At 73.2% G+C, this 57671-nt stretch carries 43 protein-coding genes (2 of these 43 cut by a window edge); 16 read left to right on the top strand and 27 right to left on the bottom strand.

Features of this window, described 5'->3' with window-relative positions; translation table 11 throughout:
- A protein-coding gene (locus tag OHS33_RS22025; protein WP_330332113.1) for a helix-turn-helix domain-containing protein crosses the window boundary here: on the top strand, positions 1–222 show its 3' portion. Its footprint begins 996 nt before the window's first position; only the last 222 of its 1218 coding nucleotides appear in the window; its start codon lies off the left edge, out of view; its stop codon occupies positions 220–222.
- A gap of 102 nt (positions 223–324) precedes the next feature.
- On the opposite strand, the gene sucD is transcribed toward OHS33_RS22025, so the two are convergent.
- From sucD to OHS33_RS22000, 5 genes are all read right to left on the bottom strand, one after another.
- Complete coding sequence (gene sucD, locus OHS33_RS22020; RefSeq protein WP_330332112.1) at positions 325–1218, bottom strand: succinate--CoA ligase subunit alpha; 894 nt, start codon at positions 1216–1218, stop codon at positions 325–327.
- 21 nt (positions 1219–1239) lie between these two features.
- Entirely contained in the window at positions 1240–2418 is a 1179-nt protein-coding gene (gene sucC / locus OHS33_RS22015) for an ADP-forming succinate--CoA ligase subunit beta (protein ID WP_330332111.1), read from the bottom strand.
- Between the two features lie 321 nt (positions 2419–2739).
- A complete protein-coding gene (locus tag OHS33_RS22010; RefSeq protein ID WP_330332110.1) occupies positions 2740–3948 on the bottom strand; it encodes a VWA domain-containing protein in 1209 nt (402 codons plus the stop codon).
- A gap of 20 nt (positions 3949–3968) precedes the next feature.
- Positions 3969–6353, bottom strand: a complete 2385-nt coding sequence (locus OHS33_RS22005) for a DUF5682 family protein (protein ID WP_330332109.1) — start codon at positions 6351–6353, stop codon at positions 3969–3971.
- The gene (locus OHS33_RS22000) at positions 6350–7456 is read right to left on the bottom strand and encodes an ATP-binding protein (RefSeq protein WP_330332108.1); all 1107 of its coding nucleotides are present in this window, start codon (positions 7454–7456) and stop codon (positions 6350–6352) included. The genes OHS33_RS22005 and OHS33_RS22000 overlap by 4 nt, the downstream gene beginning before the upstream one ends.
- A 134-nt stretch (positions 7457–7590) precedes the next feature.
- Here OHS33_RS22000 and OHS33_RS21995 point away from each other — a divergent pair, with 134 nt between their 5' ends.
- Together OHS33_RS21995 and OHS33_RS21990 are read left to right on the top strand one after the other, a co-directional pair.
- Positions 7591–8934: an SWIM zinc finger family protein gene (locus OHS33_RS21995; RefSeq protein ID WP_330332107.1), complete on the top strand. Its 1344-nt coding sequence runs from the start codon at positions 7591–7593 to the stop codon at positions 8932–8934.
- Positions 8935–9150: 216 nt separating this feature from the next.
- Positions 9151–10833: a DUF5691 domain-containing protein gene (locus tag OHS33_RS21990; RefSeq protein ID WP_330332106.1), complete on the top strand. Its 1683-nt coding sequence runs from the start codon at positions 9151–9153 to the stop codon at positions 10831–10833.
- 495 nt (positions 10834–11328) lie between these two features.
- Here OHS33_RS21990 and OHS33_RS21985 read toward each other — a convergent pair whose 3' ends face one another.
- Positions 11329–11733 carry a cobalamin B12-binding domain-containing protein gene (locus OHS33_RS21985; protein ID WP_330332105.1) on the bottom strand — a complete coding sequence of 135 codons (405 nt, stop codon included), beginning with the start codon at positions 11731–11733 and terminating at the stop codon, positions 11329–11331.
- 274 nt (positions 11734–12007) lie between these two features.
- Between OHS33_RS21985 and OHS33_RS21980 the strand changes: the two genes are divergently transcribed.
- On the top strand, positions 12008–12823 hold the full coding sequence (locus tag OHS33_RS21980; RefSeq protein WP_330332104.1) for an esterase/lipase family protein: 816 nt from the start codon (positions 12008–12010) through the stop codon (positions 12821–12823).
- A 221-nt stretch (positions 12824–13044) separates the two neighbouring features.
- Positions 13045–14628 carry a M23 family metallopeptidase gene (locus OHS33_RS21975; RefSeq protein ID WP_330332103.1) on the top strand — a complete coding sequence of 528 codons (1584 nt, stop codon included), beginning with the start codon at positions 13045–13047 and terminating at the stop codon, positions 14626–14628.
- A 43-nt stretch (positions 14629–14671) separates the two neighbouring features.
- Here the strand turns inward: OHS33_RS21975 and OHS33_RS21970 are convergent, their stop codons facing one another.
- The gene (locus OHS33_RS21970) at positions 14672–17257 is read right to left on the bottom strand and encodes an ATP-dependent DNA helicase (protein ID WP_330332102.1); all 2586 of its coding nucleotides are present in this window, start codon (positions 17255–17257) and stop codon (positions 14672–14674) included.
- A gap of 230 nt (positions 17258–17487) precedes the next feature.
- Between OHS33_RS21970 and OHS33_RS21965 the strand changes: the two genes are divergently transcribed.
- Positions 17488–18543, top strand: a complete 1056-nt coding sequence (locus OHS33_RS21965) for a C40 family peptidase (protein WP_330332101.1) — start codon at positions 17488–17490, stop codon at positions 18541–18543.
- Between the two features lie 27 nt (positions 18544–18570).
- On the opposite strand, the gene OHS33_RS21960 is transcribed toward OHS33_RS21965, so the two are convergent.
- A complete protein-coding gene (locus tag OHS33_RS21960; protein WP_330332100.1) occupies positions 18571–19287 on the bottom strand; it encodes a response regulator transcription factor in 717 nt (238 codons plus the stop codon).
- The gene (locus tag OHS33_RS21955; RefSeq protein ID WP_330332099.1) at positions 19284–20591 is read right to left on the bottom strand and encodes an ATP-binding protein; all 1308 of its coding nucleotides are present in this window, start codon (positions 20589–20591) and stop codon (positions 19284–19286) included. The genes OHS33_RS21960 and OHS33_RS21955 overlap by 4 nt, the downstream gene beginning before the upstream one ends.
- A gap of 142 nt (positions 20592–20733) precedes the next feature.
- Between OHS33_RS21955 and OHS33_RS21950 the strand changes: the two genes are divergently transcribed.
- Together OHS33_RS21950 and OHS33_RS21945 are read left to right on the top strand one after the other, a co-directional pair.
- On the top strand, positions 20734–22089 hold the full coding sequence (locus OHS33_RS21950; RefSeq protein WP_330332098.1) for a PspC domain-containing protein: 1356 nt from the start codon (positions 20734–20736) through the stop codon (positions 22087–22089).
- Positions 22076–22300 (top strand): hypothetical protein, encoded by a 225-nt coding sequence (locus OHS33_RS21945; protein ID WP_330332097.1) that lies wholly within the window; start codon positions 22076–22078, stop codon positions 22298–22300. The genes OHS33_RS21950 and OHS33_RS21945 overlap by 14 nt, the downstream gene beginning before the upstream one ends.
- Here OHS33_RS21945 and OHS33_RS21940 read toward each other — a convergent pair.
- The 6 genes from OHS33_RS21940 to OHS33_RS21915 form a co-directional block, all read right to left on the bottom strand.
- Positions 22246–22710 (bottom strand): DoxX family protein, encoded by a 465-nt coding sequence (locus OHS33_RS21940; protein ID WP_330335143.1) that lies wholly within the window; start codon positions 22708–22710, stop codon positions 22246–22248. The genes OHS33_RS21945 and OHS33_RS21940 overlap by 55 nt on opposite strands.
- A gap of 136 nt (positions 22711–22846) precedes the next feature.
- Positions 22847–24097: a hypothetical protein gene (locus tag OHS33_RS21935; RefSeq protein ID WP_443065333.1), complete on the bottom strand. Its 1251-nt coding sequence runs from the start codon at positions 24095–24097 to the stop codon at positions 22847–22849.
- 175 nt (positions 24098–24272) lie between these two features.
- Entirely contained in the window at positions 24273–25037 is a 765-nt protein-coding gene (locus OHS33_RS21930; RefSeq protein WP_330332095.1) for a class II aldolase/adducin family protein, read from the bottom strand.
- A 134-nt stretch (positions 25038–25171) separates the two neighbouring features.
- Complete coding sequence (gene guaA / locus OHS33_RS21925; protein ID WP_330332094.1) at positions 25172–26764, bottom strand: glutamine-hydrolyzing GMP synthase; 1593 nt, start codon at positions 26762–26764, stop codon at positions 25172–25174.
- Positions 26765–26854: 90 nt separating this feature from the next.
- A complete protein-coding gene (locus OHS33_RS21920; RefSeq protein ID WP_330332093.1) occupies positions 26855–27703 on the bottom strand; it encodes a helix-turn-helix domain-containing protein in 849 nt (282 codons plus the stop codon).
- A 9-nt stretch (positions 27704–27712) separates the two neighbouring features.
- Positions 27713–28459, bottom strand: coding sequence for a DUF6879 family protein (locus tag OHS33_RS21915; RefSeq protein ID WP_330332092.1), 747 nt, complete (start codon positions 28457–28459; stop codon positions 27713–27715).
- A 173-nt stretch (positions 28460–28632) separates the two neighbouring features.
- Between OHS33_RS21915 and OHS33_RS21910 the strand changes: the two genes are divergently transcribed.
- The gene (locus OHS33_RS21910) at positions 28633–28827 is read left to right on the top strand and encodes a hypothetical protein (RefSeq protein ID WP_330332091.1); all 195 of its coding nucleotides are present in this window, start codon (positions 28633–28635) and stop codon (positions 28825–28827) included.
- The gene (locus tag OHS33_RS21905) at positions 28821–29105 is read left to right on the top strand and encodes a DUF7848 domain-containing protein (protein ID WP_330332090.1); all 285 of its coding nucleotides are present in this window, start codon (positions 28821–28823) and stop codon (positions 29103–29105) included. Before OHS33_RS21910 ends, OHS33_RS21905 begins: the two co-directional genes overlap by 7 nt.
- A gap of 78 nt (positions 29106–29183) precedes the next feature.
- On the opposite strand, the gene OHS33_RS21900 is transcribed toward OHS33_RS21905, so the two are convergent.
- Entirely contained in the window at positions 29184–30398 is a 1215-nt protein-coding gene (locus OHS33_RS21900) for an RNA-guided endonuclease InsQ/TnpB family protein (protein ID WP_330332089.1), read from the bottom strand.
- 90 nt (positions 30399–30488) lie between these two features.
- Between OHS33_RS21900 and OHS33_RS21895 the strand changes: the two genes are divergently transcribed.
- Positions 30489–30758, top strand: coding sequence for a chorismate mutase (locus OHS33_RS21895; RefSeq protein ID WP_330332088.1), 270 nt, complete (start codon positions 30489–30491; stop codon positions 30756–30758).
- Positions 30759–31038: 280 nt separating this feature from the next.
- Here the strand turns inward: OHS33_RS21895 and OHS33_RS21890 are convergent, their stop codons facing one another.
- The 7 genes from OHS33_RS21890 to OHS33_RS21860 form a co-directional block, all read right to left on the bottom strand.
- A complete protein-coding gene (locus tag OHS33_RS21890; RefSeq protein ID WP_330332087.1) occupies positions 31039–32721 on the bottom strand; it encodes an LPXTG cell wall anchor domain-containing protein in 1683 nt (560 codons plus the stop codon).
- A gap of 163 nt (positions 32722–32884) precedes the next feature.
- Positions 32885–34711 (bottom strand): GMC oxidoreductase, encoded by a 1827-nt coding sequence (locus OHS33_RS21885; RefSeq protein WP_443065332.1) that lies wholly within the window; start codon positions 34709–34711, stop codon positions 32885–32887.
- 4 nt (positions 34712–34715) lie between these two features.
- On the bottom strand, positions 34716–36344 hold the full coding sequence (locus OHS33_RS21880) for a succinic semialdehyde dehydrogenase (RefSeq protein ID WP_330332085.1): 1629 nt from the start codon (positions 36342–36344) through the stop codon (positions 34716–34718).
- Positions 36345–36480: 136 nt separating this feature from the next.
- A complete protein-coding gene (locus tag OHS33_RS21875; RefSeq protein WP_330332084.1) occupies positions 36481–38172 on the bottom strand; it encodes a serine/threonine-protein kinase in 1692 nt (563 codons plus the stop codon).
- A 124-nt stretch (positions 38173–38296) separates the two neighbouring features.
- Positions 38297–42607 carry a protein kinase gene (locus OHS33_RS21870; RefSeq protein ID WP_330332083.1) on the bottom strand — a complete coding sequence of 1437 codons (4311 nt, stop codon included), beginning with the start codon at positions 42605–42607 and terminating at the stop codon, positions 38297–38299.
- 162 nt (positions 42608–42769) lie between these two features.
- A complete protein-coding gene (locus OHS33_RS21865; protein ID WP_330332082.1) occupies positions 42770–45550 on the bottom strand; it encodes a serine/threonine protein kinase in 2781 nt (926 codons plus the stop codon).
- Positions 45551–45730: 180 nt separating this feature from the next.
- On the bottom strand, positions 45731–47437 hold the full coding sequence (locus OHS33_RS21860; RefSeq protein ID WP_330332081.1) for a glycerol-3-phosphate dehydrogenase/oxidase: 1707 nt from the start codon (positions 47435–47437) through the stop codon (positions 45731–45733).
- A 231-nt stretch (positions 47438–47668) separates the two neighbouring features.
- Between OHS33_RS21860 and OHS33_RS21855 the strand changes: the two genes are divergently transcribed.
- The 4 genes from OHS33_RS21855 to OHS33_RS21840 all read left to right on the top strand — a co-directional run bounded on the left by OHS33_RS21855 (position 47669) and on the right by OHS33_RS21840 (position 52343).
- The gene (locus tag OHS33_RS21855) at positions 47669–48898 is read left to right on the top strand and encodes a nucleotide sugar dehydrogenase (protein WP_330332080.1); all 1230 of its coding nucleotides are present in this window, start codon (positions 47669–47671) and stop codon (positions 48896–48898) included.
- 130 nt (positions 48899–49028) lie between these two features.
- Positions 49029–49505, top strand: coding sequence for a hypothetical protein (locus OHS33_RS21850; protein ID WP_330332079.1), 477 nt, complete (start codon positions 49029–49031; stop codon positions 49503–49505).
- Between the two features lie 101 nt (positions 49506–49606).
- Positions 49607–50563: a hypothetical protein gene (locus OHS33_RS21845; protein WP_330332078.1), complete on the top strand. Its 957-nt coding sequence runs from the start codon at positions 49607–49609 to the stop codon at positions 50561–50563.
- A 10-nt stretch (positions 50564–50573) separates the two neighbouring features.
- Complete coding sequence (locus tag OHS33_RS21840) at positions 50574–52343, top strand: insulinase family protein (RefSeq protein WP_330332077.1); 1770 nt, start codon at positions 50574–50576, stop codon at positions 52341–52343.
- 107 nt (positions 52344–52450) lie between these two features.
- On the opposite strand, the gene OHS33_RS21835 is transcribed toward OHS33_RS21840, so the two are convergent.
- The 4 genes from OHS33_RS21835 to OHS33_RS21820 all read right to left on the bottom strand — a co-directional run bounded on the left by OHS33_RS21835 (position 52451) and on the right by OHS33_RS21820 (position 57186).
- Complete coding sequence (locus tag OHS33_RS21835; RefSeq protein ID WP_330332076.1) at positions 52451–53575, bottom strand: GuaB3 family IMP dehydrogenase-related protein; 1125 nt, start codon at positions 53573–53575, stop codon at positions 52451–52453.
- 201 nt (positions 53576–53776) lie between these two features.
- The gene (gene guaB, locus OHS33_RS21830; protein WP_330332075.1) at positions 53777–55282 is read right to left on the bottom strand and encodes an IMP dehydrogenase; all 1506 of its coding nucleotides are present in this window, start codon (positions 55280–55282) and stop codon (positions 53777–53779) included.
- Between the two features lie 127 nt (positions 55283–55409).
- Positions 55410–56039, bottom strand: coding sequence for a sigma-70 family RNA polymerase sigma factor (locus tag OHS33_RS21825; protein WP_330332074.1), 630 nt, complete (start codon positions 56037–56039; stop codon positions 55410–55412).
- Between the two features lie 535 nt (positions 56040–56574).
- Positions 56575–57186, bottom strand: a complete 612-nt coding sequence (locus OHS33_RS21820) for a response regulator transcription factor (protein WP_003948568.1) — start codon at positions 57184–57186, stop codon at positions 56575–56577.
- A gap of 379 nt (positions 57187–57565) precedes the next feature.
- Between OHS33_RS21820 and OHS33_RS21815 the strand changes: the two genes are divergently transcribed.
- Positions 57566–57671, top strand: the 5' end (the start) of a protein-coding gene (locus OHS33_RS21815; protein WP_330332073.1) for a WhiB family transcriptional regulator. 236 nt of this gene lie beyond the right edge of the window; only the first 106 of its 342 coding nucleotides appear in the window; it begins with the start codon at positions 57566–57568; its stop codon lies off the right edge, out of view.

The following is a 57671-nucleotide window of genomic DNA, read 5'->3' as shown; positions in this document are numbered from 1 at the left end:
GTCGTCGGGCTGACGGCGGCGATCGCGGCGGCGACCGCCTACACGGCCGTGACGGCCCCGACGCGGTACGAGCCCCCGAACGCTCCCGGCGCCGCCGTCGCCGGGGTGCCCGCGCCGCACAACGGTCCGCCGCGGCTCAGCGAGGAGAGCAGGCAGCTGCACGAGAAGCTCCGCTCGGAACCGGCCGCCGGACCGCACCGGCTGCACCCGAAGGGCGAGTAGGACGGGTACCGGACGCGGAACGCGAAAACGGGCGTGGCCCGCACCCTCGATGGGTGCGGGCCACGCCCGTTCACGTACAGCTGAAGAGCCGTGCGGCTGAGATCAGGCGCCCGTGGCGTTCAGGATCTCGCGCGCCAGCTTCGCCGTCTCGGTCGGCGTCTTGCCGACCTTGACGCCGGCGGCCTCAAGGGCCTCCTTCTTGGCCTGCGCGGTGCCGGAGGAGCCGGAGACGATGGCGCCGGCGTGGCCCATGGTCTTGCCCTCGGGGGCGGTGAAGCCCGCGACGTAACCGACGACCGGCTTGGTGACGTGCTTGGCGATGTAGTCCGCCGCACGCTCCTCGGCGTCGCCGCCGATCTCACCGATCATGACGATCAGGTCGGTGTCGGGGTCGGCCTCGAACGCTTCGAGGGCGTCGATGTGCGTGGTGCCGATGACCGGGTCGCCACCGATGCCGACGGCGGACGAGAAGCCGAGGTCGCGCAGCTCGTACATCATCTGGTAGGTCAGCGTGCCGGACTTGGACACGAGACCGATGCGGCCGGGCTTGGTGATGTCGCCCGGGATGATGCCGGCGTTGGACTGGCCCGGCGTGATGAGACCGGGGCAGTTCGGGCCGATGATCCGGGTCTTGTTGCCCTTGCTGGACGCGTACGACCAGAAGGCGGCGGAGTCGTGCACCGCGATGCCCTCGGTGATGACGACGGCCAGCGGGATCTCGGCGTCGATGGCCTCGACGACGGCGGCCTTGGCGAAGGCCGGCGGGACGAAGAGGACGGAGACGTTGGCGCCCGTCTTCTCCATCGCCTCGGCGACGGAACCGAAGACCGGGATCTCGGTGCCGTCGAAGTCGACGGTGGTGCCCGCCTTGCGCGGGTTCACGCCGCCGACGATGTTGGTGCCGTCAGCCAGCATCAGCTTGGTGTGCTTCATGCCCGTGGCACCGGTCATGCCCTGGACGATGACCTTGCTGTCCTTGTTGAGGAAGATAGCCATGTGAGTCTGTGACCTCTGCCCTTACTTCGCAGCCGCGAGCTCGGCGGCCTTGTCGGCCGCGCCGTCCATGGTGTCCACGCGCTGGACCAGCGGGTGGTTGGCGTCCGAGAGGATCTTGCGACCCAGCTCGGCGTTGTTGCCGTCGAGGCGGACGACCAGCGGCTTGGTGACCGCCTCGCCCTTGCTCTCCAGCAGGGCCAGGGCCTGGACGATGCCGTTGGCGACCTCGTCACAGGCGGTGATGCCACCGAAGACGTTGACGAAGACGGACTTGACGTCCGGGTCGCCGAGGATGATCTCGAGGCCGTTCGCCATCACCTCGGCGGACGCGCCGCCGCCGATGTCGAGGAAGTTGGCCGGCTTGACGCCACCGTGGTTCTCACCGGCGTAGGCGACGACGTCGAGGGTGCTCATGACGAGACCCGCGCCGTTGCCGATGATGCCGACCTCACCGTCGAGCTTGACGTAGTTGAGGTTCTTGGCCTTGGCGGCCGCCTCGAGCGGGTTCGCGGACGCGTGGTCCACGAACGCCTCGTGGTGCGGCTGACGGAACTCGGCGTTCTCGTCGAGCGACACCTTGCCGTCGAGCGCGATGACGCGGCCGTCGGCCACCTTCGCGAGCGGGTTGACCTCGACGAGGAGGGCGTCCTCTTCGATGAAGGTCTTCCACAGGGTCACCAGGATCTCGGCGACCTGCTCGGCGACCTCGGCCGGGAACTTCGCCTGGGCGACGATCTCGCGGGCCTTCTCGATGGTCACGCCTTCGTTGGCGTTGACCGGGACCTTCGCGAGGGCGTCGGGGTTCTCCTCGGCGACGACCTCGATCTCCACACCGCCCTGCACCGAGGCCATGGCCAGGAAGGTGCGGTTGGTCCGGTCGAGGAGGTACGAGACGTAGTACTCCTCGGCGATCTCGGGGGCGGTCTCGGCGATCATCACCTTGTGGACCGTGTGGCCCTTGATGTCCATGCCGAGGATGTCCGTCGCGCGAGCGACGGCCTCGTCCGGGGTCGCGGCGAGCTTGACGCCACCGGCCTTGCCACGTCCGCCGACCTTGACCTGCGCCTTGACGACGGACTTGCCGCCCATGCGCTCGGTCGCCTCGCGGGCTGCCTCAGGCGTGTCGATCACTTCACCGGCCAGCACCGGTACACCGTGCTTGGCGAAGAGGTCCCTCGCCTGGTACTCGAACAGGTCCACGCGCGTCCGTCCCTTGTCTTCAAAGATTCGCAGTGATTCGCGGTTTTCTGCTATCTGCGTGGGCGTGCCGCGGAGGGCAACGTGACGGCGCTGTCACAGGGGAGGCGCACACGGTGACCGTGGACGCGGCATGTCCGTCTCGCAGGTTATCCCCGTGGGACGTAGGTCCCTAAATCGCAGATCACACCTGAGCGGTGATACCTGTCACAGATCGCCTCACGCTTGATCTGCAGATTCGTGCGATCTGCCCCTGTCCAGCGGCCGGGGACGTGGTCCAGTCGGCGGGTCCGGTGAGCGGCCGGACGGGCGACGGACCCTCCCTCACGACGGGACCGGGAGCGGCTTCTTCTCTATCGCGGCCGCCATCACCTCCGGGAAGAGGTCGGGGGTGCAGGCGAAGGCCGGGGCGCCCAGGGCGGCGAGGGCCGCCGCGTGCTCCCGGTCGTAGGCGGGGGCGCCCTCGTCGGAGAGCGCGAGCAGGGTGACGAACTGGACGCCCGCCGCCTTCATCGCCGCGACCCGGCGCAGCATTTCGTTGCGGATGCCGCCCTCGTAGAGGTCGCTGATCAGGACGACGACGGTGTCCGCGGGCCGGGTGATCTTCGACTGGCAGTAGGCGAGGGCCCGGTTGATGTCCGTGCCACCGCCGAGCTGGGTGCCGAACAGGACGTCCACCGGGTCGTCCAGCTGGTCGGTGAGGTCCACGACCGCGGTGTCGAAGACGACGAGGCGGGTGGCGAGGGAGCGCATGGAGGCGAGGACGGCGCCGAAGACCGAGGCGTAGACGACGGAGGCCGCCATCGAACCCGACTGGTCGATGCAGAGGATCACCTCCTTCTTCACCGACCGCTCCGACCGGCCGTAGCCGATCAGCCGTTCGGGGACGACCGTGCGGTGTTCGGGCAGGTAGTTCTTGAGGTTGGCGCGGATCGTGCGGTCCCAGTCGATGTCCCGGTGGCGGGGGCGGCTGATCCGGGCGGAGCGGTCGAGCGCGCCGCCGAGGGTGGCCCGGGTGCGGCCGGAGAGTTTCTTCTCCAGCTGCCCGACCACCTTGCGCACCACCATCCGGGCGGTCTCGCGGGTGGTGTCGGGCATCGCCTTGTTGAGGGAGAGCAGGGTGCCGACGAGGTGGACGTCCGGCTCGACGGCTTCCAGCATCTCCGGTTCCAGCAGCAGGGCGGACAGCCCGAGCCGCTCGATGGCGTCGCGCTGCATGACCTGGACGACCGATGCGGGGAAGTACGTACGGATGTCACCCAGCCAGCGGGCCACCGCCGGGGCGGACGCCCCGAGCCCGGCGGACCGCTCGCCCCCGCGGGCGGCCCCCTTGCGACCGCCGCCGTTCCCGGCGCCGCCGTAGAGCGCGCCGAGGGCCGCGTCCATCGCCGCGTCCCGGCCGGTCAGCGCGTGTCCGGTGCCGTCGGCCTCGCCCCCGCCGAGGACCAGGCGCCAGCGCCGCAGCCGCTCCCCCGCCCCGTCCTCCGCGCTCGCCGTGTCCGCCACCTCCGCCGTGTCCGTCGCGTCTGTCATGTCCGCTGTGTCCGTCGTGTTCACCGGGCCACCCCCACCAGGTCGTCGTCTTCGCTACGGGCCCCCGCCAGCAGCATCCGGACCAGCGCCACCACCGCGTCCGCCCGATCCGTGTCCAGCTCGGGCCCGAAGCCTTCCGGGGCCGTCCCGGCCGTGGCCGCGGCCCCGGCGGCGGGCCCGCGGCGCACCAGCTCGCCCAGGGTCCGCTTGACCCCCGGCTCGTACGCGCCGAACGTCCGCCGCAGCAGCGGCAGTACGTCGACGAACGCGCGCTCCGGCACTCCGGTCAGCCAGGCGTCGATCAGGCCGAGCAGCCGCTCGTCGTGGACCAGCAGGGTGCCGCCGCCGGAAGCACCGCCCGCGAAGCCCTCGATCCAGCCGGCCGCGTCGGCGGGCGCGGCCGCCGGGGACAGCGCGAGCCCCATCAGCCGGGCGGTCTCCCCGGCCGGCAGGGCGCCCTCGTCCAGCAGCAGCCGGACCGCCCGGCCGCGGATCAGCCCGGGCACCGTGTCCCGGCCCGCCAGCGCCCGCAGGACGGCCCTCCAGCGCCCGCCGAGCCCGCCGGCACCGGTGCCATCGCCTTCGCCGCCGTCGCCGTCGCTCCCGCCGTCGCCGTCGCGGCCGAGCAGCCCGATCGCGCCGTGGACCGCGTCCACATGGCCGCGCATTTCGGCCGCCGCGTCGGCGTCGAGCCCGGTGGCGCAGGCGGCCGGCAGCGCGACGCATATCCGCTCGGCGAGCCCGGCCGCGACCGTGCCCAGCGCGGCCGTGTCGGTGCCGCGCACATCGCCGTAGCGCAGCGAGCGGGCGAGGGCGGGCAGGGCCCGGGCGAGCCGGGCCACATCGGTGTCCAGGGCGGCCCGGTCGGCCAGCGCCTGGAGGACGGCGGGCAATGCCCGCGACAGCCCGGCCAGCAGGCACTGCTCGGCCAGCGCGGTGACCTCGCCCAGCTCCCCGGCGGCGGCCGCCTCGGCCTCCGCCTTGGCGGTGGCCGCGGCGAGCACGGTGGTGCCCCAGACCCCGGCCTCGGCGACCCGCACCGACAGCTCCGGTTCCCAGCGCAGGCGCCAGCTCTCGCGGAAGGTGCCGGTGCTGCTCCGGGCGGCGGTCGGCGTGCCCCAGCCGATGCCCAGCAGCCGCAGCCGGTGCAGCAGCAGGCTCTTGGCGCCGTCGGTGTCCTTGCGCAGGTCCAGCTCCAGGTCCCGCTCCTGGGCCTCCGCCTTGAGGCGCAGGGAGCGCTGCTGCCGGGTCAGGTCCCGCTGGAGGGGTACGACGGGCGCCGCGTCCGGGACTTCGCCGAGGACGTCGCCCACGACCAGGCGGTCCTCGATCAGCGCGAGGGGGATGTCGGAGCCCTCGCACATCACCGCCCGGGCCGCTTCGAGGGTTTCACCGAGGCCGGGCAGCGGGCGGCCGCGCATCGCGGCCAGGGTCTCCGCGAGCCGGACGGCCTCGATCACATGGGCCGAGGAGACCTGCCGGTCCTCTTCCCGGAGCAGCCCGGCGATCTTGGTCAGCCAGCGCTCCACGGGCCGGTCGCGGGCCGCGAAGAGGTGCGCGTACCAGCCGGGGGAGGTGATGCCCGCGCCGTATCCGCCGGCCCGGGCCAGCCTGCGGTGGGTCCAGGGCACCCAGGTGGTCTCCACCTTGACCTTGGGCAGTCCGGTGAGCAGCGCCTTGTCGGCGGCGGCCGTGGTCTTCGCGCCCAGCGCCGGGACGTGCCAGGCCCCGCACACCACCGCGTAGTCGTCGCCGAACTCGCGGCGGGCGGCCCGCATCCGCTGGCGCATGTGGGCCTCGCGGACCGGGTCGCGGGGGTGGCCGCCGTCGCCATACGCCTCGCGCAGGGCGGCCATCGCCTCGCCGAGCGCCTCGAACGCGGCCAGTGGCGCGGCCCGGCCGCCGCTCCCCCGGTGCTCGACGACGTCCTCCCACCAGCGCTCCGGGTCCTCGTACCCGGCGGTCCCGGCGAGGACGGCGAGGGGGTCGAGCCGGACCCCGGCGGCCGGGCCGGTCTCCCCATCCCCGTCGCCGTCGCCCCCTTCCCCTTCCTCCGCCTCCGGGTCGGCGGCGGGGGCGAGGGAGTGGGCGGCCGGGAGGTCGATGAAGCGGACCGGGACCTGTCTGCTCTGCGCCCAGCGGAGGGCGACCCACTCCGGGGAGAAGGCGGCCAGCGGCCAGAACGCGGCCCGGCCCGGATCGTCGGCGGCGTGGGCCAGCAGGGCCACCGGCGGCCGCATCCCGGGGTCGGCGGCCAGCGGCAGCAGCGCGTCCCCTTCCGGCGGGCCCTCGATCAGCACGGCCCGCGGCCGGGCCTCGTCCAGCGCGGCCCGCACGGCCCGGGCCGAGCCGGGCCCGTGGTGCCGTACGCCCAGCAGCAGCGGTCCCCCGGCGCGCGGGCTCATACCGTCACCTCCCGGCAGGCGCGGTAGAAGTCCTTCCAGCCGTCGCGCTCGCGGACCACGGCCTCCAGGTACTCCTGCCAGACCAGCGTGTCGGCGGCCGGGTCGCGGACGACCGCGCCGAGGATGCCCGCGGCCACGTCCGAGGCGCGCAGCACGCCGTCGCCGAAGTGGGCGGCGAGGGCCAGCCCGTTGGTGACGACGGAGATCGCCTCGGCGGTGGACAGGGTGCCGCTCGGCGACTTCACCTTCGTACGCCCGTCGTCGGTGATGCCGCCGCGCAGCTCGCGGAAGACGGTGACGACGCGGCGGATCTCGTCCAGGCCCTCGGGCGCGGGCGGCAGGTCCAGCGCGCGGCCCATCTGGTCGACCCGGCGGGCCACGATGTCGACCTCGGCGTCGGCGGTCGCGGGCAGCGGCAGGACGACGGTGTTGAAGCGGCGGCGCAGCGCGCTGGAGAGTTCGTTGACCCCGCGGTCGCGGTCGTTGGCGGTGGCTATGAGGTTGAAGCCGCGGACCGCCTGCGCCTCCTGGCCCAGCTCGGGTATGGGCAGGGTCTTCTCGGACAGCACGGTGATCAGGGTGTCCTGGACGTCCGCGGGGATCCGGGTCAGCTCCTCGACCCGGGCGGTCAGGCCCTCGGTCATGGCCCGCATGACGGGGCTGGGGACGAGGGCCTCGCGGCTGGGGCCGTGGGCGAGCAGCCGGGCGTAGTTCCAGCCGTAGCGCATGGCTTCTTCCGGGGTGCCCGCGGTGCCCTGGACGAGCAGGGTGGAGTCCCCGCTGACCGCGGCGGCGAGGTGCTCGGACACCCAGGTCTTGGCAGTGCCGGGGACGCCGAGGAGCAGCAGGGCGCGGTCGGTGGCGAGGGTGGTGACGGCGACTTCGACGATGCGGCGCGGGCCGACGTACTTGGGCGTGATGACGGTGCCGTCGGGGAGTTCGCCGCCGAGCAGGTAGGTGGCGACGGCCCAGGGCGAGAGCTTCCAGCGGACCGGGCGGGTCCGGTCGTCGGCCGCCGCCAGGGCTTTCAGTTCATGGGCGAAGGCGTCTTCGGCGTGCGGGCGCAGCACCTCGGCACCGGCGCTCTTCTCGGGCATGGTCATGGTCCCCCTCCAATGCTCGGCAGCCGCTTCCGACTGCTGAGACCACGGTGCACCACCCCACTGACAACGCCCCTTGTTCGCAGCGTTGTTGCAGGTCAGAGCGATTGTCAGTGGGGGTCCCTACGGTGGAGCACATGACTGAGCAGGGGGTCCGCTGGACAGCGGAACAGGTACTGGCTCTGGCTCCTGACGTGGCGTCACGCAAGGCGGGAGGCAAGCTGGGCGGGGCAGGGCCGTGGTCGCAGACCGGAGGTTCCGCTTCCGGTGCGGTCTGGGGGTGGTGCAAGGGCAGCGGCAGTACGCCGTACCGGACGGTCGTGGACCTGACGGGCCCGGCGTACACGTGCTCCTGCCCGAGCCGGAAGTTCCCGTGCAAGCACGCGCTGGGTCTGCTGCTGCTCTGGGCGGCGGAAGGCTTCGGCGAGCCCGCCGAGGCCCCGGAATGGGCCGCGGACTGGCTCACCAAGCGGGCCGGACAGGCCCGGCGGAGCGCGGCCCCGGGGGCGGCCAAGGCGGCGGCCGACCCGGAAGCGGCCCGGCGGCGCGGTGAGCGCCGGGCGGCCCGGATCAGCGCCGGCGTGAGCGAGCTTGAGCAGCGGCTGGCCGATCTGCTGCGCGGCGGACTGGCCGGTCAGGAGCACGCCGGATATTCCCTGTGGGAGGAGACGGCGGCCCGTATGGTCGATGCACAGGCACCCGGACTGGCCTCCCGCGTAAGGGAGTTGGGCACGATACCGGCCTCCGGCCCGGGCTGGCCCGGCCGGATGCTGGAGGAGTGCGCGCTCCTCCATCTGCTGGACCGGGCCTGGCTCGGGGTGGGGGAACTACCCGGGCCGCTGGCCGCCACGGTCCGGGCCAGGGTCGGCATGACGGGCACCGCGGAGGGGGACGCGGTGCGTGACCGATGGCTGGTCCTGGCCCAGTACGACACCGTCTCGCCGGACGGCCGGCTCACCACGCGCCGGATCTGGCTGCGCGGGGCGGTGAGCGGACGGGCCGCGCTGGTCCTGGACTTCGGTCCGCCGGGGCGGCCACCGGGGCTCGCGCTGCCGGTGGGCCTGGCCCTGGACGCGGAGGCCCGGTTCCGGCCCGGATCGGCGGGGCTGCGGGCGGATCTCGGGGAGCGGTTCGCCGCACCCGCGCCCTGGCCCGGGGTCCCGGCCGGGATCTCGACGGGGGCCGCGCTCGACGCCTATGGAACGGCGCTGCGCGCGGACCCGTGGCTGGACGCCTGGCCGGTGGTACTCGGCCCGGTGGTCCCGATACCCGGGGAACGGGGCTGGCAGCTGGCGGACGCGGAGGGGACGTCCGCCCTGCCGGTGACGGTGGCCGCCGGGCGGTCACGGTCGGGGCTGTGGCAGCTGGCCGCCCTGTCCGGGGGCGGTCCGGTGACGGTGTTCGGCGAATGCGGACACCGCGGCTTCACCCCACTGACGGCCTGGGCGGAGGGCTCATCCGAGCCCGTCGCCCTGGGCTGAACGACGACGCGGCACGGAACACCGGCCGCGCGGCAGGACCGGCGGCGCGGGGGCGCCGCCGCGCACGAACGAGCAAGCCGGGGGGCTTCTGTGAACGACAACCACGCCAGCTAAAGGGACGGACGTAGTACCCACGGACTGCTCGGGTCCCGCGGAGGGGGCGGGACCCGAGCGCACCGCACGGCACGGAAGTGAAGACGAGGGAGGGGCGGTCGCATGAACGGGGACAACGGGAACAACGGGGACAAGCACGAGCCGGTGAACGGCGTCGACGCCGGCGGCGTCGCGGACTGGGAGGAGTTGGTCGGGGTCGCGCTGCTGGGGACCGAGCGGCGGCGGGGTGACGGGGCGGCCGGGTCGCCGGAGGCACTGCTGGACGCGGCGGCCGTCACGGCCGTCCGTCGCCGGGCCGGGCTGCGCCCGGCGGCGGCGGGCCCGCGGCCGGATCCCGCCGCGCCGGATCCGCGGCCCGCGCCGCCGGACGCCGCGCGGCGGCGGCTCGCGCAGCTGCTGGCGGGCCGCACCGGCGGGGGCGGGCGGCGCGGGGCCGCGCCGGATCTGACGGAGCTGCTGCCCCAGTGGCTGGCGGCCGCCGTACGGCACGGGTACCGGGCGCCCGCCGCCCTGGTGCCCGCACTACTGGACGCGGCCCGGGCCCGTACGGATCTGCGGCCGCAGGCGCTGGCGCTCGCCGGGGGGCGGGGGCGGTGGCTGGCGCGGCTGAATCCGGAATGGCGGTTCGCGCTGCGCGGCGGGGCCGGGGGCGGCGAACTGCCCGCTCCCGACGACCGGGCCGGGGTGGAACGGCTGTGGCAGGAAGGGCTGTTCGCTGAGCGGGTGGCACTGCTGGGAGCGGTACGGGCGCACGAGGCGGCGGCCGCGCCGCTGCTGCTGTCGACCACCTGGGCCACCGAGCGGGCCGAGGACCGGCTGATGTTCCTCGATTCGCTGCGCTCCGGTCTGTCGCAGGACGACGAGCCCTTCCTCGAACGGGCCCTGGGCGACCGCAGCCGCAATGTCCGGGCGACGGCGGCCGAACTGCTCTCCGCCCTGCCGGGTTCCGCGCTGGCGGGCCGGATGGCGGAGCGGGCGCTGGCCTGCGTGGGCCCGGACGGCGTGGTCCCGCCGGGGGAATGCGATGCGGGGATGCAGCGGGACGGTGTGGTCGAACGGCCACCGGCCGGGCGCGGTGAGCGGGCCTGGTGGCTGGGCCAGCTGGTGGAGGCGGCTCCGCTGTCCTGCTGGCGGGAGCGGTTCGGCGGTCTGGACCCGGCCGGGATCCTGGCCCTGCCGGTGGCCGAGGGCTGGGCCGAGGAACTGCACGCGGCCTGGTGCCGGGCGGCGGTCCGCCAGCGCGACCCGCTCTGGTCGAAGGCCCTGCTCGGCTCGGCGTCCGCGCCGCCCGCCGCGGGCCCGGCCACGGCCTCGCTCGCCGAGCGGGCGAAGCTCCTGGAGACGCTGTCCGAGGAGGAACGGGCCCGCTGGGTCGCGGAGTTCGTCCGGGCCCACGGGCTGTCGGAGGCGTTCCAGCTGCTCGGGGTGTGCGTGGTGCCGTGGGCCGAGGAGCTGGGCTCCGCGGTGGTGGACGCGCTGGATTCGGCCCGGAACGCGGGGAGTTACCCCTGGAGTTTCAGCGGGGTGATGGGTCTGGCGGAGCGCTGCCTGGATCCTGCGGCGGCCGACCGGCTGGAGTCCTTGCTGGCGGTGGCCCTGGCCGAGGAGATATCCGGCGAGGCCGGGCGGGACCAGGCGGCCGCGGAGGTCACACCGGGGGCCGAGGCGTACTGGGCCGAAGCCTTCCAGCGGCTGGTCTCCACCCTGCGGCTGCGCGCGGCGATGCTGGCGGAACTGGCCGGATCAGGGGAACCGGCTGAACCGGCCCCCGCCCCGGCGGCCTGACCCGCGGCGGTGCGGCGGCGACGCACTTCAGCCTCGCCGGCGCCCCGGCAGCCCGTCTCAGCCTCGCCGGCACCCCGGCAGCCCGTTTCAGCCTCGCCCCCGCCCCGGCGGCCATTTCAGCCTCGCCGGCGTTTGAGGCGCCGCCGGGGGCACCGACAGCCGGGAACCGGCCCCCCTGCGTCCACCCTCAATCGCCGGGCGGCTGATGTCGCCTCCGGCGGCGCCTCAAACGCCGGCGAGGCTGAAGATGCCCGGCACCGGGAATGCCCGGGACGGGGCCCGGGAGATGCCCCGGGACCGGCACTGGGAATGCCCGGGACGGGCACAGGAAGTGCCCAGGACGGGCTCTGGGAATGCGCGGGCCGGGCCCTGGAAACGCCCGGGACCGGGCCCGGGAGATGCCCCGGACCGGCACCGGGAACGCCCGGGACGGGGCCCGGGGAATGCCCCGGACCCGCACTAGGGAATGCCCGGGGCGGAGCCCTGGGCGCAGGCTCAGGACTGGCGGACGTTCGCGCGGACCCAGTCGACGATGGCGGTGGTCGTGGCACCCGGGGTGAAGATCTCGGCCACGCCCTTCTCCTTCAGCGGGCCGATGTCGTCGTCCGGGATGATCCCGCCGCCGAACACCTTGATGTCCTCCGCCTCGCGCTCCCGCAGGAGTTCCAGGACGCGTGCGAAGAGCGTGTTGTGGGCGCCGGAGAGGATCGAGAGGCCGATCGCGTCGGCGTCCTCCTGGATGGCGGTGTCCACGATCTGTTCGGGGGTCTGGTGGAGGCCGGTGTAGATGACCTCCATGCCCGCGTCCCGCAGGGCTCGCGCGATCACCTTGGCGCCACGGTCGTGGCCGTCAAGACCCGGCTTGGCCACCACCACACGGATCGGACCGGTCACACCCATCGCACTGCCTCCCGAGTGAACGAACGTTAAGTACAGCATCGCGCACGCCGCCGTTTCGCGGTCAACCGGGAGGGGGAAATCACACGTGGGACAGCATTGATTCACTCGGGACGTCCGCACCGTCGGTCGCCGGGGGAGCCGCGTCGAGTCGCCCCGCCACCGTGCCGTCAGCCGCACGGCACGGCGGCGGGGCGTGGCGGCCACGCAGCGGACATGGGGAGCTGCGCCCGAGCGCCGGCCGCCACACCCGGAAGCCGCCAGGGGGAGGCCGTCGATGGGGCTGCCATTCGTCTTCACATCCGTACCCGCGTCCGGTGCCGCGCTGCGCGCCGCCGCGCTCGAACTGGTCGTCTTCGCCGGACACCTGCTCCTCTACCCGACCGGGATCCTCCCGGAACGGCCGGAGCGGGCCGGGCGCGCGCACCGCGCCGCCGCCCCGGGAGGCACCGGCGCCCGGCCGCCGGTGCTGCTGCTGCACGGCTTCACCGACAACCGTTCCGTGTTCGTCCTGCTGCGCCGCGCCCTCGCCAAGGGCGGTCGCCGCCGGGTGGAGACGTACAACTACTCGCCCTTCACCCTCGATCTGCGCGCCGCCGCCCACCGGCTCGCCGCGCACGTCGAGGAGCTGTGCGAGCGCACCGGAGCGCCGCGGGTGGACCTGGTCGGGCACAGCCTCGGCGGGCTCATCGCCCGGTACTACGTCCAGCGGCTCGGCGGCGACACGCGGGTCCGTACGCTCGTCACTCTCGGTACTCCCCACGCGGGCACCCGGGTGGCTCCCGGCGCGGGCGCGCACCCGGTGATCCGGCAGATCCGTCCGGGCTCTTCGGTGATGGCCGAGCTGGCCGCGCCCGCGCCCGGATGCCGGACCCGGTTCGTCGCGTTCTGGAGCGAGTTCGACCAGCTGATGGTTCCGGTGGAGGCGGCCCGGCTCGACCATCCCGACCTGCGCGTGGAGAACGTCCAGGTCACCGGCATCGGCCACCTCGTACTGCCGAAGCATCCGGCCGTCATCGCGGCCGTCCACCGGGCCCTCGACGGTCCGGCTCTCGCCGCCCCGGCCGTCCCGGGAGCCGCTTCCGTCGCCTGAACGGAAAGCACCCCACAGTCGAACGTATTTCGAACCCAGGGCCAAGGCTGTGTCTTCGTGCGACCGAAAGACGGCCGAATGCCCGGTTCCGGAAACTCGAGAACCCCTCGAAGATTGTCGTTGCCAGTAACCGACGGGTACAGTCACGCCACTGCTCTCCTCCGGGGTCCTCGCACCCCCCGGCCACCCAGGCTCCCACCGCCGAGGCGAAAGAGAAGTTGGTGAACGACAGTCCCACGTCGGGCCAGTATCCGGAGAACGGATATGACGGCCTTTCCACCACCACCTTCGCGGGCGACGTCCCCTACGCTTCCTTCGAAACGCAGGGCCAGGGGTACAACTACGGCGCCTACGCCGCCTCCTACGACACGGGCTCCTACGACACCGGCGGCTACGACACCACCGCGTGGAACGCGCCCGTCCAGGACGGCTACCTCTCCAGCATCCCCACCCAGACCGCCGCCGCCGACACCAGCGGCCACTGGGACACGACTGCCTGGAGCACGGACCACCAGCCGGTCTCCTTCGGCTACGACGGCGCGGCCGCCCCCACCGGGGACCAGTCCGGCCACTGGGCGATGCCCGGCTACGGCACGACGGGCACCGAGACCGGTGCCTACGACGCCACCGCCTGGAACACCGTGGTCCCGGAGGAACTACCGCAGCAGCTCCAGCCCGAGGCGGCCTACGCGTACGGGCAGCAGGACTACGGGGACGCGTATGGGCACGGGCACGCATACGAGTACGCGTACGCCGCCACCACGGTCACGCCGACGATCACGCCCGCCTACGAGGACACGTACAAGGACAGCTACGAGGCCCCCTACGAGGACGCCTACGCCGCTCCCCACGACGGCGGCTACGCGCCCGCCCCGGAGTCCAGCCCGGCCACCGCGGTCTTCGAGGCCGTGCCGTCCGAGGACGAGGGCCAGGACGAGGACACCGCGGCGGAGCAGGCCGGCCGGGCCGCCGCCACGCACGCCGAACTCCCCACCCAGACCATGGCCACGACCCCGCCCGTGCCGCGTTCCGCGCGCCGGGCGGCCGCGCCCGCCAAGGGCAACGGCGGCCGCCGGTCCCCGGCGAAGCGGTCCGCGCTGCTGACCGTCGCCGTCCCCTCCGTCTGTGTCATAGGGGTCGCGGGTGTGGCCGCCGCCGCCGTGGGCGGGCTGCCCACCGGCGACAAGCCGTCCGGCGACACCACCACGATGGCCGCACCCGACCCGGCGTCGGTCAAGCCGGTCGCCGCGAACAGCAAGCTCGACACCCAGCTCGCCGCGCTCAGCGCCGACGCGGGCGACTTCGCGGACCGCGCCAGCCGCACCCAGGAACGCATCGACCTGAAGGAACGGCAGGACCTGGAGAAGAAGAAGCGCGCGGAGGAGGCGGCGGCCAAGGAAGCGGCCCGCCCCAAGTTCTCGCTCCCGGTCGAACAGCACGGCCTCAGCGCGGGCTTCGGCCAGGCCGGCGGCATGTGGATGTCCGTGCACACCGGCATCGACTTCCCGGTCTCCTACGGCACTCCGGTCATGGCCGCCACCGACGGCACCGTGCGCACCCAGTGGAACAGCGCCTACGGCAACATGGCGATCGTCGTCTCGCCCGACGGCACCGAGACCTGGTACTGCCACCTCAGCAGCACCAAGATCCGGTCCGGCAAGGTCAAGGCCGGTGACGTCATCGCGTACTCCGGCAACTCCGGCAACTCCACCGGCCCGCACCTGCACTTCGAGGTGCGCCCGGACAGCGGGTCCCCGATCGACCCGCAGGCGTGGCTGCGCAGCCACGGACTCGACCCGAACTAGAGCCGGACCGTCCGGGCCGCGCCACCCCGCCGAGGACGCGCCCCTACAGCTTCTGTACGGGCGCGTAACGCAGCAGCAGCCGCTTCGGCTTGTCGTCCCCGAAGTCGATGGTGGCCTGCGCGTCCGCGCCGGTCCCCTTGACCTCCATCACCGTGCCCAGCCCGAACTGGTCGTGCGTGACCCGGTCCCCCACCAGCAGCGTGATGACGGGCTTGTCCGAGGTCCGGCGCGTCGCGAAGCCCGAGGGGCCCGACTTGGCGCGCGAGGAGGACAGGAAGGACTCCGGCGACGTCCCGAACGTGGCGCCGCCGCCACCGCCCGAGCGGGAGCCGGAGGAGCTGCGCATCGGGCCCGCGGGCTTCTGCGCTCCCGTCCGCTTCCACTGGAGGTACTGCTCCGGGATCTCCTCCAGGAACCGCGACGGCGGGTTGTACGAGGGGGTGCCCCAGGCGCTGCGCATCGAGGAGCGGGTCAGGTACAGCCGCTCGCGCGCCCGGGTGATCCCGACGTACGCGAGGCGCCGCTCCTCCTCCAGTTCCTTGGTCTGGCCCAGCGCCCGCATGTGCGGGAAGACCCCGTCCTCCATGCCGGTCACGAAGACCACCGGGAATTCGAGGCCCTTGGCGGTGTGCAGGGTCATCAGGGTGATGACGCCCGTGCCCTCGGTGTCCTCGTCGGGGATCTGGTCGGAGTCGGCCACGAGCGCGACCTGCTCCAGGAACTCGGCCAGCGTGCCCGGCCCGGCCACGGGAGCCGCGGCCCCGGCGTCGGGATCGGCGTCGGCGCCCAGACCGGTATCGGCCTCCGTCGCGGGCGCCGCCACCGGCGCCGCGGCGGCCGCGTCCGCCGCCGCCGCCCGCGCCTGCTCGAACTCCAGCGCCACGGCCGCGAGTTCCTGGAGGTTCTCGATCCGCGTCTCGTCCTGCGGGTCGGTCGAGGCCTGCAGCTCGGCGAGGTAGCCCGTGCGCTCCAGGACCGCCTCCAGGACCACCGCCGGGCCCGCGCCCGAGTCGACGATCGTGCGCAGTTCCTCCATGAGCACGTTGAACCGCTTGACCGCGTTGGTCGAGCGCGCGGCCATGCCGTACGCCTCGTCCACCCGCTTGAGCGCCTGCGGGAAGGTGATCTTCTCCCGCATCGACAGCGCGTCGATCATCGCCTCGGCCCGGTCGCCGATGCCGCGCTTGGGCACGTTCAGGATCCGGCGCAGCGGTACCGCGTCCTCGGGGTTCGAGAGCACCCGCAGGTAGGCGAGGACGTCCCGGACCTCCTTGCGCTCGTAGAACCGCACACCGCCGACGACCTTGTAGGGCAGGCCGACCCGGATGAAGATCTCCTCGAACACGCGGGACTGGGCGTTGGTGCGGTAGAAGACGGCGACGTCGCCCGCCTTCGCGTCGCCCGCGTCCGTCAGCCGGTCGATCTCGTCGGCGACGAACTGCGCCTCGTCGTGCTCGGTGTCCGCGACGTAGCCGGTGATCCCGGCGCCCGATCCGGCCTGCGTCCACAGGTTCTTCGGGCGGCGGTTCTCGTTGCGCTCGATGACCGCGTTGGCGGCGGAGAGGATGGTCTGGGTGGAGCGGTAGTTCTGCTCCAGCAGGATCGTCTTCGCGTTCGGGTAGTCCTCCTCGAACTGGAGGATGTTGCGGATGGTCGCGCCGCGGAAGGCGTAGATCGACTGGTCCGCGTCACCCACGACGCACAGCTCGGCGGGCGGCAGGTCCGGATATCCGGTGCCGACCAGTTCGCGCACGAGCGTGTACTGCGCGTGGTTGGTGTCCTGGTACTCGTCGACCAGGACGTGGCGGAACCGGCGCCGGTAGTGCTCGGCGACGTCCGGGAACGCCTGGAGCAGGTGCACCGTGGTCATGATGATGTCGTCGAAGTCGAGGGCATTGGCCTCGCGCAGCCGCGCCTGGTACATCGCGTACGCCTGGGCGACGGTCTTCTCGAAGCCGTCGACCGCCTGCACGGCGAACTCGTCGGCGTCGATCAGCTCGTTCTTCAGGTTGGAGATCTTGGCGCTGAAGGACTTCGGCGGGAAGCGCTTGGGGTCCAGGTCGAGGTCCCGGCAGACGAGCGCCATCAGGCGCTTCGAGTCCGCCGCGTCATAGATCGAGAAGGACGAGGTGAAGCCGAGGAGCTTGGACTCGCGGCGCAGGATCCGCACGCACGCGCTGTGGAAGGTCATCACCCACATCGCGTTCGCGCGCGGGCCGACCAGCTCCCCGACGCGCTCCTTCATCTCACCGGCGGCCTTGTTGGTGAAGGTGATCGCCAGGATCTGGCCGGGGTGGACCCCGCGGGCGCCCAGCAGGTGGCCGATGCGGTGGGTCAGCACCCGGGTCTTGCCGGAACCGGCGCCGGCCACGATCAGCAGCGGGGAGTCCGCGTGCACGACGGCGGCGCGCTGCTGTTCGTTGAGGCCGACGAGCAGCGCCTCCGGGTCGATGACCGGCCGGGGGGACCCGCCCCGGTAGTACGCGTCCCCGCTCAGGGGCGCGTCGAAGCGACCCCCGAAGAGGTCGTCGGCGCCCGCTTCCGGGGCGTGGTCCTCGGGCGGCGGCGGAGGCTCCTCGTGAGAGGGGGTGAGGTCCGCCAGGAAACTGTCGTCAAAGAGGCTGCTCATCGCCTTCCGAGTCTAGGGCCAGGGACCGACAGCCGGTCCCGGCCCCGGAAAATTCAGACCCGTACCCCGAACGGTCGACAGGCAACAATTCAGATCAGTTCGGATCAGCTACGGACAGTTCGGATCATCTCGTCATCTCCCCGTTACTTCCAGGCTTAGCGTCCTCCCCCAAGACCCGCAGAACCGTAGTCCCGCACGACGGATCAGCAAGGGAAGGACGTGAGGCCCCCGTGGCCAGTCATCGAAAGCCCAGGCAGCGCCCGCTCCTCTCCGGCGGCACCCTCCGCACCGCCGCCACCCTCGCCCTGGCGGGCGCTGCCACCGCCACCGCCTACGAAGGCACCTCGCAGGCCGACCCCCAGCCCACCCCGGACCAGGTGAAGTCCCAGGTGGACCGGCTGTACGAGGAGGCCGAGGCGGCGACGGACCAGTACAACGGGGCGAAGGAGAAGGCCGAAGCGGCGCAGAAGTCACTCACCGAGCTGCGCGACGAGACGGCCCGCAAGACCGACCGGCTGAACACCGCGCGCAGCGCCCTCGGTTCGCTCGCCGCCTCGCAGTACCGCAGCGGGAGCCTGGGCACCGCCGTCCAGCTCGCCCTCGCCGACGACCCGCAGGACTACCTCGACCGGGCCGCGTTCATCGCGCGCGCCGGTGACCGCAATGCCGCCGAGGTGGCCTCCGTACGCCGCCAGCTCGACGAGGTCGGGCGGCTGCGCGACAAGGCGGCGGGCCGGCTCTCGGAGCTGCGCGCCCGCGAGGCCGAACTCGCCGACCGGAAGTCCGTCATCGAGGGCAAGCTCGACGCCGCGAAGCAGCTGCTCGCCAAGCTCACGGCCGAGGAGCGCGCGCGGTACGAGGCCCAGGGCGCGGGATCGGTCGGCGCCCCCGGCTCCGGTTCCGGTGCGGCCGTCGCGCCCGCGCCGCCGGGGGACGGTTCGCGTGCGGCGCGGGCGGTGGCCTTCGCCTACGGCGCGCTGGGCAAGCCGTACGTCTGGGGCGCCACAGGGCCCTCTTCCTTCGACTGCTCGGGGCTGACCCAGGCGGCCTGGCAGGCGGCCGGGGTGTCCCTGCCGCGCACCACCTACACCCAGATCAATGCCGGCCACCGGGTCTCCCGCGACCAGCTCGCCCCCGGTGACCTGGTGTTCTTCTACTCCGGAGTGAGTCACGTCGGGCTCTACATCGGCAACGGCCAGATGATCCACGCCCCGCACCCCGGGGCCCCGGTCCGGATCGCCCCGATCGACTCGATGCCCTGGGCGGGCGCCTCCCGCCCGGCGTGAGCCCCCGGCCCGGGCGCGGGTCAGGCGTCACACCAGGCGGCGCGCCGTCGCCCAGCGGGTCAGCTCGTGCCGGTTGGAGAGCTGGAGCTTGCGCAGGACCGCCGAGACGTGCGATTCGACCGTCTTCACCGAGATGAAGAGCTGTTTGGCGATCTCCTTGTACGCGTACCCGCGCGCGATCAGCCGCAGCACCTCGCGCTCGCGCTGGGTCAGCCGGTCCAGGTCCTCGTCCACCGGCGGCGCGTCCGTCGAGGCGAAGGCGTCGAGGACGAAGCCCGCCAGCCGCGGCGAGAACACCGCGTCCCCGTCCTGCACCCGGAAGACCGAGTCGACCAGGTCGGTGCCGGTGATGGTCTTGGTGACATAGCCGCGCGCACCGCCCCGGATGACACCGATGACGTCCTCGGCCGCGTCGGAGACGGACAGCGCCAGGAACCGCACCTGGTGCTCGGCCGCCGCCATCAGCGGAGCGCAGCGCCGCAGCACCTCGACCCCGCCGCCGCCGGGGAGGTGGACGTCGAGGAGGACCACCTCGGGGCGGGTGGCGGTGATGACGGTGACGGCCTGGTCGACATCGGCGGCCTCGCCCACGACCTCGACGCCCGTGCGCGCGGTCTCGCCGATCTCGGCCTGCACGCCCGTGCGGAACATCCGGTGGTCGTCGACGAGGACCACCCTGACCCTCCTGGTTTCACCAGTCTCGCCGCCGGTCTCGCCGCCAGTGCTCGCGTTGTCCTCGGTCATTCCGGCCTCGCCGCCCTCTCCATCTCCAGTTCGACTTCCGTGCCGCCGTCGGGCGCGGACCGCAGCCGTGCGGTCCCGCCGTTGCGCTGCATCCGGCCGATGATCGATTCTCGTACGCCCATGCGGTCGTCGGGTACCGCGTCGATGTCGAAGCCCGGTCCCCGGTCCCGTACGGACACGAACACCGTCTGCCCCTCGACCTCGGCGTAGACCTGGACGGGCCCGCCCTCGCCACCGTACTTGGCGGCGTTGACCATCGCCTCGCGCGCGGCCTGGACCTGTGCGGCCAGCTTCTCGTCGAGCGGGCAGTCGCCGACGACGACGACCTCGATGGGCACACCGTGGTGGTCCTCGACGTCGGCGGCGGTCTTCTTGACGGCCTCGGCGAGGGTGTCCGGCTCCTCGGCCTCGTCCTTGCCGGTGCCCTCGGGCTTGTACAGCCAGTTCCGCAGTTCCCGCTCCTGCGCGCGGGCCAGACGCCGGACCTCGCCGACGTCCTCCGCGTTGCGCTGGATCAGGGTGAGGGTGTGCAGCACCGAGTCGTGGACGTGCGCGGCGACCTCGGCCCGCTCCTGGGCGCGGATGCGCATCAGGCGTTCCTCGGAGAGGTCCTGGGTCATCCGGATCAGCCAGGGACCGGCCAGCAGCGCTATGCCGACGAGGACGGCGAGGGTGGCGGTCAGGACGTTGCCCAGCTGGGCGGCGGAGCCCCGTACGACGATGAAGACGGTGAGGCCGACGCCGACCAGGACGACCCCGGCGAGCGCGCGGGCCATCTGCAGGAGCTGCCCCTGGCGCCCGGCGGCGGAGGTCCAGTGGGCGCGGCGCGCGTTGTCGGCCTGCCGCCACACCAGCACCACGCCGGCGCCGACGAGCAGGGTCGGCCAGATGTAGCGGTCGGCCTTCTGGTCGCCGGCCTGGAGCTTGGAGATGAAGATGCCCGCGCCGATGAAGAGGGCGATCAGCGCGGTGATCTGCCCGCGGTCGGGTTTGCGCAGCCGCCTGCTGCCGTCGGCGAGCGTCTCGAAGAAGGACCGGTGCCCGGTGAGGCCGCCGACGCCGAGCGGTACGAAGACCCAGAACGCGGCGTAGAGCAGCATCCCGAGGCCGTCCCCGAACATGAACGTACCGAGGAAGGCGAGCCGGACCCAGAGCACGGGCAGCCCGAGGTGCCCGGCGAGCCCCCGGGCGACGCCGCCGAGCATCCGTCCGTCGGCGCTGCGGTAGAGCTTGCGCGGCGGGGTGTCGGTGGCGTCGGCGGAGGACTGGGCGTGCGGTGTGCGGGGGACGGCTGCTGCGGGCATGTCACCGATGGTCACACGCGCGAGGGGCCGGGAACATCAGGGCAGCCCCCCAGTTCCTCCGGGGGGACACCGGGGGGATATCAGGGTTGTGCCAGGGTCGGGCCCGGTGCCGCTCGGCGGGAGCGCCCGGCACCATGGACCCATGACCGAAGTGCACGACTCCCCTCCGCCCCCGGTTCCGCCCCCGGTGACGGACCCCGCCGACCGGCCGCCGCTGCGCCGCAGCAGGCGCGACAAGGTCCTCGCGGGCGTGTGCGGGGGCCTCGGCCGGTACTTCGACCTGGACCCGGTGATCTTCCGGATCGTGCTCGGCGTCCTCGCCGTCACCGGCGGCGTCGGCCTGATCTTCTACGGCTTCGCGTGGCTGCTGCTGCCCCAGGAGGGCGAGGAGGACAGCGAGGCGAAGAAGCTGCTGACCGGGCGGGTCGAGGGCGCCACCCTCGCGGCCGTGTTCGCGGCGCTGGTGGGCTGCGCGCTCTTCCTGACCATGGCGGACAACGGCGCGATGGCCGTCTTCTCGGTCCTGGTCATCCTGGGACTGGCCGGGGCCTCGTACTGGTCCCAGCGCCGCCGCCACACCTACGCGCCGGAGGCGGACGCACCCGAGGCGCAGGGCTCCGCGGCACGCGGCGCGCAGCGCCCGGCGCACCGTCCGCCGCCGCCGGAGACCCAGGCCCCGCCCGCGCCCGGCGGCCCCTCCTGGTGGCGGGATCCGCTGGTCAAGGACGGTACGACCGGCCCGGTCGGGTCCACCGGCTACCTGTGGGGCCCGGCCGAGGCGGTCGGCGACACGGGCGGCGCGGCGGGCGGCCCGGGCGGCCCGGGTCCGGCGGCCGCGCCGCCGCGCGCCGCCGCGGTGTCCGCCCCGCGCGGCGGGATCGGCGGGCGGATCTTCGTCCTGGCGATGGTGGCCGCGATCGTGGGGACCTCGGCCGAATGGCAGACCGGTCCGCTGGGGCACGCCCTGCAGGTCGGCTTCGCGGCCGCGCTGGCCGTGATCGGCCTGGGCCTCGCGGTCAGTTCGCTCACGGGCCGGACCGGTTTCGGCACGGTGCTGCTGGGCCTGCTCACCGCGGTGCTGCTGGCCGGGGCCACCGTCCTGCCGAAGGAGGTCGGCACCGACTGGCGCCGGGTGGAATGGCGTCCGGCCGCGGTGGCCGACGTGAAGCCCGCCTACACGGCGGGCACCGGGCTGGCCACGCTCGACCTGAGCCGGCTGGACGTGCCCAAGGGCACCACCCTGGTCGTCGGCGCCTCGCTCGACGCGGGCCGACTGAAGGTGATCGTGCCGCGCGAGGTCACCGCGAAGGCCGACATCCGGCTCACGTGGGGCGACGTACGGCTCCCCGGGGAGCCCGGTGGCAGCATCCGGATCCAGCACCCCGCGGCGCGGACGGCGACCGTGCCCCCAGCCCCCGGCACCGAGGCCGGCGGGACGATCGAACTGCACCTGGAGACGGGTGTCGGACAGGTGGAGGTGGCCCGTGGCGCGTCATGAGTTCCAGCCGGGACGACTGCTGGCGGGCCTGGTCCTGCTGGCCGGAGGCGTGCTGTACCTGCTCGACGCCGCGGGCGAGCGGGACGTGCCCTGGTTCCTGATCATCCCGCTGGCCTTCGGCGGGCTCACCCTCGCGGCGCTGGTGGGCGTGACGACCTACGCCGTACGACGGGACCGGCGCGACCGGATCCAGCCGTCCAGCGAGAGGTAGGGCGCCCCGGCCAGGATCAGCGGCAGCCAGGCCATCAGGTACGCCAGGTCGTTGCCGTAGTAGTACGGGGTCACCGCCCAGGACACCGTCAGCCACAGGCTGAGCGAGATCAGGGCGCCCCCGGCCGCCGCGAGCCGGGTCAGCAGCCCGGCCAGCACGGCCAGGCCGACCAGCAGCTCCCCGATGGCCAGCAGCACCGCGAACCCGACGGGCGCCTTGAGCGCCAGGTCCACCAGGGCCGGGACGGCGGAGGTGTCGCGCACCCCGCGCATCAGGTCGCCGATGGAGCCGTCGCCCGAGGCCGACAGGAACGCGGAGTCGGTCAGCTTGTCCAGACCCGCGTAGACGAAGGTGACCCCGAGGAAGATCCGCAGGGGCAGCAGCGCGTGGCGCGCGCCCGCGGCCCGCAGCTCGGGGAGACGGCCGGACGGCCGGCCGGTGCCTCGGGTGCCTTCGGTGCCTTCGGTGCCTTCGGTGCCTTCAATTCGGTGGCTCACGCCTCATTGTCTACCGCGTGCACCCCAGGCGTGCCAGGCAGGGAGCGGATCATTCCGCCACATCGATGCTGCACCGGTTGGACTCCACCCCGGCCGCCGTGACCACCTGGATGTCGACCCGCCCGGGCTCCACCTCCGCCGGCACCGGCACCGTCAGCACCGTGTCGGACGGCGTGGTGAACCCGCCCGCGACCGGCACCAGCGGCACGTGCACGTGCACCGTCCCGATCCGCACCACCAGCCGCGCCAGCATTTCGGGCGTCTGCGCCCCGGGCGGTACGAAGCCCACGCCCCGGATCTCGATGTCGTCCCCCGGCCGCACGGAGGCGTCGATGTCCCCCGGCTCCCGGGTCCGCACCACCGACAGCACCAGCGGACGGCTGCCCTCCGCGTACTTCGCCGCCAGGTACACCGCCGCCGACAGCCCCACCAGCAGCGCCAGCGCCCACGGCAGCCGCGGCAGCCGGTCCGGGAACCGGGCCAGCGTCACCGCCGCGAAGGCCAGCACCACCGTGGAGACCAGCGCGTACTGCGCGTCGGGGAAGCTCCCGCGCCCCGCGTCGTCGGTCAGCAGGTCCGCCCCGCGCGGCCGGTCCGCGGGCAGCTTCTGCAGCCGCTGGCCCATGATCCGTACGGCGACCACGCGCCGGACCAGTACGGCGACCCCCGCGGTCAGCGCCACCACCGCCAGCAGCGGCAGCGCCCGCCACAGCCCGAGACCGGCGTACAGCGCGGTCCGTTCCGGGCCGGGCACCGAGGCGGCCAGCCGCAGCGCGGGCAGCAGCGCCGCGAACGCGGTCAGCACCAGCCACGCGCACGCCACCGTCTTGGAGGTGGACAGCCGGTTGTCCTCGCCGACCATCGGGGCCAGCAGCCCGCCGCGCACCGTCTGGGCGCGGGCGCCGACCGTCAGCAGCGCCGCCAGCACCAGCGCGGCCAGCAGCCCGGCGGTGCGCGCCGTGCTCCACCCGTTGCCCACGGCGGTGCCGACCTGGACGACCAGCAGCACCCCCGCCGCGATCCACACGCCGAGCACGGCGCGGCGCGAGAGCAGGTAGAGCCAGGAGTGCCCGGCCTCCCGGCCGCGCGCGGCCACCGTCCGGGCGGACAGGGTCAGTTCGTCGGAGACCCACTGCCGGGAGGCTCCGGCCGAGCGGGCGACCGCGGCCGGCAGGCCCTGCCCCGCGGCGAGCCCGTCACGCTGCTCCAGGAAGGCTTCGACCGCACGGCGGTGGCCTTCCCGGGCGCCGTGAGGGCAGTCGTCACAGGTACAGCCGCCGCCGTGGGTACTTCTGTGCATCTCTTGGACAGCCACGTGCGTGCCGCCTCTCTGACTACCTCGTGCAACTCGCGTACAACTACCGGGGAATGCCAGCGAATTGTGCACCACTGCGGCAGTGTTCCGGATTGCGCACGATGTCAGAGCAGGTGATTAACCGTTCATGATGTTGACGCCACCTCCTGCGCCGCTGTCATCACACCTGCTCCCACAGCGGCTGGCAGTTCACCCACGCCGCCAGATCGGTGCCGAACCGCTCCCTGGTCAGGACCGCACCGTGGTGGTCGATGAGCACCGGCTTCCCGGCCGCCCGCGCGATCAGCTGCACCTGCGCCGCCCGCTCGGCCGCGACGAACCACCACAGCGCCGCGTCCACCGAGTCCCCGACGGTCAGCAGCCCCTGGTTGCGCAGCACCAGCGCCTTGTACGGGCCCAGCGCCCGCCCGATCCGCCCCGGATCCGCCCCGCCGCCCGCGTACTCGTCGAGGAGCGCGTGGTCCTCGTAGAAACAGCAGGCCTCGTGGGTGATCGGGGCCAGCAGCTCGCCGAGGGCCGCGAGCGCCCTGCCGTACGGGGCCTGCGCGCGGACCACGGCCACCACCTCGGGCCGGGCCCGGTGCACGGCCGCGTGCACGGCGAAGGCCAGCTGGTTGACCCGCCGCGCACCCTGGACCACCCGGCCCTCCCCGTCGACCAGCAGCAGGTCGTCGGGGCCGATCCCGGAGAAAGCCCGCCCGAAGGGGTTCACCCAGTAGCAGTCGTCGAACTCCGGGTCGCGGGCGGTGACGTGCCCGCCGACCCCGTCCTCGTACCCGAAGCGGCCCAGCAGCCGCAGCGCTCCCGCGAGGCGTTCCTTGCGGTGCGCGCGGGCCTCCCCGGCGGTGGCGAAGACCGGTGGCAGCTCGAAGCCCAGCCGCTCCACGGGCACGGGTGCGGGTACCCGCACGGATCCCTCGGCCATGGGCCCTCCTTCTCCTTCGCGGTCGCGGCGCAAGGTACCGGGGGGCGGGCGAAGTGGCCAGAGAAACGGCGGAGCCGCCGTCCCTAGCGGGACGGCGGCTCCGGTTGTTCACTGACTTCGGGCGGGGATGGTGTCTACTCCCACTCGATGGTGCCCGGGGGCTTGCTCGTGCAGTCGAGGACCACGCGGTTCACGTCCGGCACCTCGTTGGTGATGCGGGTGGAGATCTTGGCCAGCACCTCGTACGGCATGCGCGTCCAGTCCGCGGTCATCGCGTCCTCGGAGGAGACGGGGCGCAGCACGATCGGGTGACCGTAGGTGCGGCCGTCGCCCTGGACGCCGACGCTGCGGACGTCCGCGAGCAGGACGACCGGGCACTGCCAGATCTCCCGGTCGAGACCGGCCGCCGTCAGCTCGTGGCGGGCGATGGCGTCGGCCTCGCGGAGCAGGTCCAGGCGCTCCTTGGTGACCTCGCCGACGATGCGGATGCCGAGGCCGGGGCCCGGGAAGGGCTGGCGCTGGACGATCTCGTCCGGCAGGCCCAGCTCCTGGCCGACCATCCGGACCTCGTCCTTGAACAGCTGGCGCAGCGGCTCGACGAGCTCGAACTCGATGTCGTCGGGGAGCCCGCCCACGTTGTGGTGGGACTTGATGTTGGCGGTGCCGGTGCCGCCGCCGGACTCGACGACGTCCGGGTACAGGGTGCCCTGGACCAGGAAGGCGACCGCGGGGCCGTCCTCCTGGAGGATCTCCAGCTGGGCCTGCTCGAAGACGCGGATGAACTCGCGGCCGATGATCTTCCGCTTGGTCTCCGGGTCGGAGACCCCGGCCAGCGCGGTCAGGAAGCGCTCCTGCGCGTCGACGACCTTCAGCCGCGCGCCGGTGGCGGCGACGAAGTCCTTTTCGACCTGCTCGGTCTCGCCCTTGCGCATCAGACCGTGGTCGACGTACACGCAGGTGAGCTGCGAGCCGATGGCCTTCTGCACGAGCGCCGCGGCCACGGCCGAGTCCACACCGCCGGAGAGACCGCAGATGGCGCGCTTGTCGCCGACCTGCTCGCGGATCGCCGCGATCTGCTCCTCGACGATGTTGCCGGTGGTCCAGGTCGGGGACAGGCCCGCGCCCCGGTAGAGGAAGTGCTCCAGGACCTGCTGGCCGTGCGTGGAGTGCATGACCTCGGGGTGGTACTGGACCCCGTACAGCCGCTTCGCGTCGTCCTCGAAGGCCGCGACCGGGACCACGTCGGTGGACGCGGTGACGGTGAAGCCCTCGGGGGCGGCCGAGCAGGCGTCGCCGTGCGACATCCACACCGACTGGTTCGCCGGGGTGCCCTCGAAGAGCGTGGAGCCGGACTTGGAGACGGCCAGCTCGGTACGGCCGTACTCGCGGGCGCCGGAGTTGTCGACGGTGCCGCCGAGGGTGGTCGCCATGAGCTGGAAGCCGTAGCACATGCCGAAGACGGGAACCCCGGCCTCGAACAGGGCGCGGGCGTCGTCCAGGCGCGGCGCGCCTTCCTCGTACACGGAGGACGGACCGCCGGAGAGGATGATCGCCTTGGGGTTCTTGGCCAGCATCTCCCCCACGGGCATCGTGCTGGGCACGATCTCGCTGTAGACCCGTGCCTCACGGACGCGGCGGGCGATGAGCTGGGCGTACTGGGCGCCGAAGTCGACGACGAGAACCGTGTCCGGGGCGGAGTCGTGGGCGGCGGAGGGTGCTTCTGGCACGGGGCGGCCTTCCGGCGGGAGAGGGTGGCTGTTTTGTCGATTCTACCGGTGGCGCAGGCCCCCGCCTTGTCGCACCATCCGAGGCGCACGTCACCGCCCGAGCGCCCGGCGCGCCTCCCCGATCACCCGCTGCGCGTCGGCCCCGTACACGGCGGACTCCCGCAGCGTCTCCCAGACGCGGAGGTAGGTGGCAATGCTGCCGGCGTCATCGATCCACAGCTCGGCGTGCCAGTCCTCCGCGATGACGAGCCGCTCGTCGTAGATCCAGAAACCATTCGCCGGATGGATCTTCAACGCGGCCGCGAAGGGGACGATGCCCAGCTCGACGGTGTCGAGGCCGATGACGCTCAGCAGCCGGTCGAGCTGCGCCGCGAGGACCGGCGGCGGACAGACCTGGGCGTGCAACGCCCCTTCCCACATCATGATCCGGTGCCGCTTGCCGGAGTCGTACAGCGCTTCCTGGCGGCGGACCCGGGCGCGCACCGCGTCCTCGGTGTCGCGTGGCGACTGCATCAGCTCGGCGTGCCGGGTGAAGACCGCGCGGGCGTAGTCGGCCGTTTGGAGCATGCCCGCGACGACGCAGTTCTCCCAGATGCGCAAGGTGGTGGTGCGGGCGTGCTCGGCGGTGATCGCGTCCTGCACCGCGCGGTGCCCCGACGCCAGTTGGCGGCGCCATGAGCGCACGTGCGATTCGAGCCCGCCGAGACGCGCGTGCAGTTCGTCGACGGCTTCGGGCTGACCGGCCGCCTCGGCCCACGCCCGCAGGTCTTCCGTGGTCGCTGTCTGACGGCCGTTCTCCAGCTTGTACACCTTGGAGTGCACCCAGCCGAGCCGGTCCGCGAGCTGTGTTCCGGTGAGCCGACCGCCGGGCGCCGAGACCCGCAGGTCCCGGAGCCTGGCGCCGAGGGCGGCACGCGCCGCTTGGAAGTCTGTGCTCACCCGTACACGCTACTCCGGCAGGCCCGCGGCGAACTCGTCGTACCGTACGGCGAAGTGCCAGGCGGCATCGCGGACTTGGGCGTAGCGGTTGACCTCCACCGGCTCGGTGATCAGCTCGACGTCGAGCAGGTTGTCGTCGTCGTCGAAGTTGAGCAGGGCTACGAACCGGGAATCGAAGACCCAGAAGTCCTCGGCCGGCAGCCTCAGGCGCTCCGCCTCGGCGCGTGACAGGTTGCGGATGTCCTCCCCCACCGCGCAGTTCCGCTTGGCGTTGTCGAGCAGGTACAGCTGCCCGGGCGTCGCCGGGTCGTCGACGAGCCGTACGCGCTCGACGCGCTTCCCCTGGGAGGTCTGCGACCGCATGGTGCGGGACCACTCGTCGTCGTAGTCCCACTCCACGGGCTGCCCCGCGGCGAATTGCGCGTAGGTGTCGGTGGCCTCGTCGGAGGCGAAGCGGCGCCGGGTCTCCAGCCGCCACGCGGTGTGCTCGAAGTTGTCGAAGAGCCGACCGAACGCGTCCAGATCGATGATGCGCGGCACGCGGGTGACCTCCTTGGGGCCGAAGTCGACCAGCAGCTCTCGGGGGACCACGATCGGAACCTCACCCTCGCCGAGGTGCTGGAGCTGTGCGATGTCCGCGGGATCGGTGAGCGGTAATCCGTGCACGATCACCTCTCCGCTGTCCAGGTCCTCGTGGACGGCGGGACAACCGCCTCCGCCCGAACCCGTTCCGTTGCAACGCAGTCGACGCGCCATGGTCACGCCCTTTCCAGCGGAAACTGATGGCTCCAGCATTCACCGCGCTGCCGTGCCGCGAAAGCACATACCCGAGACCACTCGGGAACATGCGAGAACATGCGGCCGGTGCGCGAGAACAGCCGAGAACATGCCCTGGCGCCACCCAACAGGCCCTCCCTAGCGTCCTGTTCATGGCATCGCAGACCACCATGAGTCCGCCGGTCCACCTCTCCCTCCCCACCGAGGCCCCCAGACCCGCCCCGGGCTGTGACGTGTGCGCGGCTCTGGCCGGGCAGCGGTCGGAGGCGCATCGGCGCGGGGACCACTCGGCAGTGTCGGAGTGCAACGTGGAGATCACCGCTCACCGCGGGCGGGACCGGTGCTGAGGCCGCGCGCCGCGTTCCGGTACGTCGCGCACACCATCCGGCACGCGCCCGAGGGCGGTGTCACCTACGAGGTGTTCTGCGCGGCATACGGCTGCGGCGCCGAGTCCGGGGCGCAGGGTGAGCAGGAGGCCGCACAGGACTGGGCGCTGCGGCACGCGGGGCGGACCGGGCACGACCTGTTCCGCCGCGTGTACACCGACCACGCGCGGGTCACCCGCGCCGATGAGGCGGCGTCTCAGCATCCGAATGCGCTTGGCACGGAGCCGGACAAAGGATAACAATCCATTCCATGCTCAAGCAGCTGAACTTCCTGTTTACCTGTGACTCCTCCCCCTCCTGAAGGAGGGGGCTTCTCGCTATACCGGTTGGGCCTCGCGACGGACCAGCCCGGCCCGTAGAACGTTCAGGGCGCCCACCGTGTCCGCGTGCGCCTGGTGGCCGCACGAGACACAGTGGAACGTCTCCTGGGCGGGCCGGTTCTCCTTGGCGACGTGCCCGCATTCGGGGCAGGTCCGGGAGGTGTTGCGGGGGTCCACGGCGATCACTTCCCGTCCGGCGCTCTCAGCCTTGGCCTGCAGGATCGTCAGGAACACCCCCCATCCGGCATCCGAGATCGAACGGTTGAGCCCGGCCTTCGCGGCGGCCCCGTTGGGCAGGAAGCCGCCCGGAGCCTCGGGGTCCGGCTTCGGCGCGGGGCGCTTGCTCATGTTGCGGATCTTGAGGTCTTCGTGCGCGATGACGTCGTGGTCACGGACCAGGCCCAGGGCGGTCTTGTGCGCATGGTCGAGCCGCTGACGGCGGACCTTGCGGTACAGGTCGCCAACCTTGATGACGGCCCGCTGGTGGTTGCCGGTGCGCTTGTCGCGGCGTACGCGCGGGAACCGGGCCAGGGCCCGCTGTGCGGCTCCCAGCTTCGCGGCAGCCCTGCGGCCATGACGCGGGTTGGCGACGTGCTCGCCGTTGGAGGTGGTGAGGAAGCTGGCTATGCCCAAGTCGATGCCGACCACACTGCCCGTCGGCGCCAGCGGCTCGGGCCGTGACTGCTCAGCGGTCAGGACCACGTACCAGCGGTTGCCCTCGCGCTTGACGGACACCGTCTTGACCTTGCCGACCACCGGCCGGTGCTGATTGACCTTGACGTGTCCGACACCCTGGAAGCGGACCCGGGTGACGGGGTCATGCGGGGTGCTGTCCCAGCGGCAGCCGTCACCGTCCTTGGGGAAGTCGACCGTGTCGAACCAGCTGACGCCCCGGAAGCGGGGGTAGCCGGGCGTCTCACCCGACTTCACGCGGCGGAAGAACGCGGCGAACGCCTTGTCGAGACGGCGCAAGGTCGCCTGCTGCGAGGAGAACGACCAGCGGCCCTGACGCTCCGGATCAAATGCCCTGATCTCCTTGAGCTGCACCGACTGCTGCCCGTACCTGACGGACGTCTTCGACACATGCCGATAGGCGTCGCGGCGTTCCTCTAACGCCCCGTTGTAGAGCGAACAGTGATCGCGCAACATCTCACCCAACGCGACCCGCTGGCCCACGGTGGGCCGCATCAGGAACTTGTACGCACGAATCACCCGGCCCACCCTCCCTCGGCCCTGCGATCAACCTAACGGAGGCCACTGACAACACGGCGAACTCCAGCACTCCGCGCCTCCGGTCCAAAGATGCGTTTCCCTGCCCTGCTGAAGCCGGGGAGCCCACGCAAGATCAGGGGTGGTCGCCGGCCGCGCGTCCTGGATGACGGCCGAGACGGCCATCCGCTCCTGGATCAGCCCAATGATCCCGTGATCCAGGACGCGCGGATCGCGGCGGGCGGGCGGCGGGTGCACCTGTCACGGGAGAATGAGGTGCTCTCGCATTGGAGCAGTGCTCTCGGCAAGTCCGGGACCGCGCTCGCCATGACCCTGCTGGAGCTGTCCCGCGGCCGGGTTTGACGGGCGGGCCGCGCGCGCCTGTTCGTCACTCGTCCGGGCCGTGACCGGCTCCCGGCTCCCCGCGTTGAGGGGATTGTCCGTGCCAGCCAGGCGCGGGCCCGCAAGAACCACGCGTGGCTCCGCTGGAGCGATGGAGACGCCCGCCCCGTGGAGCGGGCGTCGTGGGACCTCGCTCCTCCGCGTGACCGGACGGCAGGGGACAGCAGCCCGGTCACCCATAAAAACGGCCGGCCCAGGGGACGCCCCGGGCCGGCCGTTCTGCGTGCCTGTGCCTACGGCGTTACGCGCGGCCCGTGCGGCGCCGGAACGCCACGTACAGCGCGCCACCGGCCGCCAGCAGCATGGCCGCGCCCAGTGCGAGCGGCGCGGCGGAGCTGCCGGTGGAGGCCAGGTTGCCGTTCGCGCTCTGACCGCCCCCGGTGGTCCCCGCGGCCGGGCTGCCCGAGGCCGAGACCGAGACGGAGACCGAGGGGGACGGGCTCGGCGAGCCCGACGGCGACGGGCTGCCGCTCGGGCCCGGGCTGGCGCCGCCGCCCTTCGCGTTCAGGACGAACTCGGCCGTGTTGTTGTCCGGCTTCGGGTCGAAGCGGTGCGCGGCGACCCCCTGCGGGTTCGGCTCGCCGACCGCGACCGACCCCTTGCCGGCAGCGCCTTCGACGGCCTGGTCCACGCGCAGCTCGAAGGCGTAGCGCTCCTGGCCGTTCTCCAGCACCGTCGCACCGCTCTCGCAGAAGTAGCGGGGCGCGCCGAGCTGCTGCTGCGCCGTGCGCTCGCCGCCGTCTGCGTTCACGGCCCGGCAGGCTTCCGGCTTCTTGGTGACGGAGGCACCGGCCGGGATGCGGATGTCCGTACGGGCCACGGCGACGGGCGCCTGGCCGATGCGGACGCGGTCGATCCAGGCCGGGCCCTGGTTGCGGAAGCCGAGTTCCGCGGTGACGCTCTGGCCGGCCTTGCCCTGGAGGGAGGCGCCGGTCGCGGCGAAGTCCGCGGTGTTGGCGGTGCGGAAGGCGAAGTCGCGCCGGTTGTCGCCCGGTTCGAGGTCGGTGGCCGCCTTGGCGGTCAGGGCGGCGGGGCGCTTCTTGACCGCCAGGGTCTTGCCGGTGCCCTTTCCGGCCGGGACGGAGAGGCCGGTGCCCGCCTCCGGGTGGCTGCCCGTCTCGTAGATGCCGTAGCCGAGCTGGTCCTCGTACGCCCGCGCGGTGGCCCTGAGGGTCAGCGGGTCGGCCAGTTCGTACGCCTCGCCGGGGCCGAAGTCGCCCTCGAAGGAGCAGACGGTGATGCCGGTCCTGCCGCCGTCGCGGGTGACGCAGTTGTCGTACTGCTCGACGAACTCCATGCCGCGGGTGGCGGTCAGTTCGAGGACCACGCCGTGGGCGGGCCGGTTGCCGGTGTTGGCGAAGGCGAGCGCGACGGGCTGCTTCTGGCCGGGCACCAGCTCGGCCTTGAGCGGGAGCTTCTCCATCACCAGGTCGGGGCCGCCGACGGTGACCTTGGTGGTGGCGGGCCGGACGGTGGCGCCCTGGGCGGTCCCGGTCACGGTGAGGTCGGCGCTCGCGCCGTCCGCGCTGCCCTTGGCGGCGCCGACCAGCAGGTCGATGCCGGGGCGGGCGCCCGCGACGGTGCCGGGGTCCTTGCAGACGAGGGTGGCGCCGGTCCGTACGCACTTGGGCTGGGCGACGGCCGGGTTCTCCCGGACGTCGGCGATCCCGGCGAGCTTGCCGAGGTCGACGGTGAAGGTGAACCCGCCCTGCGGGAGCTGGTTGCCCGCTCCGGCCTCGGGGGCGGGCAGGGCGAAGACGAGGCGGGATTCCTTCGCGACGCCCGTCGGGGTCCCCGGGTGCAGCCGGAGGGCGATCGCGGACGGACCGGTGAGCGGAAAGACGGGGTCCGCGGCGGCGGCCGGGGTGGTCAGCCCCAGAGCCACCAGGCCGGCCGCGGCCAGCAGGGAGATGCGCTTTCTCATGACCATCGAGACTGCCGAACGCTTACGGCAGTTGCCTGGTTCCCCATGTGACAGGCGTCACTCGCAACCATCCGGAGGGGTCGCGTGTCACTTGAGTACGGGGTCTGCCCTCGGAGGGGGAGAGCAGACCCCGTTGTCGTGCCCGTGTCGTGCCCGCGCGCGCTCAGCTGTTCCGGCTCTTCGGCGGGACCGGGGGGACCGCCAGGAAGGGCAGGCGCAGCGCCGCGAACGCTTCCTTGGGGACCGCCGGACGGGCGGGTTCCACGGCCCCGAGGCGCTCGTAGGCCGCGTCCTGGGCGGGACGGGGGTCGGCCTCGCCCTTGTTGGGCCAGTACGCCATGGCCCGCTCGGCCTGGGCGGTGATCGTCAGCGACGGGTTGACGCCGAGGTTCGCGGAGACGGCCGAGCCGTCCACCACCGAGATGCCGGGGTGCCCGTGGAGCCGGTGGTACGGGTCCACCACGCCCTCCTCGGGAGTGGCGCCGATGGGGCAGCCGCCCAGGAAGTGCGCGGTCAGCGGGGTGCCCATCAGCTCGCCGATGTTGCTGCCGGGGAAGCCGTTGATCTCCTCGGCCAGCAGGGTGGCGGCCTGCGTGGCCTCCGCGATCTGGACCGGGTTGGGGGCGCCGTGGCCCTGGCGGGCGGTCAGCAGGCCCTTCCCGAGGCCGCCGGGTTTGCGGTACGTCGTCAGGGAGTTGTCCAGCGACTGCATGACCAGCCCGATGATGGTCCGCTCCGACCAGCGGCGGTTGGAGAGCGAGCGCGCGAACTGCACCGGGTGCCGGGCGGTGCGGGAGAACCATGCGCGCACCCGGTGCGGGGCGTAGGGCACCTGGAGGATGGTCATGAACCCCATCGCGTTGGAGCCCTTGCCGTAGCGGACCGGCTCGATGTGGGTGTCGGCGTTGGGGTGCACCGAGGAGGTGATGGCCACGCCGCGGGTGAAGTCGGCGCGCGCGCCCGCGCCGTGGCGCTTGCGGTAGCGGCGCTCGTCGGTCTGCGCGCCGACCAGGCCCTCGGAGTTGGTGCGGGTCAGGTCGCCGAGCCGGTCGGAGAGGCGGGGCAGCTCGCCGCGGTCCTTCATGGTGTGCAGCAGGGTCTGGGTGCCGTACGTACCGGCCGCGACGACGACGTACCGGGCGCGCAGCACCGTGGCGCGGCCCTTGCGGCGGCCGTCGGTGGGGACGGTGCGCACCCGGTAGCCGCCGTCGGCGTGTTCACCGAGGGCGGTGACCATGGTCATCGGGTGGATGACGGCACCCGCGCGCTCGGCGAGGTGCAGGTAGTTCTCGTTCAGGGTGTTCTTGGCGCCGTGGCGGCAGCCGGTCATGCACTCGCCGCATTCGGTGCAGGCCTTGCGGGAGGGGCCCGCGCCGCCGAAGTAGGGGTCGGCGACCTCCTCGCCGGGCCGGACCCCTGTCTGTCCTTCGGCCTGTCCCCCGGCGTCCGCGCCGTCGCCGAAGAAGACGCCGACGGGGGCCATGTGGAAGGAGTCCGCGACGCCCATCCTGGCGGCGGCCGCCTTGAGGTGCACGTCGGAGGGGGTCATCGTCGGGTTGAGCCGGACCCCCAGCATCCGCTTGGCCTGGTCGTAGTACGGGGCCAGTTCGTCCTGCCAGTCGGTGATGGACGCCCACTGCCGGTCCTCGAAGAAGGCCGTGGGCGGCACGTACAGCGTGTTGGCGTAGTTGAGCGAGCCGCCGCCCACGCCGGCGCCCGCGAGCACCATCACGTTGCCGAGCAAGTGGATGCGCTGGATCCCGTACAGCCCGAGCGCCGGTGCCCACAGGTAGTTGCGCAGGTCCCAGCTGTTCCTGGGCAGGCTCTCGCGGGTGAAGCGGCGCCCCGCCTCCAGGACGCCGACCCGGTACCCCTTCTCCGTGAGCCGCAGCGCCGAGACCGACCCTCCGAAGCCCGAACCGATGACGATCACGTCGTAGTCGTAGTCACTGCTCTGGTGGTCGAAGTCACTGCTGTGCGGCACTGCCACGCTCCTAGCGCAGTCGGAGGGCCTTCATGACCTTGAGGCTGCGGCTCATGAACGCCGCGTACTTCTCGTCGTCCATGCCCAGCGAGGGCGCCATGGGGAGCAGCCGCTGGTGGGCGACGGTCTGGGCCTCGGTGTATTTGAGGATGCCCTCGGAGCCGTGCCGGCGGCCGAGGCCCGAGTCCTTCATGCCGCCCATGGGGGCCTGCGCGCTGCCGTAGGCGGGCGCGTAGCCCTCGTTGATGTTGACGGTGCCGGTGCGCAGCCGGGCGGCGACCGACAGGCCGCGGCGGGCGTCCTTGGTCCAGACGCTGGCGTTGAGCCCGTAGGAGGTGGCGTTCGCCTGGGCGATGGCCGTGTCCTCGTCGCTGAACCGGTAGATGGAGACGACCGGGCCGAAGGTCTCCTCGGCGCACACCGCCATCGGCGCCTCGACGCCGTCGAGGATGGTGGGCTCGTAGAAGAGCGGGCCGATGTCGGGGCGGGCGGCGCCGCCCGCGACGAGGGTCGCGCCCTTGGCGACGGCCTCGTCGACGTGCCGCTGTACGGTCTCCAGCTGGCGTTCGCCGACCAGCGAGCCCATGTCCGCGCCGTAGGCGAGGCAGTTGCCGAGCCGCATGGCCCGGGTGCGGGCGGCGAACCGCTCGACGAAGGCGTCCGCGACCGACTCGTGGACGTAGAGCCGCTCGATGGAGATGCACAGCTGGCCCGCGGAGGAGAAGCAGGCGCGGACGGCGCCCGCGGCGGCCTTCTCCACGTCGGCGTCGTGCAGGACCAGCATGGCGTTCTTGCCGCCGAGTTCGAGGGAGACCCCGACCAGGCGGGCGGCGGCGCCCTGGGCGACCTCGCGGCCGGTACGGGTGGAGCCGGTGAAGGAGACGTAGTCGGCGTGGCGGACCACCTCGGGGCCGACGACGGGGCCCTCGCCGAGCACGATCTGGAAGACCTCGGCGGGCAGTCCCGCCTCGATGAGCAGGTCGCGGGCCCACAGGGCGGTCAGCGCGGTCTCGGTGTCGGGCTTCATCACGACGGCGTTGCCGGAGACGAAGGCGGGCAGCGCGTCGCCGACGGAGAGTTCGAGGGGGTAGTTCCAGGGGGCGATCTGGCCGACGACCCCGCGCGGCTGGCGCAGCTCGACAACCTTGGTGAGGACCGGGACGGCGCCGGTGTGGCTCTTGGGGCGCAGGTAGGAGGGGGCCTGGCGGCCGTAGTGGCGGGCCGCGATGGCGACGGCCTGCACCTCCTCGTGCGCGTGCAGCCGGGCCTTGCCGGTCTCCAGCTGGATGAGGTCGAGGACCTCGGCCTGCCGGTCCAGGACCAGATCGTGGAAGCGCAGCAGCACTGCGGCGCGACGGCGTACGGGGACCGCGGCCCAGGCCGCCTGGGCGGCGCGGGCCCGGTCGAAGGCCTCGGCGACGTCCTCGGGCGTGGCCTCGGGCAGGTCCGCCAGCTTCGCCCCGGTGAAGGGGGTGTGGTTGGCGGTGCGGCCGGAGCCGAGCACCCCGCGGGTGAGCCGGGCCACCAGGTCCGGGGTCACGACGTCGGTGGCGGTCCGGGCGCCTGCCGGGGCGGGGGCCACCGGGTTGGTGGGGGCCGGGGCGGCGCGGAGGGGGGCGGGGGCCTGCGAGTCCGTCATGGCGGTGAGCGTATTGCGCCGGGAGGGCTTTGGGTACCCGTGGGTAACCGGATTTTGCATTTCCGCCAGTGATCGCTGGCAGGATCCCTCCGAATAGCGCGATCAGCCCGTACCGGCGAGCGGTCCCGCCGTCGGCTCAGCCCGTCCCGGCGGGCGGCTCCCAGCCGCTGAGCACGGTGTCGAACTGCTGCCGCAGCGTGGCCCAGCCCTCGACCGGCCCCGACATGTAGACGGCGTACTCGGTCCCGTTCGGGGCGATGTACATCTGCTCGATGGCCCGGCGCGGCCCGGCGTGCGTGCCCTTCTCGGTCCACGTGAAGTCCCACAGGGCCGCGCGCGTGCTGTCCCGGAAGGTGTTCTGGTTCAGCAGCTGCCGCTTGTAGTCCGTCCGCTGGCGCACCTGCTTCTCCAGATCGAGCAGGTGCATGTACGGGTTGTCGTAGTCCGGGGTGGTGTCGGAGGCGATCCGGATGAAGTGCTTGCCGTTGTCCGGGGTGTAGTCGATCTGGTCGCCGTTCATCTGGCGCGTCCAGCCGTTGGGCACGATCAGCGTGAAGCCGGTCGGGTCCTCCACCCGCTCCCACCCGTCCGGGACGGGGTCCTCGGCCGGGGCGCTGTGGCCCGAGCCGCCGCCCTTGCCGTCCGCGCCGTCGAGCAACTCCGTGTACCTGAGGATCCCGAAGGCTCCGGCCCCGCCCAGCAGGGCGGCCACCACGGCCACCACCGCCGCGCGCCGGATCCGGCCGCCGGTGGAGCGGCCCGCCGCGGGGTGTGCCGACGGGTGCGCGTTCGGGACCGGGTGTGCCGGGTGCGACGGGTGCGCCGGGTGCGGGGCGGGCGTGGTGGGGGGCTCCGTACGGAACTCCGCGGGCGCGGCGGCGGGCGCGGGCGCCTCGGGCTCCGGCTCGGGGGCAGGCGGGAGGGCGGCGGGCACGGGGGTGGCCCGCTCCTCCGGCGTCAGGGTGCGCGTGGGCACGTACGCGTGCGCCGACTTCGGCTCGCGCCCCTCCATCGCCTCGACCAGCATCCGCTCGGCCTCGGCCGCCGACGGCCGCTGCGCCGGGTCCTTGCGCAGCAGGGCCGTGATGACCGCGCCCAGCGCGCCCGCCTGCCGCAGGGCGGGCGGTTCGTCGTTGACCACGGCCTGCAGGCTGGAGATCGGCGAGGTGCGGCGGAAGGGCGAGCGCGCCTCCACCGCCGTGTAGAGGGTGGCGCCCAGCGACCACAGGTCGGAGGCCGGGTCCGGCGCCCCGCCCGTGACCCGCTCGGGGGCGAGGTAGTCGATGGATCCGACGAGTTCACCGGTCCGGGTGATCGAGGAGTCCCCCTCGATCGCCGCGATCCCGAAGTCCGTGAGCAGCACCCGGCCGTCCTTGGCCAGCAGGACGTTGCCCGGCTTGACGTCCCGGTGCAGCACGCCGACCGCGTGCGCGGCGCGCAGCGCGCCCAGCACGTGCAGCCCGATCCGGGCCGCCTCGCGGGGCTCGATCCGCCCGGCCGCCTTCGCCGCCTCGGCGAGGGAGGGCCCGTCGATGTACTCCATGACGATCCACGGCCGGTCGTCGTGCTCGAACACGTCGTGGACGGTGACGACCGCGGGGTGCGCGATCCGGGCCGCGGCCCGGGCCTCCTTCTTGGTCCGGGCGTGCAGGACGGCCCGGTCGGCCTCGGCGACGTACAGACCCGCCGTCAGTTCCTTGACGGCGACCGTCCTGCTGAGCAGTTCGTCGTGCGCGCGCCACACCTTGCCCATGCCGCCGCTGCCGATCGGCTCGCCGAGCCGGTACCGGCCCGCGAGTACCGCGCCCGCGCCTGTCCTGTGTTCCACTCAACCCCGCCGCTCTCTGCCTTCGGGCCAGATTACGGAGCGCGCGGGCGATGCCGGAACCGCGCGGGGCCCGTGAGACAGCACTGTGACGCAATCGCCGTACTGATGATCGGTCAGCAGGCCCTCAGGAGCCCGGCCGGTAACTCCCCGTGGCCTTCTCGAAGACCTCGGTCACCTTGTCCTGGGCGTCCTGCGGACCGATGACCATCACCACGTGGTAGCGGCCGCCGAGGGCGACGACGCGGTTGCGGACGTAGACGGAACGGCCGCCCCCGTCGGTCCAGGTGTACTGGCCCTCCGCGCTGAGCTGCTGGCCGACCTTGGTCTGCTTCACCCCGGTCGAGGTCGCCCAGGTCGAGGTGCGGAAGGGCTCCAGCTCGCGCTCCTTGTCGCGCTGGTAGCTGAGCGGGTCCGGATTGCCGTCCACGGCGTCGCGGCCCGGGGTCAGGATGAGCACGAAGTCCCCGTTGGTGTAGCGGACCTGACCCATGTCGTTGACGCCGTGGCGCTCCCAACCGCCCGGTACGAAGACCCGGAAGCCCTCGGGGTCCTGCTCGGCCGTGTACCCGGCGGGGGCGTCGGCCGCCGGTGGTGCGGACGGGCTGCCGCTCTGTGCGGCGGGCTTCGACTGGGGCGTCCCGGTGGGCGTGTTGACGCCGCCGGCCCCTCCGGGCGTGGCGGTCGCGGTGGGCCCGGGTCCTCCCTGGGCCCGGGCGCCACCCGTGTCCCCGTCCCCGGTCGTCGCCTTGGGCAGGAAGAACATGGCGTACGCGACCCCGCCCGCCAGCGCCACCAGCACGAGCAGCAGCAGGGTCCGGCCCAGCGAACGGCCGCCGCGGGGGCGGGACGTGGTGTGCTGGGTGCCGGTGCCGCGGTGACGGCCGTGCGAGAGGTCGCCCTTGCGGCGTACGACCGGCAGCCGGGCCGGGTCGGCTTCGGGCAGCGGGAAGGCGAAACCGCCGATGCCGATGCCGCCGTCCGGCTCGGGGGCCGACCGTACGAGCGAACGCAGCCAGCCGCGCAGCTCCTCGAAGTCGGGGCGCTCGGTCGGGTCCTGGCGCAGCAGCGACTCCACGATCGGCCGCAGCGGACCGCACTCCTCCGCGAAGGCGGGCGGCTCGGCGCAGACCATCTCGACGAGTTCCGCGACGCTGTCCTCGGGGTAGGGGGCGTGCCCCTGGACGGCCCGGTAGAGCAGCGCGCCGAGGGCCCACAGGTCGGTGGCGGGACCGATGGGCGCGGCCAGCTGCCAGTTGTCGTGGACGGGCCCGGCCTGTTCGGGCGCCCAGCGCTCCGTGACGGCCCCGACGACGGCCATCCGCGTCAGCCGTGCCCGCTCGGCGTCGAGCGCGGTGACGGGCCCGGCGGCCCACCCCCCGACCCCGGCCCCGGCCCCTCCCGCCCCACCCCGCGGCGCGGGCACCTCAGCCTCCTGAAACCCCTGCGGCAACACCAACCGCCCGGGCAGGGCGGGGGGGTGGGCTTGGCCTTGGCCTTGGCCTTGGCCGGGGGCAGGGGCCGCCTGGTGGGGGCCGGGGGCGGGGGCGTGCCCTTGGCCAGGGCCTTGGCCGGGGGCGGGGGCCAGGTCGTGGCCGGGCCCAAGGCTGTGCGCTCGCTCCGGGCCGGGGGGCTGGGCGTAGGCCTGGGCAGGACCGGGGCCATGGTCGGGCACGCCTTGGGTCTGGGCAGCGATCTGCCCGTGGTGCGGCGCTTGCGCCTGGCCCAGCCCGTGCGCTTGGCCGGACGTCGGCCCGAGGCCCAGCCCTTGGGCCGGGTCGGGGGCCAGGTCGTGGCCGGGCCCAAGGCTGTGCGCTCGCTCCGGGCCGGGGGGCTGGGCCCGGGGGGACCGGCCCGCGTCGGTGTGCGGGCCGTCGCCGCGCGACTGTGCGGGGAGCGGGGTCCAGCCCCGCTCCGAGTCCGCCTGGGGGTGGAACTCCGTTCCGGTGGCCCAGCCCTGGCCGTGGGACGGGTTCGCTTCCGCGCCCTGGCCGGGGACCCAGGCCTGGTCCGCGGACCCCGCGCCGGGGGTCCAGTCCTGTTCAGCCTCCGGGGCCGGGGCGGCCCCTTCGGACCCACCGGTCAGCTCCGCTGCCGCGCCAAGGGGCGCCTCCGCACCGGGGGCCCAGCCCTGTTCAGCCTCCGGGGCCGGGGACGGCCCGGAACCCGCGCCAACGCCCCAGGACCGGTCGGGGTCCGACGGCGCCGCAGGATGCCGCTCCGGGCCGGAGGCCCAGACCCCCTCCGCACCCGTGCCACGGGCCCAGGCCCGGTCGGGGGACGAGGCCGCTCCGGAACCCCCGGCCGGGAGCCCGTCCGCATCGGACCCCGCGCCGGAGTCCCGACGCTGGTCCGGGGACGGCTCGGCACCCGGCTGCGGGACCCACGCCGGGCCTCCGGGCACGGCCGGATCGGCACCCGGGTACGCGGACGGGGCCGACGCCTCGGCACCCGGGCCGGAGGCACCGGGACCGGCTCCCGCCGAAGCGGTCCCAGGGCCAAGCTCCCGGGCAGGGGCCCACCCCTGGGCCGGGGGCGGCGCCTCGGTACCCGGGCCGGAGGCACCGGGACCGTCCGCCGCCGAGGCGGTCCCGGGGTCCGGCTCCTGGGCAGGGGCCCACCCCTGGGCGGGGGGCAACGCTTCGGTACCCGGGCCGGGGACACCGGGCCCGGCTCCCGCCGAAGCGGTGCCGGGGTCCAGCTCCTGGGCAGGGGCCCACCCCTGGGCAGAGGGCAACGCCTCGGCGCCCCGGCCGGGGGCGCCGTGACCGTCTGCCGACGAGGCGGTGCCGGGCTGCGGAGTGGAGGACCACTCCCGGGCCGGGGGCGGCGGCTCGGCGTTCCGGTCGGAGGGACCGGGGGCGGCTGCCGCGGGGGGCGGGGTCGGGTCCGGGGGGCCGGTCTCGGCCGGGGGGAGGGCCGGGGGTGTGGTGCGCCGGGGGGTGGCGCCGTGCCAGGCGGCGGCACCGGGGCCGCCGTACGGGTACGAGTACCCCTGCGGCAGGTTGGACCCCGCGGGCCGGTTCTCCTCGGCCGGAGCCGCCCCGGCCCGCCGCTCCTCGGTCAGGCGGGCCGCGGCCTGCGCCCCGGCCCGGTAGGCCGCGATGGCCCCGGCGCGCGCGGCGGCCTTGGGGTCGGGGCGCCCGGCCGTCGGCTCGGGGGTGATGTGATCGGCGTACGTCGGCCCGCCCCGCGGTCCCGGCCCGGGGCCCGACAGGGGCGCCGTGTCGTACCCGGGCGCCACGAGCGGGGCGTACGGCGGCGGTTCGCCACCGGCGATGTCCCCCTCCGGCTCGGGCCCGGGCCCGGACTCCGGCTCCTCCGACGCGAACCGGCCGAGGCCGGGGCCGGGGCCGCCCGGCGACACACGGCCGCCAGCACCGGCACCCCGCTCCGGCGCGGGCTCCGACCGGCCACGGCCAGGCCCATGCCCATACCCATGCGCCTCCGGCGCGGACTCCGGGTCCTCCGACGCGAACCGGCCGAGGCCGGGCCCGCCTGGACCTCGGTCGTCGTAACCGTCGTAACCGTCGTAACCGTTGGAATCGTCGTGGGCGTCGTGGGCGTCGTAGCCAAGCTGGGCGGGGTCGGCCGACCCGGCGTAGCCGCCCGGTTCGGCCTCGGCCGGGGGTTCGGGTGCGCCGAAGGGGGCGCGGCCCCGGTCGCCGAAGCTCGGGTTGCCGAGGTCGGGGCTGCCGAACTCCGAGGTTCCGTACGGATGTTCACCCGGCACCGGCCGCCCCGCGGTGGGCGCCGGCGGCGGCCCCGGCAGAGCCACGGGTACGCCCCGCGCCCACGCCGCGTCCTGGCGCGCGCCCTCGCCGAGGCGCGGATCCCCCGGCGGGTCGGCCTCGGCCACCGGCACCGGGTCGTACCCGCACAGGGCTTCCTCCGCCGCCCCGGCCGCCAGGCCGGTCAGCACGACACGCCCGTCGTCGCAGACGAGCACCGTCCGGACGGTGATGTTCCGGTGCGTCCAGCCGTGCGCGTGCAGCACCCGCAACGCCGTCAGTACGTCCGCAGCCACCTCCGCCGCACGGTACGGGCTCAGCGGCTCGTCCGCGATCAGCGCGGCCAGCGACCTGGCCGGCACCAACTCGCTGACGATCCACAGCGAATTTCCCTCGGCGAAGACGTCGAAGACCTGGTCGAGGCGCGGATGGTCCGGCACCCTGGCCGCCGCCTGCGCCGCGGCGATCGCGCGCCGTACGGCCGGGAGTTCGGACACCGGCCGCCGCCCGGCCGCGGGCGCCCGGTGCCCGTCGAGCATCTCCGCGTCGACGATCTCCGGTAACGGCACCTGCCGGACCAGCACTTCCTGCCCGCTGCGCGTGTCGAAGGCCCGCGTCTCGACGAGTTCGTACTCGTCCGGCGCGCCCTGCGGCGGCAGCGGCAGGCGGTACCGCTCGGCCAGGATCCGGCCCGCGTACTCCTCCATGCCGCCTCCCCCGAGCGCGTTGGTGAGCGGGTGCGCGCGGGTCTGCGCGGTGTGCGCTCCCGTGGCCCCGCTGACACGATACGACGCCCGGGGCGCCCGCGTCCCGGGCCTGCGAAGGCCCGTGACGCCCCCGCGACATTCGGTGCGGGATCCGGTGCCGGATCAGCCGACCGGCTGGAAGGTGTCGAAGGCCGTGTTCCGCATCTGCGTGCACTCGGCGCCGTCCCACTGGTCCGACGCGCAGCTGATCATGATCGCGTACCCGTGCGTGGCGTCCATCTTGAAGCCGCGGTTCAGAACGCGGACCTTCATCCCGTTCTGGGTGCGCTCGAACTCCCAGTCCGCGACGGTCGGGTAGCCCCGGTAGTCGACGACCCGCAGCCCGAGCAGTTTGTAGTCCTGGCTGCTGCCCGCCACCGCGGGTGCCGACTTGGCCCAGGCGAGCCGGGCGTCGTTGCCCGGGCTGTTGGTGTAGTCGACCTGGATGCGCGGGAAGCCGCCGTCGCGGCTGTATATCCCGCCGGAGGACTCGCCCGCGGTGCCGGTCTGGTGGAAGCCCTGCGGCATCGCCATCGAGAAGTGGTACTTGTCGTTCGTCACCGTCGCATACCCGGCCGGTACGCCGCCCCCCGCGCCCTGGCCCGGGAGCTGGCCGGTGTTCTGGCCGGGGGTCTGCGCCTGGCCCTGGCCCTGCGACTGCCCCTGCGTCTGGCCCTGGGTCTGCTGTGCGGAACCGGCGTCCGGGCTGGGCGACGTACCGCCGGTGGCGCCGGTGTTGCCGTTGCCCTTGCCGTCGCCGCTCGCGCTCGGGCTCGTCTTCGCACCGGCCGACGCGGTGCTGCCGCCCGTGCCCTTGCCCGCGTTCTTGGCGCCGGGGTCGTCGTCACCGCTGAAGGCGTAGACGATGAGGGAGCCGATGACCGCGAGGACGAGGACCAGCCCGGCGATCGCCAGAGCGATCGTGCGGCGCGACATGACGTCGGTGAGCGGGGCCGGGACGAACGAGATGCGCGGGATACGGGACGGGGTGGCCGGGGCGGCCGGAGCCTCGGCCGCCGAAGCTGCCGACGCGGCGCTCGCCGCCGCCGCTGCCGCCGCCTTCTCCTCGGCCGCAGCCGCCGCGGCGGCCTTGCGCGCCGACTTCAGCGCGGCGCGGGCGCGCTCGCGCTGCTCGCGCTCGCGTTCCTTCTGCTCGGCCTTCTCCGCCTTTTCGGCGGCCCGCTCGGCGGCCTTTTCGGCCGTCTTGTCCGCGGCCGCCTGCTGGGCTTCGGCGAGGGATATCTGGCGGGTCTCCTCCACGGCCGGGATGAGCGGCGCGGGCGGTGCCTCGGGGGCGTCGAGCACGGCGTTCAGCATGGCCCGGGCCCCGGCGTCGTCGAGCCGGTGGGCCGGGTCCTTGGCGAGGAGGCCGTAGATGACCTCGGTGAGCGGACCGGCGTTCTTCGGCGGGTCGACGGGCTCGGTCATCACGGCGGTGAGCGTGGCGAGCGCGGAACCCTTGTCGTACGGGGGCGTGCCCTCCACGGACGCGTAGATCAGCCCGCCGAGCGACCACATGTCGGCGGGCGGGCCCGGCTTGTAACCGCGGGCGCGCTCGGGCGAGATGTAGGAGGGGGCGCCGACGAGCATGCCGGTGGAGGTGACGGAGGGGTCGCCCTCGACCTGGGCGATGCCGAAGTCGGTGAGGACGACACGGCCGTTCTCGGCGATGAGCACGTTGGACGGCTTCACGTCGCGGTGCAGGATGCCCTCGCCGTGCGCGGCCTTGAGTACGTCGAGCACGGCGAGGCCGACCTCGGCGGCGCGGCGCGGGGTGAGCGGGCCGCGCTCGCGGATGAACTCGGCGAGGGAGAGTCCCTCGATCAGCTCCATCACGATCCAGGGGCGGTCGTCCTCGTCGACGACGTCGTACACCGTCACGGCGCCGCCGCTGCGGATCCGGGCGATGGCCTTGGCCTCGCGCAGGGTACGGGTGATCAGGCGGCGCTTCTCGTCCTCGTCCACGCCGTGGCCGAACCGGAGTTCCTTGACGGCGACGGTGCGGCCGAGGGTGATGTCCTTGGCCCGCCACACGGTGCCCATGCCGCCCTTGCCGAGCACCCGCCCGAGCCGGTACCGCCGCGCGAGCAGCCGCCCCTCGTCCACACCGCCCGCCTGCGAAGCCGTGCCCGTGCCGGTGGCCGCACCCGCAGCCGTGCCCGTCGCCGCGGCCGTGGCCGCACCGCCACCGGCGCCCGTACCCGTGCCCGCACCGGCGGCCGTGCCCGCACCTGCACCGGTGCCGCTCTTGCGCCCGGCACGAGCAGCCGCGCCGGACTCTCCGTCCGTCACCCGCGCCGAACCCCCGTCACCCTGGCCGCCCTTCGCCCCCGGCTTCCGCAGGATCCCGGGTACGTCCAGCACCTCGCCCACACCGTCACCGGCGGGCTCCGCGTCCTCGGGCTCGGCGTCCTTGAGGAGCGCGACCTTCGGCTCCGCACCCTTGGGCTCGACGCCCTTGGGCTGTGCGTCCTGCGGCCCCGCGCCCTTGCGCTCAGCCTCCTTGACGAGCGCGACCTTGGGCTCCGCGTCCTGCGGCTCCGCGTCCGCGGGCTCCGCGCCCTGCGGCCCAGCGGCCGGCGAAGCGGCATCCGGCACGCCGGGCTTCGGGGCGGCCGCGTCGGACACGGGAGCCGCCTCGTCACCGGTTCCGGATATCGCGTCCCGCGGCTCCGCCGAACCCGCCTCGGTCCGGGCGGCCTTCGCCCCGGCCCCGCCGGTCGTCACCGCATCCGAGCCGGCGTCATCGGCCGTGGTCGCGGCCCGGCCCGCCACCCGCGCGGCGGGCACGGCCTTGACACCCTCCGCGGCCCGGTCCGACAGCGGATCACCACCCCCGGCGGCGCCCGCGCCAGCGGTACTCGCAGGGGACTCCGGCTTGCGCTTGTGCTCCGGCTTCGACATGCGTCCCCTCTGCGATCGTGCCGCCTTCTCCGGCCGGCCCGTCATCCCGCTGGGCCCGACGTAACCCGCCCCGGCCGAAACCTCATTGTTCCTCACTCCGCAACGGACGGGTGTCCCGGGTCCGCGGTTCCCCGGGCCACCGTACGCCGCGCGCGGCGCCGCGCGCACGGCCCCGCGGGCTCAGAGCGGAACGATGTCCGGCGCCCCCAACCTGGCCGCGTCCGCCGTCTGGTCGTCCGGCTGGCGCTGCGACTCCCGTTCGGCCTGGACCCGCTTCTCGTAGTGCTCCACTTCCTTCTCGATCTGCTCCTCGTCCCAGCCCAGCACCGGCGCCATCAGCTCCGCGCACTCCCGCGCCGAGCGCGTGCCCCGGTCGAAGGTCTCGATCGAGATCCGGGTCCGCCGCGTGAGGACGTCGTCCAGGTGCCGCGCCCCCTCGTGCGAGGCGGCGTACACGATCTCGGCCCGCAGGTAGTCGTCCGCCCCCGACACCGGTTCCGCCAGGCCCGGATCGGCCGTGATCAGGTCCAGCAGTTCCTCCGTCAGCGAGCCGTAGCGGTTCAACAGGTGCTCCACGCGCACCACGTGAAGGCCCGTCCGGGCGGCGATCCGGGCCCGCCCGTTCCACAGCGCCCGGTATCCCTCCGCCCCCACCAGCGGCACGTCCTCCGTCACGCACTCGGCGACCCGCTGGTCCAGCCCGTGCACCGCTTCGTCGACCGCGTCCTTGGCCATCACGCGGTACGTCGTGTACTTGCCGCCCGCCACCACGACCAGCCCCGGCACCGGGTGCGCCACCGTGTGCTCGCGCGAGAGCTTGCTCGTCGCGTCCGACTCCCCGGCGAGCAGCGGCCGCAGCCCGGCGTACACGCCCTGCACGTCGTCCCGGGTGAGCGGCACCGCCAGCACCGAGTTCACGTGTTCCAGCAGGTAGTCGATGTCGGCGCTGGAGGCCGCCGGGTGCGCCTTGTCGAGGTCCCAGTCGGTGTCCGTCGTCCCGACGATCCAGTGCCGTCCCCACGGGATGACGAACAGGACGGACTTCTCGGTGCGCAGGATCAGCCCGGTCGCCGAGTGGATCCGGTCCTTCGGCACCACGAGGTGGATGCCCTTGGAGGCCCGGACGTGGAACTGGCCGCGCTCGCCGATCAGCGCCTGCGTGTCGTCCGTCCACACCCCGGTCGCGTTCACGATCTGCTTCGCGCGGATCTCGTACTCGCCGCCGCCCTCGACGTCCTGGACGCGCGCGCCGACCACCCGTTCGCCCTCGCGCAGGAAGCCGATGACCCGGGCCCGGTTGGCGCAGTGCGCCCCGTACGCCGCGGCCGTGCGCACCAGGGTGGCGACATAGCGCGCGTCGTCCATCTGGGCGTCGTAGTACTGGAGGGCTCCGACGAGGGCGTCCTTGCGCAGCGCGGGCGCGATCCGCAGGGCCCGCTTGCGGGAGAGGTGGCGGTGCATCGGCAGGCCGCGGCCGTGCCCGCTGGACACCGACATCGCGTCGTACAGGGCGACGCCGGAGCCCGCGTAGAGCCGCTCCCAGCCCTTGTGCTGGAGCGGGTAGAGGAAGGGGACGGGCTTGACCAGGTGCGGAGCGAGCCGCCCCAGCAGCAGGCCGCGTTCCTTGAGGGCTTCGCGGACGAGCGCGAAGTCGAGCATCTCCAGGTACCTGAGCCCGCCGTGGATCAGTTTGCTGGAGCGGCTGGAGGTTCCCGAGGCCCAGTCACGGGCCTCCACCAGGCCGGTGGAGAGACCTCGGGTCACGGCGTCGAGCGCGGTCCCGGCCCCCACCACGCCCGCGCCGACCACGAGCACGTCGAGTTCTCGCTCGGCCATCCGGGCGAGCGCCTCGGCGCGCTGCGCGGGTCCCAGTGTCGCTGTCCTCACGGCTGCCTCCCGTTGATGCGGGTGATCCCGCTCATATCCCCCTTGGTCATGATTCTGACCGGGCACTCCCACATCGGCCACCGCCTGTGGACAACACAGCGGTGGCCACCACCCCACAATGCCGCAGATCGGTCATATATACGCCTAGTCTGACATAGCGCCAGCTCCCGCTGTCCACAGGACTTGCGCGTTCAGCCCCCTCATGTCAGGGGAGGAAGGACGGCAACCCCCATGCCCGCTGACCTCGCCGTCATCGGACTCGGCCACCTCGGCCTCCCGCTCGCCCAGGCCGCCGTGTCCGCCGGTATCGAGACCGTCGGATACGACAGCGGACCCACCACCGACTCCACCCTCACGGCCGCCGAGATCCGCCGGATGTCGGCGGCGGGCTTCCGCGTCACCACCAACCCCGCCGAACTCGGCCGGGTCCGCACCGCCGTGATCTGCGCGCCCACCCGGCTCGGCGCCGACCGCGCGCTCGACCTGTCCGCCGTCGGCGAGGCGGGCCGCGCCCTGGCCGCCCGGCTGCGCCCGCACACCACCGTCATCCTCGAATCCGCCGCCCACCCGGGCGTCACCGAGGAATACTTGCGCCCCGTCCTCGAAGCGGGCTCGGGTCTGCGCGCGGGCCGCGACTTCCACCTCGCCTACTCCCCCAGCCGCCACGACCCCGGCAACCGCACGCACGGCATCGCCAACACCCCCAAGGTGATCGGCGGCCTGACCCCGGCCTGCACCGAGTCCGCCGCGGCCTTCTACGCACGCCTCACCGAGAAGGTGGTCCGGGCCCGCGGCCTGCGCGAGGCCGAGACCGTACAGCTCCTGGAGACCAACTACCGGCACGTCAACATCGCCCTCATGAACGAGATGGCGGTGCTCTGCCACGACCTCGGCGTGGACCTGTGGGACGTGATCCGCTGCGCGGAGACCAAGCCGTACGGGTACCAGGCCTTCCGGCCCGGCCCCGGCGTCGGCGGCCACGGCATCCCCCTGGACCCCAACTACCTCCCGCACACCACCCGCACCCCCGGCCACCCGCTGCGCATGGTCGGCCTGGCGCAGGAGATCAACGACCGGATGCCGCAGTACGTCATCCAGCGCAGCGCCACCCTGCTCAACGAACACGGCAAGTCCGCGCGCGGGGCCCGCGTCCTCCTCCTGGGCGTCACCTACAAACCGGACCTGGCCGACCAGGAGGGCTCCCCGGCCCGCGAGATCGCCAGCAGGCTCCTCGACCTCGGGGCGCTGATCAGCTACCACGACCCGTACATCGCGGGATGGCGGGTGCGGGAGCAGCCCGTACCGCGTGCCGAATCGTTGTACGAGGCCGCGGCGAACGCCGATCTGACGATCCTGCTCCAGCACCACCGCACCTATGACCTGCAAGGACTCGCGGTGAAGGCCCAGTTGCTGCTGGACACGCGGGGCGCGAGTCCGGTCGGGGCCGCGCACCGGCTCTGAACGCGCGCCGAAATCCCCCCTACCGCTGTCACGGGCACCTGTTAGCCTGCGGCGTTCTTATTTCGCACTTACGTCCCCACGGTCACCCCTGGGGCACCCGTGCGCCCGTATCCCTGGGGGGGATTTCTCCATGAGCCAGCAGTTCCAGCCGCCCGCGCCCGACTCCGTCACCCCGGCCCCCGGCTACCCGGCCGCGCCGGCGCCGAAGGGCAACGTGGTCCTCGGCATCGTCGCCGCCGTGGTCGCGGCCGTGGCCGCCGCGGCGGCGTACGGCGCCATCATCGGCGCCACCGAGCACGAGATCGGCTACGCCGCGGTGGGCGTCGGCATCCTCATCGGCTTCGCGGCGGGCAAGCTCGGCGGGCGCAACCCGCTCCTCCCGGTCGTGGCCGCCGTTCTGTCGCTCGGCTCGGTCTACGCGGGCGGGCTCGTCGGCGAGGCCGTCATGGGCTCGAAGCAGCTGCCGATCAGCACGATGGAGCTGCTCACCCAGCACCTCGACATCGTGATGAAGGCGTGGAAGGCCGACGCGGACGCGATCTCGCTCGTGTTCTTCGCGATCGGCGCGCTCGCCGCCTTCCAGACGGCCCGCAAGACCGCCGCCTGACCCCGCACCACCTCACGAATACGGCTCTGAGCAGGCACAACCGGATCACGGAGTGACGTAACCACTGTTGTGGTCACATGCCCCGGTCATATGATCCGCGCGTGTCTGCTCATCCGCCGCTCGGTCGGCCCCTCTTCGAACCCGTCGACCGCAACCCGGCCCTCGCCGCCCTCCGTGCCGCCGTACAGCGCCACGACTGGGCCGCCGTCGCCGCCGTCTTCGACGCCCCGCAGTACGAAGAGGACCGGGTCGTCGCCTCCCGGGTGGTCGCCGACACCCTCGGCGCCGAGGGCTTCCTGCTCCAGGTCGTCGAACAGCGGCCGCGCGACCCGCTGGCCCGGATCCTGCTCGCCGACCGGTACGTCCAGATCGGCTGGGACATCCGCAGCGGGGCCCGCGCCGAGCACGTGTCGAAGGACCAGTTCCAGGAGTTCCACGCCTACCTGCGGCGCGCCGAGATGCTCCTCATCGACGTGTGCGCCGAATACCCCGCCCTCGGCCTCGCCTGGTTCCACCGGGTGATCACCGCGCGCGGGCTGGAGCTGGGCCAGAGCGAGGCCCGCCGCCGCTACGACCGGCTCTCCGAGCACCACCCGCACCACTACCCCGCGCAGATGCAGCTGCTCCAGAAGCTCTGCCCGAAGTGGGGCGGCAGCTGGGAGGCCGCGCACGGCTTCGCCTGGGACTCCACGGTGCAGGCGCCCGAAGGCAGCCCCAACGGCGCCCTGGTCGCGCTCGCGCAGATGGAGCAGTGGCTGGAGCTGAAGGGCGGCGCGGCGAGCGAGGCGTACCTGCGCGATCCCGCCCAGCACGCCCGGCTGCGCGACGCGGCCGCCCGGTCCGTCCTGCACCCGCACTTCCGCGCCCAGGGGTCCCAGGCCATCGGCGCCCACAGCGCCTTCGCGGCCGTCCACTCGGTGGCGGGCCGCCACGCCGAGGCCGCCCCGCACTTCCGCGCCCTCGGCGACCACGCCAGTGAGTTCCCCTGGAGCTACGTCAAGGGCGGCCACGAGGCCGCGTTCGTCCGTCACCGCAAGACCGCCCTGGCCCAGGGCTAGGGGGTCCTCCATGTACACGAACACCAACGACGGCCACCCCGAGATCGTGGACGGCATCCGCCACACCACGGTCGGCGGCATCCGCACGGTCCTCGCCCCGCGCTCCGGCCCCGTCACCGCCGGGCTGCTCTTCCGGGTCGGCCGAGCCGACGAGACCCTCGCGACCAGCGGGATCACCCACCTCGTCGAGCACCTCGCGCTGCACCGGCACGGCCTGGGCGACCTGCACTACAACGGCGCCACCGCCGCCGTGTACACCCACTTCCACGTCTCCGGCACCCCGGCCGACGTGGTCGAGTACCTCAACGGGGTCTGCGCCGCGCTGCGCGACCTGCCGATGGACCGGCTGGAGACCGAGAAGGAGATCCTGCGCACCGAGGCCGCCGGGCGCTCCCGCGGCCCCGGTCACAACATGCCGCTGTGGCGCCACGGCGCCCGCGGCCACGGGCTGGTCAGCTACGCCGAGGCGGGCCTGCCCCGGCTCACGGCGCACGCGGTCCGCGAATGGGCCCGGACCCGTTTCACCACCGAGAACGCGGTCCTGTGGATCACCAGCGACACCGTCCCCGAGGGCCTGGACCTGACCCTCCCGGCCGGCCCGTGGCAGCGGCTGCCGGAGATCACCTCCGCGCTGCCCGCCACCCCCGCATTCTTCCACGGCGAGGAGGGCGGGGCCGTCCTGTCCGCGGTCGTCCCGCGCTCCACCGAGGCCTCCCTCTTCGCGGAGGTGCTGGGCAAGGAGCTGTTCCGCGAACTGCGCCAGAAGGGCGGCTACTCCTACACCGCCGCCGCGGACTACCAGCCGCGCGACACCGACAGCGCGGAGATCGTGGCGTACGCCGACGCCCTCCCCCAGAAGCGGGACGCGATGGTCGGCGCCTTCCTCGACGTGCTCGCGAAGCTGCGGGCGGGCCGGATCGAACAGGCCGACCTGGACGCCGTACGGACGTCCGCGCTCGCCCAGTTCGACGTCCCCGAGCTGGCCGCGCAGCTGCTCCCCGGGTACGCCATGAACCTGCTCCTGAACCACCGCAACCTCACCCGCGACCAGGCCAGGGCCGAGATCGAGGCCGTCACCGTCGAGAGCCTGCACCGGGTCGCGCGCGAGGTGTGGGCGGGCACCCTGATGCAGGTGCCGGGCGGCCGGGGCGTGGACTGGGCCGGTCTCACCGAGGCCCCGCAGCAGTCCGCCGAGGTGATCACGGGCCGCCGGTACGCCGCCGTGGGCGACCCGAAGACGACACTGATCGTCGGCACCGAGGGCGTCAGCCTGGTCGCGCCCGGCAACCAGGTCACCGTCCGCTACGCCGAGTGCGCCCTGATGAACGCCTCCCCGGACGGCGCCCGCCACCTCGTCGGCAACGACGGCTTCACCCTCACCATCGAGCCCACGCTGTACGGGATCACCGCGGCGCACCTGGCCCCGCTGGACGCGGGGGTCCCCCCGGCGGCGGTCGTGACCCTGCCGCCGCGCGACCCGTCCCGGATCCCGCGGCCGGGCGCCCCGGCCGGTCCCGCCGCCACCGGCGCGGGCTCCCGCCCCGCCGCCCCCGGTGCCCGGCTCACCTGGGTGACGGTCATGCTGTGGATCCTCGGCGTCCCCGCCGTGGCGGGGGGCCTCTTCGCGACGCTCGGCACCTACCTCATGTTCACCGACCCCGAGCTGGGCGTGGAGAGCGGCTCGGACTGGCTCGGCGTGATCATGTTCTGGGTGCTGGCCGGGATCTTCATCGTGCCGTGGGGCCTGCTGCTGCGCCGCCGCGCCAAGGGCCGCGGCTAGGGCGTGTTGTAAAAGCAGCCCCGCGCGAACGCCGGAGGGCCGGTACCCCGAGTGGGGTACCGGCCCTCCGCGCTCACGTCCGTACGCGCGTACGTCCGTACTCAGGCTCAGCGGCGGTGCTGCGAGTCCGCGACCGTGACCTCGACGCGCTGGAATTCCTTCAGCTCGCTGTAGCCGGTGGTGGCCATCGAGCGGCGCAGGGCGCCGAAGATGTTCATCGAACCGTCCGGGGAGTGCGACGGCCCGGTGAGGATCTCCTCGGTGGTGCCGACCGTACCGAGGTCGACCTTCTTGCCGCGCGGCACGTCCTCGTGGACGGCCTCCATGCCCCAGTGGTGGCCCTTGCCGGGCGCGTCCGTGGCACGGGCGAGCGGGGAGCCCATCATGACCGCGTCGGCGCCGCAGGCGACGGCCTTCGGGATGTCGCCGGACCAGCCCACGCCGCCGTCGGCGATGACGTGCACGTAACGGCCGCCGGACTCGTCCATGTAGTCGCGGCGGGCCGCGGCCACGTCGGCGACGGCGGTCGCCATCGGGACCTGGATGCCCAGCACGTTGCGGGTGGTGTGCGCGGCGCCGCCGCCGAAGCCCACCAGCACGCCGGCCGCACCGGTGCGCATCAGGTGCAGGGCCGCGGTGTAGGTGGCGCAGCCGCCGACGATCACCGGGACGTCCAGCTCGTAGATGAACTGCTTCAGGTTCAGCGGTTCGGCGGCGCCCGAGACGTGCTCGGCGGAGACCGTGGTGCCGCGGATCACGAAGATGTCGACGCCCGCGTCGACGACCGCCTTGGAGAACTCGGCGGTGCGCTGCGGGGAGAGCGCGGCGGCGGTGACCACACCGGAGTCGCGCACCTCCTTGATGCGCTGCTTGATCAGGTCGGCCTGGATCGGCGCCTGGTAGATCTCCTGGAGGCGGCGGGTGGCCGACTCCTCGTCCAGCGCGGCGATCTCGTCGAGCAGGGGCTGCGGGTCCTCGTACCGGGTCCACAGACCCTCGAGGTTCAGCACACCCAGACCGCCCAGCTCGCCGATGCGGATGGCGGTCTGCGGGGAGACCACCGAGTCCATGGGGGCGGCCAGGAACGGGAGCTCGAAGCGGTAGGCGTCGATCTGCCAGGCGATCGAGACCTCCTTCGGGTCTCGCGTGCGCCGGCTGGGGACGATGGCGATGTCATCGAACGCGTACGCCCTGCGGCCGCGCTTGCCGCGCCCGATCTCGATCTCAGTCACGTGTGGTGGCCTTTCCTCTGGGTCTGCCCGTCCAGTATCCCCGAACCCCGGCACACCGCGTTCCCGGTGACCGCTGTACGGACGCCGGCACTATCAGCCTCGCCGGCGTTTGAGGCGCGGGGTCCGGGGCGGAGCCCCGGCAACGGCGACGGGGCGGGCCCGGTTACCCGGACCCGCCCCGTCACGCTCAGCGCAGCCTACTCAGCCCTTACGGGAGTAGTTCGGCGCTTCCACCGTCATCTGGATGTCGTGCGGGTGGCTCTCCTTGAGCCCCGCCGAGGTGATCCGCACGAAGCGCCCCCGGTCCTGCAGCTCCGGCACGGTCCGGCCGCCGACGTAGAACATCGACTGGCGCAGGCCGCCGACCAGCTGGTGCACGACGGCCGAGAGCGGGCCGCGGTACGGCACCTGCCCCTCGATGCCCTCGGGGATCAGCTTGTCGTCGCCGCCGACGCCCTCCTGGAAGTAGCGGTCCTTGGAGAAGGACTTGCGGTCGCCGCGGGACTGCATCGCGCCGAGCGAGCCCATGCCGCGGTACGACTTGAACTGCTTGCCGTTGATGAAGAGCAGCTCGCCCGGGGACTCCTCGCAGCCCGCGAGCAGCGAGCCGAGCATCACCGTGTCGGCGCCCGCGACCAGGGCCTTAGCGATGTCGCCGGAGTACTGCAGACCGCCGTCGCCGATGACCGGGACGCCCGCGGCCTTGGCGGCCAGCGCGGCCTCGTAGATCGCGGTGACCTGCGGGACGCCGATGCCGGCGACGACGCGGGTGGTGCAGATGGAGCCGGGGCCGACGCCGACCTTGATGCCGTCGCAGCCCGCGTCGATGAGCGCCTGGGCGCCGTCACGGGTGGCGATGTTGCCGCCGATGACATCGACCGTCGAGTTCGACTTGATCTTGGAGACCATGTCGCCGACGAGGCGGGAGTGGCCGTGGGCGGTGTCGACGACGATGAAGTCGGCGCCCGCCTCGATCAGGGCCTGGGCCCGCTCGTACGCGTCGCCCGCGACGCCGACGGCCGCGCCGACCAGCAGGCGCCCGTCCTTGTCCTTGGCGGCGTTCGGGTACTTCTCGGCCTTGACGAAGTCCTTGACCGTGATGAGGCCCTTGAGGATGCCCGCCTCGTCGACCAGCGGAAGCTTCTCGATCTTGTGGCGGCGCAGCAGCTCCATGGCGTCGACGCCGGAGATGCCGACCTTGCCGGTGACCAGCGGCATCGGGGTCATGACCTCGCGCACCTGGCGGGCGCGGTCCGACTCGAAGGCCATGTCGCGGTTGGTGACGATGCCGAGCAGCTTGCCCGCCGGGTCGGTGACCGGGACACCGCTGATGCGGAACTTCGCGCACAGCTCGTCGGCCTCGCGCAGGGTCGCGTCCGGGTGCACCGTGATCGGGTCGGTGACCATGCCGGACTCGGAGCGCTTGACCAGGTCGACCTGATTGGCCTGGTCGGCGATGGAGAGGTTGCGGTGCAGTACGCCGACGCCGCCCTGACGGGCCATGGCGATGGCCATGCGCGACTCGGTGACCTTGTCCATCGCGGCGGACAGCAGCGGGACGTTGACCCGGACGTTCCGCGAGATCAAGGAGGAGGTGTCGATCTGGTCCGGCGCCATGTCCGACACGCCCGGCAGGAGCAGCACATCGTCGTAAGTGAGCCCCAGCGTGGCGAATTTGTCGGGCACTCCGTCGGCGTTGACAGTCATGACACCTTCCCAGATGGTCTTGCTCAGCGCGGATGTCCATGCTAACGGGATCCCGGGGCGTCTCATTCCACGACCAAGATCGACGGAAAGATTCGTACGTTCCTACGAACATTCCGCCGGGAGGCGCCTACTGCTCGGCGAGGGCGCGCAACCGGCTGAGCGCGCGGTGCTGGGCGACCCGGACCGCGCCCGGGGACATCCCGAGCATCTGGCCGGTCTCCTCCGCCGTCAGCCCGACGGCCACCCGCAGCACCAGCAGCTCGCGCTGGTTCTCCGGCAGATTGGCCAGCAGCTTCTTGGCCCAGGCGGCGTCACTGCTGAGCAGCGCCCGCTCCTCGGGGCCGAGCGAATCGTCCGGACGCTCGGGCATCTCGTCGGAGGGCACGGCCGTGCTGCCCGGGTGCCGCATGGCGGCCCGCTGCAGGTCGGCGACCTTGTGCGCGGCGATCGCGAAGACGAACGCCTCGAAGGGGCGGCCGGTGTCGCGGTAGCGGGGCAGGGCCATCAGGACGGCGACGCAGACTTCCTGCGCGAGGTCCTCGACGAAGTGCCGGGCGTCTCCGGGAAGCCGGGAGAGCCGGGTCCGGCAGTAGCGGATGGCGAGGGGGTGCACGAAGGCGAGCAGGTCGTGCGTGGCCTGGCCGTCGCCTTCGACGGCACGGCGTACGAGCGCGCCGACGGCCCCGGCGCTGCCGCCATTGGCGGTGCCGGTCGGGCCTGTGGCCGCGGTGGACCCCTCGGCCTCGTCGTCGCGCATCAATCCATGGTGCCTTGGCGCCGGAGCATTCGCGCCGCCACGGCCCGTGTTGTGCATCGAAGCGTTATGAGCGGGTGCACCTGAAGTCATCGCCTGCGCCCTCCCCTCCCGCTCGGCCGAATGGTCCCGGTCCCCGAGGCCACAGCTCCGAAAGTGCGGCCACACCCTCAAGGATGCGGCATCGCGCCCGAAGCGACACGTCCCCCGGATTGTGCCTCGCGAATCCCGGGTGCGCACCGGGTCCGGCTCGACCCGGCTCGACCCGGCCGCACGGCCTCCGGACGGCGCGGCGCCCCGCCCGCGATGACGGGCGGGACCGCTCCGCGCCCGGCCCGCGGGGGACCGGGGCGGACCAGGACCTAGGGCGTGTTTTAAAAGTCCCGCCTGGCCCGCGACGCCTGGCACCGCGCCTCGCTGCGTTGTCGGAACGCCCGATTACGTCCAGTAGGCGGGCGATCCTCCGCCTTGCGATGCACGGCACCAGACGCCGCGGGCCGCGCCCTCCGGGCGCCCGGCGCTACTTTTAAAACACGCCCTAGCGGACCAGGCCCCAGCGGAACCCGAGCGCCACGGCGTGCGCCCGGTCCGAGGCGCCGAGCTTCTTGAAGAGCCTGCGGGCGTGGGTCTTGACCGTGTCCTCGGAGAGGAAGAGCTCGCGCCCGATCTCCGCGTTGGACCGGCCGTGGCTCATGCCCTCCAGGACCTGGATCTCGCGCGCGGTGAGCGTGGGCGCGGCGCCCATCTCGGCCGAACGCAGCCGCCGGGGGGCGAGCCGCCAGGTCGGGTCGGCGAGCGCCTGGGTGACCGTGGCCCGCAGTTCGGCGCGCGAGGCGTCCTTGTGCAGGTAACCCCGGGCGCCGGCGGCGACCGCGAGGGCCACGCCGTCCAGGTCTTCGGCGACCGTCAGCATGATGATGCGGGCGCCCGGGTCGGCCGAGAGCAGCCGCCGGACGGTCTCGACACCGCCGAGCCCTGGCATCCGTACATCCATCAGAATCAGATCGGAGCGGTCGGCACCCCAGCGGCGGAGGACTTCCTCGCCGTTGGCAGCCGTCGTCACACGCTCGACGCCGGGCACGGTGGCAACCGCGCGACGGAGCGCCTCTCGGGCAAGCGGGGAGTCGTCGCAGACGAGGACGGATGTCATGACCGCCCTCCGCAGCTGCTGATGCGCGTCACCTTGAGCCTCCAGGCTGGTACGTATCGTCACCGTTGCGGTCGATGCTCCCGGACACCTGTCCGAGAACTTCTTGGTTCAACCGCCTTCGCACTCTCAACGACGGTCACTCGAAAGAGTTACGGGTCGGACGGACACCTTCGGCACTCTACGTGAGGAACCGAACACGGCGTGGGCGCCACGAGCCGCGTGTCCTCCATCTGGAGCTATGCCCTATTTGGCGGCTTTCCTTCCGTTTGGCATGTGTCTGAGGCTAGATTCCCAATGAGTCATATTTACATCTACTACGACAGTAGATGTGGAGACATGGACCCTACCCGCCTCAGTACCGGCACCAAGAGGACTACCCATGGCAGATTTCTCCCGCCTCCCCGGACCGAACGCCGACCTCTGGGACTGGCAGCTCCTCGCTGCCTGCCGCGGGGTCGACAGCTCCCTCTTCTTCCACCCGGAAG

Source organism: Streptomyces sp. NBC_00536 (assembly GCF_036346295.1).
Classification (GTDB): domain Bacteria; phylum Actinomycetota; class Actinomycetes; order Streptomycetales; family Streptomycetaceae; genus Streptomyces.
The sequence above is the reverse complement of the archived record's forward strand: the minus strand, read 5'-3'. Positions and strand labels throughout refer to the sequence as shown.

What these genes read in the sequence shown, in the direction of transcription:
- OHS33_RS21955 (WP_330332099.1), bottom strand. Translation starts at nt 20,591, where the DNA reads ATGCCCGCAGCAGCCGTCCCCCGCACACCGCACGCCCAGTCCTCCGCC.
- OHS33_RS21990 (WP_330332106.1), top strand. Translation starts at nt 9,151, where the DNA reads ATGAACGGGGACAACGGGAACAACGGGGACAAGCACGAGCCGGTGAAC.
- OHS33_RS21930 (WP_330332095.1), bottom strand. Translation starts at nt 25,037, where the DNA reads ATGGCCGAGGGATCCGTGCGGGTACCCGCACCCGTGCCCGTGGAGCGG.
- OHS33_RS21825 (WP_330332074.1), bottom strand. Translation starts at nt 56,039, where the DNA reads ATGCGCGACGACGAGGCCGAGGGGTCCACCGCGGCCACAGGCCCGACC.
- guaB (WP_330332075.1), bottom strand. Translation starts at nt 55,282, where the DNA reads ATGACTGTCAACGCCGACGGAGTGCCCGACAAATTCGCCACGCTGGGG.
- OHS33_RS21895 (WP_330332088.1), top strand. Translation starts at nt 30,489, where the DNA reads ATGCGTTTCCCTGCCCTGCTGAAGCCGGGGAGCCCACGCAAGATCAGG.
- OHS33_RS21910 (WP_330332091.1), top strand. Translation starts at nt 28,633, where the DNA reads ATGGCATCGCAGACCACCATGAGTCCGCCGGTCCACCTCTCCCTCCCC.
- OHS33_RS21985 (WP_330332105.1), bottom strand. Translation starts at nt 11,733, where the DNA reads ATGGGTGTGACCGGTCCGATCCGTGTGGTGGTGGCCAAGCCGGGTCTT.
- OHS33_RS21820 (WP_003948568.1), bottom strand. Translation starts at nt 57,186, where the DNA reads ATGACATCCGTCCTCGTCTGCGACGACTCCCCGCTTGCCCGAGAGGCG.
- sucD (WP_330332112.1), bottom strand. Translation starts at nt 1,218, where the DNA reads ATGGCTATCTTCCTCAACAAGGACAGCAAGGTCATCGTCCAGGGCATG.
- OHS33_RS21970 (WP_330332102.1), bottom strand. Translation starts at nt 17,257, where the DNA reads ATGAGCAGCCTCTTTGACGACAGTTTCCTGGCGGACCTCACCCCCTCT.
- OHS33_RS22005 (WP_330332109.1), bottom strand. Translation starts at nt 6,353, where the DNA reads ATGAGCCCGCGCGCCGGGGGACCGCTGCTGCTGGGCGTACGGCACCAC.
- OHS33_RS21935 (WP_443065333.1), bottom strand. Translation starts at nt 24,097, where the DNA reads ATGCACAGAAGTACCCACGGCGGCGGCTGTACCTGTGACGACTGCCCT.
- OHS33_RS22010 (WP_330332110.1), bottom strand. Translation starts at nt 3,948, where the DNA reads ATGACAGACGCGACGGACACGGCGGAGGTGGCGGACACGGCGAGCGCG.
- OHS33_RS21950 (WP_330332098.1), top strand. Translation starts at nt 20,734, where the DNA reads ATGACCGAAGTGCACGACTCCCCTCCGCCCCCGGTTCCGCCCCCGGTG.
- OHS33_RS21850 (WP_330332079.1), top strand. Translation starts at nt 49,029, where the DNA reads ATGAGCCAGCAGTTCCAGCCGCCCGCGCCCGACTCCGTCACCCCGGCC.
- OHS33_RS21995 (WP_330332107.1), top strand. Translation starts at nt 7,591, where the DNA reads ATGACTGAGCAGGGGGTCCGCTGGACAGCGGAACAGGTACTGGCTCTG.
- OHS33_RS21880 (WP_330332085.1), bottom strand. Translation starts at nt 36,344, where the DNA reads ATGACGGACTCGCAGGCCCCCGCCCCCCTCCGCGCCGCCCCGGCCCCC.
- OHS33_RS21960 (WP_330332100.1), bottom strand. Translation starts at nt 19,287, where the DNA reads ATGACCGAGGACAACGCGAGCACTGGCGGCGAGACCGGCGGCGAGACT.
- OHS33_RS21855 (WP_330332080.1), top strand. Translation starts at nt 47,669, where the DNA reads ATGCCCGCTGACCTCGCCGTCATCGGACTCGGCCACCTCGGCCTCCCG.
- OHS33_RS21865 (WP_330332082.1), bottom strand. Translation starts at nt 45,550, where the DNA reads ATGTCGAAGCCGGAGCACAAGCGCAAGCCGGAGTCCCCTGCGAGTACC.
- OHS33_RS21915 (WP_330332092.1), bottom strand. Translation starts at nt 28,459, where the DNA reads ATGGCGCGTCGACTGCGTTGCAACGGAACGGGTTCGGGCGGAGGCGGT.
- OHS33_RS22000 (WP_330332108.1), bottom strand. Translation starts at nt 7,456, where the DNA reads ATGACCATGCCCGAGAAGAGCGCCGGTGCCGAGGTGCTGCGCCCGCAC.
- OHS33_RS21890 (WP_330332087.1), bottom strand. Translation starts at nt 32,721, where the DNA reads ATGAGAAAGCGCATCTCCCTGCTGGCCGCGGCCGGCCTGGTGGCTCTG.
- OHS33_RS21980 (WP_330332104.1), top strand. Translation starts at nt 12,008, where the DNA reads ATGGGGCTGCCATTCGTCTTCACATCCGTACCCGCGTCCGGTGCCGCG.
- OHS33_RS21840 (WP_330332077.1), top strand. Translation starts at nt 50,574, where the DNA reads ATGTACACGAACACCAACGACGGCCACCCCGAGATCGTGGACGGCATC.
- OHS33_RS21870 (WP_330332083.1), bottom strand. Translation starts at nt 42,607, where the DNA reads ATGGAGGAGTACGCGGGCCGGATCCTGGCCGAGCGGTACCGCCTGCCG.